This window comes from Nocardiopsis tropica, from assembly GCF_042660575.1.
Classification (GTDB): Bacteria; Actinomycetota; Actinomycetes; order Streptosporangiales; family Streptosporangiaceae; genus Nocardiopsis; species Nocardiopsis tropica.
On sequence record NZ_JBHSUF010000013.1, the window covers coordinates 167,640 to 224,927 of the forward strand.

A 57,288-nucleotide genomic window follows, 5' to 3' on the forward strand; every position below is an offset into this window, starting at 1 on the left:
CAGCCACCGCTACTCCACCGTTCTCTTCCTCGCTACTGCCCACAGCGATCCCGTCTCCTCATCCATCACGCCCTGGCCGTCGTACGCCTCAGGGGCATTGTCGCCTGCGCACTCGAAAGTCCCCGCAACCGACGCGAAGCCGGGAGGCCCCTACTGGGAACCGCCACCGGAGCGCTTGGAGCGCGGCTGCTTCTTCGGCTGCTTGCGTTCGATCTTAGGCTGTTCCTTCGGCTCAGGAGCGGATTCGGCAGCCTTCTTTCGACCCAGCATGCCCTTGGCGGAACCGCTCGGGGAGGCGCCGCCCTTGGCCTTGTCGTCGGCCTGACCGGGAACGGGCTGGTTCCGGTAGAGGAAGTGCTGCTGGACCATCGTCCAGACGTTGGAGGTCACCCAGTAGACGAGCACGCCCACGGGCATCGCCAGACCGAAGAGCCCGAAGAGGGGCGCCATGTACATCATGATCTTCTGGGTCTGCATCATGGGGTTGTCAGGCATCTGCGAGATGCTGCGCTTCATGCTCTGACGCATCGTGAGGAAGGTCGTGGTCCCCATGACCACACAGGCGATCGCGATGATGACCTTGGCCATGATCGGGTCGGTGGCGCCGAGTGCCGTCAGCTCCTCGGGGGAGCTGTTGAACTGCGCGGCGACCGGGGCCGCGAAGATCAGCGCCTGGCGCGCGCTCTCCACCAGCTCCGGCGTGAAGTTGTACTGGGCGTTGCCCTCGGCGACGCTCCGCAGGACGCTGAAGAGCGCGAAGAAGACCGGCATCTGCAGGAGGAGCGGGAGGCAACCCATGATCGGGTTGGTGCCGCTCTCCTGGTACAGCTTCATGGACTCCTGCTGGAGCCGCTGCTGGTCGTGCTTGTAGCGCTCCCGCAGCTTCATGATCTTCGGCTGGATGTCCTGCATCTTCCGCTGCGTGTTCATCTGCTTGACGAACAGCGGGACGAGCAGGAGCCGCATGAGCACGGTGAGCAGCACGATGGACAGGCCCCAGGCCCAACCGCTGTCTGTGTCGAGGCCGACGAAGGTCAGACCCGCGTGGATCTGGACCAAGATCCAGCCGACGATGTTGTAAAGCCAGTCCAGCACCGGCCAACTCCTATTTGCTTCGGTTCAGCTACTGGTCCCCGGAAGCGGTTCCGGCGTGACCGGCCTCGCCCGTAGACTCCTCGGACTCCTCGTTCCGGCGCCCCCTGGGCGGCGGAACCGGATCAAGACCCCCCGGGTTGAAGGGGTGGCAACGGCCGATACGCCTGATCGCCAACCACGACCCGTAGAGGGCTCCGTGCACCCGCAGCGCCTGGACGGCGTACGTGCTGCACGAAGGGTAGAAACGGCAGACCGGGGGGAAGAGCGGGCTGATGAAGCGTTGGTAGCCCCGGATGGGCAGGATCAGCACACGCGCGAACGCCGTCGGTCTGTGCTCGGTCATCGGCTCGCCCACCGTTCTCCGCCCTCGTCCGGGCGGCGGTTCCCCGCTGTTTCGCTCTTCGCCTGATCCGCCTCGGGCGGCCGGGTTCCCCCGCGACCGCGCCGGCGACGCGACGACGATCCGCGGGGGCGCACCACCGCGGCGATCGCGCTGTCGAGTTGCGCGGCCAGGTCCTCCTGCCGCAGGGAGGCGGCGGCGGGCTTGGCACGCACTACCAGCAGGCTACCGTTTGGCAGAACAGCCAAGAGGGGCCGCATGGCATGGCGCAGCCGACGCTGGACGCGCTTGCGCACCACCGCTCCCCCGACCGCCTTGCTGACGACGAAGCCGACGCGCGGCGGGTCCGCGGGAACCGCCGGGTCGGCGGTTCCGGGCGCGGGTGCGAGGTAGACGACGCCCACGGCGTCGCGCGACGAGCGCCTGCCGGAGCGCATGACGGAGGCGAACTCGGCACTGTGGCGCATCCGGTTCCTCGGCGACAGCATCCGCGCTCCTCCGGTGTCGGGACTTCTCCCCACGAAAAAGGGACCGGCCGGCGAGAAGGCCGGACCGGTCCCTGAGAACTTGGGGCTGAGCGTGGCCTAGTGGCTCACGGTCAGCGCCGCGCGCCCCTTGCGGCGCCGCGAGGCGATGATGGCGCGACCGGCGCGCGTACGCATGCGCAGCCGGAAGCCGTGGACCTTCGCGCGACGCCGGTTGTTCGGCTGGTACGTACGCTTGCTCACTACTGGCTCCAGGGGCGTGTCAGGAAAGTACTACGACGGACCCCCAGGATATGCGGGGTCCCAGGGTGCATGAACCGCAGCCGCGCAACCGTGACGACACGTGCGCAGGCAGGATGGTCGGCATAAGCATAAAGAAGATACGACCTGGTGTGGTCGCGGTCAAATCAGACCCGTCCGCGGCGGCGCCGGCCCGGCCTCCGGGGCCGCCCGGACCCCGGGCCCCTCCGGCACCGGGACCCACCAGCCTGTGGACAACTTGTTGTCCACAGGTCCGTGCGACTTCCACGTCCGCCCACTTCTGTGGATAACCTCAGCCTGTGGATAACTTCTGACGCCACCGCCCCGCTCCACGCCCGGCCCACGAGCCATCCCGCCTACACATGCACTGACCTGCGAATTGTGGACAACTCCGCACTGTGCACAGAGATCTGCCATCCTGTGGATAAACCTGTGGACAACTTGTGGACAACGCCCTGGATCTGTGGATACCCCGCCGCGCCCGCATGCGAGGCCGATCTCGGGCAGTGAGGTTATCCACAGGACCAAACCGCACCGAAACGCCCACCTGGCCGAGTTCCCCTGCCCCGGCACTGCCCCGGGGGGAGGACAATGGGAAGCCGCTCCCCGAGGCCTCCGGCTCCCGCGGCGCATGACCGACGACACTCCGCGGGCTCCCCGTCCCCCGTCCCCTCCTGCTCCACCCGCAACGCACTGATCCGCACCGAAGGGACAGCACCCATGGCAGGTCACCTTGGCTGACGCACAGGTCAACCTCGCAATGGTCTGGTCCAGCGTGTTGGACGGGATCGACAACGACTCCCTGCCAGCGCACCAGAGGGCATGGCTGCCGCAGACCCGGCCACTGGGCCTGATCGAGGACACCGCGCTGATCGCGGCGCCCAACGAGTTCACCAAGAAGGTGCTGGAGACGCGCCTCTACCCCGCCATCAGCAAGGCGCTCTCCGCCCACCTGGGACGGGAGATCCGGGTCGCGGTGACGGTCGACCCGACCGCCGTGCCGACCCCGCCCCCCACCCCCGCGCCGTCGGCCTCCTACGGCCCCTCGGCCACGCGGGGCGCGGAGGCCGACCGCGGGCACACCTTCTCCCCCGGCACGCCCGGCGTCGCCTCGGCCGGGCCGTCCTCGCCGACGGCCCCCGCCACCCCCCACGGCCCGACCCCGCAGTCGCGGGCCGGCGCCCGGGGCCAGCACGCGCGCCCGGCCCCGTCGCAGGAGGACAGGCTCCCGGGAAGCGGGGGCGCCCCATCCGGACACGCCCGGGAGGACGCCGCCGCGGGAGCGGGCGCCCACCACGCGCCGCCGACGGCCCGACGGCAGTGGCCCTCCGGACCGTCGGGGGAGGCCGGACACGCCGACCTGCTCGGTCCCACCCCTTCCCCGGACGCCTACGCCGCGGACGGCGGTCCCGTCCCCCCGGCCGGCCGCATGACCGGCCAGGCGGACCCGCACGCGGGCCCCGGCCCCGCCCCGGACGGCCAGGACCCGTCGGCGTACGCGGCCCGCGACGTCCCGGCGCCCTGGGTCCAGCAGACGTTCGCCACACCGCAGGAGACCCCGACCTCCCCCCTGTGGGAGCAGCCCTCCGCCCGGGAGGGCCGACGGGAACCGGAGTCGTGGCAGCAGCAGAGCTGGAGCGGGCCCGGCTGGGACCAGCCCAACCGCTGGGAGACCCCGCGGGGCCCGGCCGCCGGCTCCGAGCAGTTCGCGGCCGGGGACCGGCGGCCCGAGGAGGAGCCGGACGAGGCCTCCCGGGACCAGGACCCGGCCCCCGAGCCCCCGCCCGAGCCCGTCCGGGCGTCGCCGAGGCCCTCCGCGCCCTCCCCCGCCCCGCCGCCGGGGCGCTCGCCGGAGGTACCCCCCGGCGAGCACGCGCGACTGAACCCCAAGTACACGTTCGACACCTTCGTCATAGGCTCCAGCAACCGCTTCGCGCACGCGGCGTCGGTCGCGGCGGCCGAGGCGCCCGCCAAGGCGTACAACCCGCTGTTCATCCACGGCGGCTCCGGCCTGGGCAAGACGCACCTGCTGCACGCCATCGGGCACTACACGCACCGCCTCTACGAGGGTTCGCGTGTGCGCTACGTCAGCTCCGAGGAGTTCACCAACGAGTTCATCAACTCGATCCGGGACGGCAAGGCGGACGGGTTCCGCCGTCGCTACCGGGACATCGACGTCCTCCTGGTGGACGACATCCAGTTCCTGGAGAACAAGGAGCAGACGCAGGAGGAGTTCTTCCACACCTTCAACACGCTGCACAACTCCGACAAGCAGATCGTCATCTCCAGCGACCGGCCGCCCAAGCAGCTGACCACGCTGGAGGACCGCATGCGCAGCCGGTTCGAGTGGGGCCTGCTCACCGACGTCCAGCCGCCCGAGCTGGAGACGAGGATCGCGATCCTGCGCAAGAAGGCCGCGCAGGAGGGGCTGGCGGCCCCGCCGGAGGTCCTGGAGTTCATCGCCAGCAAGATCTCCACCAACATCCGCGAACTGGAGGGCGCGCTGATCCGCGTGACCGCCTTCGCGAGCCTCAACCGGCAGTCGGTCGACCTCGACCTCACCAGCCAGGTGCTGCGCGACCTGGTCCCCAGCACGGAGGTCCCGGAGGTCACGGCCGGGGCGATCATGTCCCAGACGGCCGCGTACTTCGGCCTGACGGTCGAGGACCTGTGCGGGACGTCGCGTTCCCGGGTCCTGGTGACCGCCAGGCAGATCGCCATGTACCTGTGCCGGGAGCTGACCGATCTGTCGCTGCCCAAGATCGGTCAGCAGTTCGGGCGCGACCACACCACGGTCATGCACGCCGACCGCAAGGTCCGCGCGCTGATGGCCGAGCGCAGGTCGATCTACAACCAGGTGCACGAGCTCACCAGCCGCATCAAGGACCAGCCCTCGCTGCCCTGATCCCGCTCCCGACCGTGGAGGGGCCCGCCGACCGGCGGGCCCCTCCACGGTTCCCGCCCCTGTCCGTACGGGGCCGCCCCTGTCCCGCTCCCGTGCGGCCCCGGCGGGCGCCCGGGGGGCGGACGGCTCCCCCTCACGCTCCCGCACGGACCGGGCGGGACCGCGCCCCGGCTCCTGCGGACATGTCGTCCCGTCGACGGGGCGACATGGCGACTTGTCGTCCGCGGACGCCCCGCCCGCCGCCTCCCCCGGAGTTATCCACAGGCCTGTGGGGACGAACGCCCCGCCTTGTCGGGGTTCACGGCCCCTGCGCGGGGCCGCCGCGGTCCGTCCGCGACACTCTTCGTTTCGCCTGGTTCCGGGGTCGGCGCCCCCGCTGTTGCCCTCCCCACACCGGCGTCCGCGGACGTCTGGCGACGCTCCGCCCCTGTTCACGCCACATGGCGGAGGCAGGCCCTGTGGAAAAACCTGTGCACAGACTCTTTGTCCGCGTTCGGGTGGTCTGTGGAGGGTGTCGGAAAAAAACTTTGGCGGATTCTCGCGGAAGTTATCCACAGGAGAGGGTCGAAATCTGTGGACAACCCTGTGGACAAGCTGTGGACAACCGCGTCGAAGCTGTGGGTAACCCACCCCTTCTCTGTGGACGCCGAAGCCGACCCCTTCCCGTCCACACCCCGCCCCACTGTGGACAAGCTGGGGAAAACCTGTGGACGAACCTGTGGACGCGGTGTGGACAACCCGAGGGGCCCCTCGGTTGTCCACAAGGGGCCCGACTTACGCACAGGGTTACACACAGGACCTGTGGACAAAAATTCGCAGTCTGACCTGCGACAATGATGGTTATCCACACTATCCACAGGCCCTACTACTACGGCGCACCTTCATTAACCCAAGAGTGGCTTCACAACAGCTTCGCGGAAAATCTGTGGACAAAGCCCCGAGACGACAGCGACGACAGACCGGTGCCGAGCTGTCAGCGGCAGGGGAGGAATCCGGGTAACGTGTGGTCTCGCCCCTGTCCTCCGCCGCCCACATCCGAGCGGTGGCCCCTACGGGATCCGAGCCGGCTCCCAGGCGCTGTCCACAGCCCTGTCGACGGAGTACTCCGGCAGACCCACAGACACCCCACGAGCTGCAACGTTGAGGCTTCGACCGGTACTGCCGGTCGTGCGGAAAGTGAGTCGGAAAGTGAAGTTCCGGGTCGAACGCGACGTCCTGGCCGAGGCAGTCGCCTGGACCGCGCGCACACTGCCGACGCGCCCCTCGGTGCCGGTCCTGGTCGGCATCCTGCTGGAGGCCGGCGAGTTCGAGGGCCGGCAGCAGCTGCGCCTGTCCGGCTTCGACTACGAGGTGTCCACCCAGGCGGCGGTCGACGTCGAGGTCGAGGAGCCCGGCCAGGTCCTGGTCACCGGCAAGCTCCTCGCCGAGATCACCCGCAACCTCCCTCCCCAGGCTGTGCAGGTCGCCACCGACGGCTCCAAGGTCGTCGTCACCGGCGGCAGCGCGAAGTTCACGCTGAACACCATGCCGGTCGAGGACTACCCCACGCTCCCGGAGATGCCCGGTGTGAGCGGGACCATCGGCAGCGACGCCTTCGCCGCCGCCGTCAGCCAGGTGGCCGTGGCCGCCGGGCGCGACGACACCCTGCCGATGCTCACCGGCGTCCGCGTCGAGATCGAGGGCGAGACGATCACGCTCGCCTCCACCGACCGCTACCGCCTGGCCGTGCGCGAGCTGACCTGGAAGCCCGAGAACCCCGACCTCTCCGCGGTCGCGCTGGTCCCCGCCAAGACGCTCCACGACACCGCCAAGTCGCTGACCTCCGGCGCCGAGATCTCCATCGCGCTCGCCAGCAGCGACTCCGGCGAGGGCATGATCGGCTTCGAGGGCGGCGGCCGCCGCACCACCACGCGCCTGCTCGACGGCGAGTTCCCCAAGTACCGGGCACTCCTGCCGGACACGTTCAACTCGGTCGCCGAGGTGGGGCGCGCCGAGTTCGTCGAGGCGGTCAAGCGCGTCTCGCTCGTCGCCGAGCGCAACACCCCGCTGCGACTCTCCTTCACCCAGGGCCAGCTGGTCCTGGAGGCCGGTACCGGCGAGGAGGCCCAGGCGGTCGAGGTCCTGGAGGCCGATCTGGACGGCGACGACATCCAGATCGCCTTCAACTCCGGGTTCCTGCTGGACGGGCTCGGCGCCATCGGCACCGACGTCGCCCGCATGAACTTCACCACCTCGACCAAGCCGTCGATCCTCACCGGGAAGCCGGCGGAGGAGGGCTCGGCCCCCGAGTACCGCTACCTGATCATGCCGGTGCGCCAGCCCGGCTGATCCGGACAGGTTCGATTGACTGGCGTCCGCCGGACCCGGCCCGCGGCTTCCGCCCCGGGCCGGTCGGCTTCCATCCGCAGGTGGCGAAGGGGAGTACAACGATGCAGATCGGCATGATCGGTCTCGGCAAGATGGGCGGCAACATGGCCGCCAGGCTCCGGGAGAAGGGCCACGAGGTCATCGGCTACGACGTCGCCTCGCAGGAGCGCGACGTCGACACCCTGGCCGAGCTGGTCGGCCGACTGGCCGCTCCGCGGACCGTCTGGGTGATGGTCCCCGCGGGGGAGCCCACCTCCGCCACCGTCGCCGAACTCGGCGACCTCCTGGAGGCGGGCGACCTCGTCATCGAGGGCGGCAACACCCACTACGTCGACGACCGCACCCGCGCCGAGGCCCTGTCGGCCAGGGGCGTCGGCTACGTCGACGCCGGTGTCAGCGGAGGGGTCTGGGGCCGTCAGAACGGCTACGGCATCATGGTCGGCGGCGCGGCGTCCGACATCGAGCGGGCGCGCCCGGTCTTCGACTCCCTCACCCCCGACGAGGGCGGCGGCTTCGTGCACGCCGGCGGCGTCGGCGCCGGCCACTTCGTGAAGATGGTCCACAACGGCATCGAGTACGGCATGATGCAGGCCTTCGCCGAGGGCTACGAGCTCATGGCCGCCTCCGACGTCGTGGACGACGTGCCCGGCACGTTCGAGAGCTGGCGCGAGGGCACGGTCGTGCGCTCGTGGCTGCTCGACCTGCTCTCCCGGGCCCTGGAGCAGGACCCGGACCTGGCGGAGCTGCGCGGCTACGCCCAGGACTCCGGCGAGGGCCGCTGGACGGTCCAGGCCGCCGTGGACCTCGCCGTCCCGGCCCCGGCGATCACCGCGGCGCTCTTCGCCCGGTTCGCCTCCCGCCAGGACGACAGCCCCGCGATGAAGGTCGTCGCCGCGCTGCGCAACCAGTTCGGCGGCCACGCCGTCACCAAGGCCGGCGCCGCCGACGACCACGACGAGCCCTAGGCCGTCGCCCCTCTCCCCCGGGCCCGAGGCGCCCGCGCCCCGGCACGGTCCGTGCCGTACGCCGCCCGCCCGGGTGCGGGGCTCCCGCACCGCTCCTCCCCGGGGACGCGCCTTCGTGCCCGTCCCCGGGACCACCGCACCCTTCTCCGCCCGAAGTCCGCGCTCCAGCCCCAGGAGGAAGGCCGGATGTACGTATCCCACCTGCAACTGGCCGACTTCCGCTCCTACGAGTCCGCGCTGCTGGAGCTGGCTCCGGGCGTGAGCGTGTTCGTCGGGTCCAACGGCCAGGGCAAGACCAACCTCGTCGAGGCGATCGGCTACGTGGCCACCCTGGGGAGCCACCGTGTCTCCTCCGACACCCCGCTGGTCCGCATGGGCGCGCCCCGCGCCATCGTCCGGGCCAAGGTCGTCCGTGACGACCGGTCCATGGTGGTGGACCTGGAGCTCAACCCCGGCCGCGCCAACCGCGCCCGGATCAACCAGGCCGCGGCCGGCCGGCCGCGCGACGTCCTGGGGATCCTGCGCACGGTGCTGTTCGCGCCGGAGGACCTGGCCCTGGTCAAGGGCGACCCCGGTGAGCGGCGCCGTTTCCTGGACGACCTCCTGGTGGCCCGCACGCCCCGCATGGCGGGGGTGCGCTCCGATTACGACCGGGTGCTCAAGCAGCGCAACGCGCTGCTCAAGTCGGCCTCCAGTCGCATGTTCAAGCAGCGCGCGGCGCCCGACCTGAGCACGCTGGAGGTCTGGGACGACCACCTGGCCGAGGCGGGGGCGGAGCTGCTGGCGGCGCGGCTGGCACTGGTGGAGGAGCTGAGACCGAGGATCGGTGCGGCCTACGCCGGGCTGACCGACTCGGGCGGGCCGGCGGTCCCCCATTACCGGAGCTCCGCGGCGCCGGAGGGCGCCGGGCTTCCCGAGGACCGCCCCCGGCTCGCGGACGCCCTTCGCGCGGCCATGGCGGAGGCGCGCGACAAGGAGCTCCAGCGCGGGATCAGCCTGGTGGGGCCGCACCGCGACGACCTCCACCTCCAGCTCGGCGACATGCCGGCCAAGGGGTACGCGAGCCAGGGCGAGTCCTGGTCGTACGCCCTCTCCCTCAAGCTCGCCGCGTTCGAGCTGCTGAGAGCGGACGGGGACGACCCGGTGCTGATCCTGGACGACGTGTTCGCGGAGCTCGACAGCGAGCGGCGCCGCAGGCTGGCCGAGCGCGTGCGCGACGCCGAGCAGGTCCTGGTGACCGCCGCCGTCGCCGAGGACATCCCCGAGGAGCTGGACGGGGCGCGGTTCGGAGTGCGCGAGGGGGCCGTCGAGGGTGAGTGACCACCGTCCACAGCCTGTGGACACGCCGGGCGGATCCCCGGGCCCCGGCCCGGGGGCGGGGGCATCGGTCCTCGGCGGGGGCGCGCTCCGTCCACAGGCTGTGGACGGAGCACTCCGGCCCCCCGACCCGGCTCCGTCCGCACCGTCCTCCCCGCCCGTCCCCGCGGCGCCCGCCGAGCCCGTGGCGTCCGGGGCCGACCTCGCGCGCCAGGCTCTCGCGAGGGCCAGGGCCGAGGCGCGCGACCGCGGCGCCGTCCCCCGCGGATCCCAGCGTTCGCGGAGGCGTGGCCGGATGCGGTCACGCAACGAGCCGCAGCTGTTCGGCGAGGCCGTGCGGACCTGGCTCATCGAGCACGGGTGGCAGGAACAGGTGGCGATCGGGGGCGTCTTCGGCCGCTGGTCGGACATCGTGGGCGAATTCAATGCCGAGCATCTGCGCCCCGAAAGTTATTCGGAGGGCGAACTGGTCGTGGTGGCCGATTCGCCGACGATGGCAGCCCACGCACGAGCGATGGTGCGCGATCTGATGCGCCGCCTCAACGAGGAGCTGGGCGACGGGACGGTCGTCGCGATCAAGGTCCGGGGCCCCGGTTTCCGGCGCCGCTGAACGGCCTTCCGGGCCTCCCGCTCCGCGGAGGGGGAGGCCCGGACCGTCCACAGGCTGTGGATAGCCGCAGGTGAACGCGGTCCTCCCGGGGGTGGTGTGCTACCGGGGGTACGTGGTGCGGGGTGCGCGATCCGGGGCGGGCGGCACGTCCCCGACGTCCGGCCCAACGCCACTGAAGCGCGCCGGGACTTGCGGGAGACCCCTCCCGCGTGTAGGGAGTCGGCTCCCTCCCTGAACGTTCGTTGTGATGCGGCACAGGGCCGCCAATGCCACTTTGTCGTACCGCGCGGGGTATCATGGAGACGGTTCTTCAGACGCCTGTAGCCGGTACCACGCCCCCAGGAGAGGGTGGGCGGACGGCCCGTGCGGCGAACGGTGATCCCCCAGGTGTCGCGGCATCTCGGCCCTTCGATCACCGTGCCGAGGGCCAACCGTCGTCCGCCCGGCCACGGCCGGCAGGCGTCCCCAGCAGGAGGGTGTTCCCACTTGGCCTACGACGCAGGTTCAATCACGGTTCTCGAGGGGCTTGAGGCAGTTCGCAAGCGCCCCGGAATGTACATCGGTTCCACCGGAGAGCGGGGCCTGCACCACCTTGTCTACGAGGTGGTCGACAACTCGGTCGACGAGGCGCTGGCCGGGCACGCCGACGCCATCGAGGTCACCCTGTTGGCCGACGGCGGGGTGCGGGTGGCCGACAACGGGCGCGGCATCCCGGTCGGCCTCCACCCCGTGGAGAAGCGCCCCGCGGTCGAGGTCGTGCTGACCACGCTCCACGCGGGCGGCAAGTTCGACGGCAAGTCCTACGCCGTCTCCGGCGGTCTGCACGGCGTCGGCGTCTCCGTCGTCAACGCGCTGTCCACGGCACTGGACGTGGAGATCCGCGTGCACGGCCACGTGTGGCGCCAGCACTACGAGATGACCGCGCCCACGGGCGAGCTCGTCAAGGGCGAGACGACCGACGAGACCGGCACCCAGATCACGTTCTGGCCGGACGGCTCCATCTTCGAGACGACGACGTTCACGTTCGAGACCCTCGCCCGCCGGATGCAGGAGATGGCCTTCCTCAACAAGGGGCTGTCCATCACCATCCGCGACGAGCGGCCCGAGCACACCGACGGCGGCCCGACCGTCAACACCTTCCACTACGAGGACGGCCTCTCGGACTACGTCCGCCACATCAACGCCAAGAAGGAGCCGGCGCACGCGTCGATCATCTCCTTCGAGGAAGAGGGCGACGGCATCGCGGTCGAGGTCGCCATGCAGTGGAACCAGTCGTACACCTCGTCGGTGCACACCTTCGCCAACACGATCAACACGGCCGAGGGCGGCACCCACGAGGAGGGCTTCCGCTCCGCGCTCACCACACTGGTCAACCGGTACGCCCGCGACCAGAAGCTGCTGCGGGAGAAGGACGACAACCTCACCGGCGACGACATCCGCGAGGGTCTGACCGCGATCATCTCGGTCAAGCTCGCCGACCCGCAGTTCGAGGGCCAGACCAAGACCAAGCTCGGCAACACCGAGGCCAAGTCCTTCGTCCAGAAGGTCACCAACGAGCACCTGCGCGACTGGTTCGAGCGCAACCCCGGCGAGGCCAAGGACGTCGTGTCCAAGGCCAGCCAGGCCGCCCGGGCCCGTGTCGCCGCCCGGCAGGCGCGCGACCTCACCCGTCGCAAGACCCTGCTGGAGACCACCTCCCTCCCCGGAAAGCTGTCGGACTGCCAGTCCACCAACCCGGAGGAGTGCGAGGTCTACATCGTCGAGGGCGACTCGGCCGGCGGCTCCGCCAAGGGCGGGCGCAACCCGCACAACCAGGCCATCCTGCCCATCCGCGGCAAGATCCTGAACGTCGAGAAGTCGCGGATCGACCGCATCCTCAAGAACAACGAGGTCCAGGCGATCATCACCGCCCTGGGCACCGGCATCCACGAGGAGTTCGACGCCGAGAAGCTGCGGTACCACAAGGTCATCCTGATGGCCGACGCCGACGTCGACGGACAGCACATCCGCACACTGCTGCTGACCCTGCTGTTCCGCTTCATGAAGCCCCTGGTCGAGGCCGGCAACGTCTACCTGGCCGCGCCGCCCCTGTACAAGATCAAGTGGGACCAGAAGGGCAGCGACGCGAGCTACGCCTTCTCCGACGCCGAGCGGGACCGGGTCATCGAGGCCGGGATCGCCGAGGGGAAGCGCGACCCGCGCCCGCGCGACATGGTGCAGCGATTCAAGGGCCTGGGCGAGATGAACGCCAACGAGCTGTGGGACACCACGATGGACCCCGACCGCCGGGTGCTGCTCCAGGTCAGCCTGGAGGACGCGGCCCAGGCCGACGAGATGTTCAGCGTGCTCATGGGCGAGGACGTCGAGTCCCGGCGCGCCTTCATCCAGCGCAACGCCAAGGACGTCCGCTTCCTGGACATCTAGAGGGACCGGGCCCGGGGCGAGGTCCCGGGCAGTGAACCACGCTCAACACAAGCTTCGTAGAAGGGATCGACATCCGTGACGGATGCGAACAACCCGGACGCCCCTGAGGGAGCGGACTCCACGGTGGAGGCGCTCCCGCGCACGACGGACCGGATCGAGCCCGTCGACATCCAGGTCGAGATGCAGCGCAGCTACCTCGACTACGCGATGTCGGTCATCGTCGGCCGTGCCCTCCCCGACGTCCGCGACGGCCTCAAGCCCGTCCACCAGCGCGTGCTCTACGCGATGTACGACGGCGGCTACCGCCCCGACCGCGGCTACTTCAAGTGCGCCCGCGTCGTCGGCGACGTGATGGGCAACTACCACCCGCACGGCGACAGCGCCATCTACGACACCCTTGTGCGCCTCGCCCAGTGGTGGTCCATGCGGATGCCTCTGGTCGACCCCAACGGCAACTTCGGCTCCCCGGGCAACGACCCGGCCGCCGCCATGCGGTACACCGAGTGCAAGCTCGCCCCGCTGGCCATGGAGATGCTCCGGGACATCGACAAGGAGACCGTCGACTTCCGGCCCAACTACGACGGCCGCTCCTCCGAGCCCGTCGTCCTCCCGGCCCGGTTCCCGAACCTGCTGGTCAACGGCTCCTCGGGTATCGCGGTCGGTATGGCCACCAACATCCCGCCGCACAACCTGCGCGAGATCGCCGACGGGGTCAACTGGTACCTCGACAACCCGGAGAGCGGGGACGAGGAGCTGCTCGACGCGCTGATCCAGCGCGTCAAGGGCCCCGACTTCCCGACCCGCGGCCTCATCGTCGGCAAGCGCGGCATCGAGGAGGCGTACCGCACCGGTCGCGGCTCCATCACCATGCGCGCCGTGGTCGAGGTCGAGGAGGACCGCCGGGGACGCCAGACCCTGGTCATCACCGAGCTGCCCTACCAGGTCAACCCGGACAACCTCGCCCTGAAGATCGCCGACCTCGTCAAGGACGGCAAGATCACCGGCATCGCCGACGTCCGGGACGAGAGCAGCGGCCGGACCGGCCAGCGGCTGGTCATCGTGCTCAAGCGCGACGCCGTCGCCAAGGTGGTCCTCAACAACCTCTACAAGCACACGCAGCTCCAGGAGACCTTCGGCGCGAACATGCTCGCGCTGGTCGACGGCGTGCCGCGGACCCTGCGCCTGGACCAGATGATCCGCCACTGGGTCAAGCACCAGGTCGAGGTCATCGTCCGGCGCACCAAGTACCTGCTGCGCAAGGCCGAGGAGCGGGCCCACATCCTGCGCGCGCTGCTGCGCGCCATGGACCGCATCGACGAGGTCATCAACCTCATCCGGGCCAGCGCCTCCGCCGACGAGGCGCGCACCGGCCTGATGAGCCTCCTGGAGATCGACGACATCCAGGCCCGCGCGATCCTCGACATGCAGCTGCGCAAGCTCGCCGCGCTGGAGCGCAACGCCCTGACCGCCGAGTACGACGAGCTGATGTCCCAGATCGCCGACTACAACGACATCCTCGCCTCGGACGTCCGCCAGCGGAGCATCATCCGCGAGGAGCTCAGGGAGATCGTCGAGAAGTACGGCGACGAGCGGCGCACGCACATCATCCCGTTCGAGGGCGACATGCGCATGGAGGACTTCATCGCGGAGGAGGACGTGGTCGTCACGATCTCCCGCGGTGGATACGCCAAGCGCACCCGCATCGACAACTACCGGGCGCAGAAGCGCGGGGGCAAGGGCGTGCGCGGCGCCCAGCTCAAGCAGGACGACATCGTCCAGCACTTCTTCGTCACCACCACCCACCACTGGATCCTGTGCTTCACGAACCAGGGCCGGGTGTACCGGACGAAGGCGTACGAGCTGCCGGAGGCGGCGCGCGACGCGCGCGGCCAGCACGTGGCGAACCTGCTGCCGTTCCAGCCGGGCGAGGAGATCGCGCAGATCATGGCGCTGCGCGACTACGAGGCCGCGCCCTACCTGGTGCTCGCCACCCGTGAGGGCCTGGTCAAGAAGTCCCGCCTGGAGGACTTCGACTCGGCGCGCGCGGCGGGCATCATCGCGATCAACCTCCGCGACGAGGACGAGCTGATCGCCGCCCGCCTGGTCTTCCCCGACGACGACCTGCTGCTCATCTCCAGCGACGCCCAGGCGATCCGCTTCCCGGCCTCCGACGAGTCGCTGCGGCCGATGGGCCGGGCCACCAGCGGTGTGATCGGCATGCGGTTCCTGGAGGGCGACTACCTGCTCAGCATGGACGTCATCCGCCCGGACGACGGTTCCACCGACGTCCTGGTCGCCACCGAGAACGGCTACGCCAAGCGCACCCCCTCCGAGCAGTACCCGGTGCAGAACCGGGGCGGCAAGGGCGTCCTGACGGCCAAGGTCGTCGAGGCACGGGGCAAGCTGGTCGGCGCCATGATGGTCGACCCCGAGGTGGACGAGATCTTCGCGATCACGTCCGGGGGCGGCGTCATCCGCACCGGGGCCGCCGAGGTCAAGCAGTCGGGCCGCACCACCATGGGCGTCCGTCTGATGAACCTCGACAAGGGCAACAAGATCGTGGCGGTGGCGCGCAACGCCGAGGCCGCGGAAGAGGCCGAGGCCGACGCCGTCGCCGCCGAGGTGGCGGAGGCCGCCGAGGCCACCGCCGACACGGACGGAAACGCGGTCGACGGGGATCGCAACCCTGAGGCCTAGACTGCGCGTTAAGCCCGATAAGGACCGTGGGGTTCGCTTCGCGAACCCCACGGGGTCCGAGCGCCTCAAACACCCGTTCTCAACGAAAGTCCAGCGGTAACGTTTCTATGTCTGACAACCAGCGGAACACCACCACGAACGAATCCGACTCGGACACGGCAGGAACCGCCGGGGTCGAGGACATGGAGACGGCCGAGAGGGACACTGTCGGGGCGGAGGTCACCGGGACCGCCGGGACGCTCGCGAGCGAGGGCGTCGAGGAGTCCGGAGACGACGCGAAGGCCCCCGCCGAGCCCGAGGCGGAGCCGGAGTCCGGGAAGGCCCCGGCTGCGGTCGAGGAGCCCGTCGCCCCCGTGTCCGCGCCGGCCGAGCCGGCGGAGGAGGAGCCCGTGACGGAGGACCGCGCTGAGGCGGGGGGAACGCCAGTGACCGAAACGAAGGCCTCGGTGCCCGAGGGCCCGAACGCCGTGAAGGCCACCTTGTCCAGCAGGAAGGCGCACCTGACGGTCTCCCGTGTGGAGCCCTGGTCGGTGATGAAGTTCAGCTTCGTCGTCTCCCTGGTCTGCTTCATCGTCCTGTTCGTGGCGATCGCCGTCATCTACGCGACGCTGTCGATGCTGGGCGTCTTCGAGGAGCTGACCAGCATGATCGACGCCCTCCTGGAGGGCGACGGCGGTGATGGCGAGCTCGGTCTGAACCCGGCCGCGTGGTTCTCGCCGGGACGCGTGCTCGGCTACACCGGTGTGGTCGGCGCGCTGAACATCGTGCTGATCACGGCGCTGTCCACCGTGGGCGCGATGGTCTACAACCTGGTCGCCGACCTGGTCGGCGGCGTGGACGTGACGCTGTCCGAGGCCGAGTAGGCCCTTGGCGCCGGCCCGGCCCTCCCCCGGAGGGCCGGGCCGAAGCGCGTACGGAGCACTCCCGGCCAGGGGTAAAATGGGAAGTGAAGAGGGGCGCGGAGGCCGCGTCTCCCTTCGCTTCCGTGTCAGGTATCCGGTTCGCCCGGGTGCGGTGGGTGCGGTAGAGTTTCCTCGGAACGAGGGCGTATAGCTCAGTCGGTTAGAGCGCATCCCTGATAAGGATGAGGCCCCAGGTTCAAGTCCTGGTACGCCCACCCACGAAAAGGCCCCCCGGTCACCCGGGGGGCCTTTTGCGTACTGCTGGAAAGTACGGCATCAGCTGCTCGTAGAGCCTTTATCCGGGCCGGTCCCATCCTCCGCCGATGCTTCCTCCGAGCCGCTCGAGCGCTTCCACCGTGCTGTCGTCGTGAACGTCGGTGTGCGGGTCCGCGGTCGGCCTGATCCGGCTGTGGCGGGGGATCCGCATCGACGGGTCGTCATGTCGCCGTGTCGACAAGCGGCCGTGTCGACAGGTGCCCTGATCGACACGCCGACCCGGGTGCGGAGGGCGGCGCGTTCGGCGGGGGCGGCCGCGCCGGCGTCCCCGGCGGGGGCGCGCCGCACACGCGGCGCGGTTCCGGCGGGGACGTTCCGGCCCGCCCGCCCGGCCGCGGCGCGGCCGGGCGGACGCCCGGCGTCAGGCGGCGGCCTGGTCCGTGACGCGCCGGACGGCCTCGACGGCGATCCCGGGCTGGTCGACGTGGATGTAGTGACCGCTCTCCTCGGCGGTGCTGAGCTCGCTGAGGCCGGAGACCCCGCTCCACTTCTCCTGGCCCTCGGCCCACACGCGCTCCAGGTCGGCGCCGTACTCGGGGATCTCCCCGAGGTACTGCACCCCGTGCTGGATGATCTCCGTCGGGATGTCCCCGGCGGAGCGCACCTCCGGGTTGCTCTCGATGACGATCTGCTCCGGGTTCTCACCCTCGAACACGGCGAGGTTCTGGGCGCGCACCTCGGCGCCCGGTCCGGTGGCCGTCTCGGGGATCACGCCGGTGATGTCGTCGAGCATCGTCGGGGACGTGGCGTCCAGCAGGACCAGTCCCGCGACCCTGTCCTGGTGGTCGGGGGCGTAGCGGGCGGCGATCAGCCCGCCCAGCGAGTGGCCGACCAGGACGACCGGGCCGTCGCCGGCGATGTCGTCGAGGACGGCGGTCAGGGTCTCGCCGACGTCGGCGATGCTCTGGGGGCCCTCCGGCTGGTCGCTCGCGCCCTCGCCGAACCGGTCGTAGGAGCAGACCCGGTCCCCGTCGCTCAGGGTCTCCTGGAGGTCGGCCATGGTGTCCAGCCCGTCGCCCATCCCGGCCATCAGGACGACGACCGGCCGGTCGTCCGCAGGGAGGCCGGAACAGGACACGTTCACGGAGCCGCCCCCGACCTCGAGCGTCTTGGTTCCCGTGAACAGCTCTCCGTCGGTCATCACGTCCTCGGCGGCGGTCTCCAGGTCGGTCCGGACCTCGTCCAGGCCGGACCGCACGTCGGAGAGCGGCCCGCATCCGGTGAGCGCCGTGACGGCGACGGTGCAGCACAGTGCGGTCAGGGCGGTCGCCCGGACGGTGCGGGGCATGGGGTCCTCCAGAGGAACGGGTTGAGGGGGCGGACGTCGCCAGGGGCGTCGGCGCCGTTCACCGCGGCACGGACCGCGCGGCCCGACGGAACGCGGCGACTGGGGAGAACGCTACGGACGCGGCGGGTCGGCGTCGTCACCACACGGTGGACACCTGCTTGTCGCTCGCACGGGGGACAGGGGCGGCCCCCGGACGGCACGGCCTCCGTTCACCTGCGCCGACAAGTCCCCGAGCCGGCAAGGCGCCGGGCCGACACGTCGATCCGTCCACTTGTCGACCCTCCCCGGCGGCGGGCACGCCTCCCGTGCCGCGCCGGGCGCGGGCGCCGTCAGGCCCCCTCGTCCCGCGAGGACGCGGGCGGGTCGTCCCGCAGGATCTTCCCCAGGCGCATCATGACGTCGACCTGGGCGGGGTTGTAGAGGTCCTTGAGCGCGGTCACGCTCGTCTCCGCGGCGTACCGGGGGCGCTTCGGCGCGATCCTGTTCAGGTCCCCCAGCACGGGGTGGTCGGCGAGGAGGCCGCGGACGGGGCCGGCGAGCCGCTCCGCCAGCTCGCGGCGCGTCTCCTCGTCGGCGTCCTCGGGCAGGGCGTCGAAATCGGACTCCTCCTCGACGACCCGGCGGTCCTTGAGCGCCTCGCTGTAGGAGCTCATCGCGGCGGGGTCCATCAACCGCGTCATGACGACGACGAACGAGCGGTCGGCCTCGCTCATGTCCACGTCGGCGGTGGCGAGCGCCATCTCGGGCGGGAGTTCGGTGGGCGCCGACTTGCGCAGGACCAGGGCCAGCTCCAGGCGCACCCGCTGGAGCCGCTCGATCGTGGCCTCCAGCTCGGCGTCCAGGCTCCGCAGCGCCTCGTCGGGGTAGGACTCGGCCTCGCCCATGTCGGCGATCTGGGCCAGGGAGAACCCCAGCTCCGACAGGCGCTTGATCCTCAGGACCCGTATCAGGTGCGCCACCCCGTAGCTCTTGTAGCCGTTGGAGCGCCGCTCCGGCTCCTCCAGCAGGCCCACCTCGTGGTAGTGCCGCACCGCCCGCAAGCTCGTGCCGGCGAGCTCCGCCAATTGCCGGGTGCTCCAGGCCATGCCCGTCCCTCCTCGAAGTTCGCGCCCCCCGGCGCGGACGCGCCGACGGTACCCATGGAAAACCATGCCCCTACGGCATGGTCAAGCCCAGCTGCCCAGCTGCCCAGCTGCCCAGCCGCCCCGCCGTCGCGGCGCCCGCCGGAGCGGCCGGGAACCCCGGAGCGGCCGTGTGTTCCGCGCGGCTCCGACTGTCGGCCCGCGCGCGTAGCCTTCCCCCGTCCCCGGGGCGCGGTCGTCCGCGCAGCCGGACAGCACCCCTCCCCTCCTCCCCTCACTTGGAGCCCTCATGCCGGAGCACATGCCCGCCCTCGTCTTCCTCACCGAACGGCAGAGGAGCGGGACGGGGCGGTGGACCTCCGACCACGGACTGGTCGTCGGGTTCGAGGCCGGTCCGGCCGTGCCGCTCGCCCGACTCGACTGGCGGGACGTCGACGGCGCCGAGGCGGTGATCGGGTTCGACCCCGGGATGACCGCCTTCGTCGGCCTGCGGGTCGCCGCGGACGGCACCTCCTACGAGTGGCGGGGCCGTCTGGTGCAGCGGACCTCGGCCGGCCCCCACCGCTTCCTGGTCGCGGGCGGCCGGGCGGACGAGGAGCTGCGCCTGCTCGTCGAGGACGGCGGGGCGCCGGTCTCGCGGTTCGGCTGGGCCGACCGCGAGGGCGGCGGCGGCTCGGTCCTCCTGCGCTCCGTGGACCTGGACGAGTCCGCCTCGATGGTCGAGATCACCGACCGGGTGCGCGAGGTGCGGGCGGGGAACGAGCACGCGAGGGCAGGCGAGGTCGCCCTCAACGTGCTCGACGCGACGGCCGCCAAGTGGCTCTCCTGGCGGGACGCCGACTTCCTGGAGTTCACCATGGAGGAGCCCGTCCGGGTCCGGCACTACGCGCTGGAGTCGGCCAACGACTTCGCCGACCGCGACCCCCGGGACTGGGTGCTCCAGGGCTCACAGGACGGCCGGACGTGGGTGGACCTCGACGCGCGCGCCGACGAGACCTTCCCGCAGCGGCACCACGCCCGCGACTTCCACGTGACCGGCGAGGCCTCCGAGGAGTCCTACCGGTTCCTGAGGCTGGAGATCACCCGCAACTCCGGCGGGGGCGAGACCCAGCTGTGCCGGGTCCGGTTCTTCTCCGGCAGGCGCTCGTACGAGGCGTTCACCGGCCACCGCTACGCGGCCGGGGAGGCGCCGGCGCCGTACGCGGGCATCGCCGCCGAGCTCGTGGAGGGCGCCCCGAACACCGTCGGGAGCTGGCGGTCCTTCCTCGCCGAGTACAGCGCCGACATGCTGCGGGTCCTGGAGCCGGGCGAGCTCGTGGAGACGACCGGCGAACAGCGCGCCGCGTCCTGGCTGGGCTACGAGGGCGCCTCCGAGGAGCGGATCGCGGCCCTGGAGGAAAGGCTCGGGACCCCGCTGCCGCCCAGTTACAGGTCGTTCCTCGGGGCCTCCGACGGCTGGACCAGGATGGGCATGTTCATGTACGCCCTCCTCTCCGCCGACGAGGCCGGCTGGGCGGACGACTTCCACGACGAGGCGATGCTCGACGAGGAGGAGCTGAGGGAGGACGGACTGGTCGGCCCGTTCCTCGTGGTCTCCGGCGCCAGCGACGCGCAGACCTGGCTGCTCGACGCGGGGGACGTCTCCCCCGACGGAGAGTGGGCGGCCTACGTGTGGGCGAGCTGGTACCCCGGGCTGGGCGAGCGCCACCGCTCCTTCGCGGACCTGGTCGTCGCCGAGCGCGCCTCGTTCGAGGAGCTGAGCGGGTCGGAGGGCCGGCCGGTGCGCCCGGAGGGCGCCGAGGACCTCCTGGCCCGGGGGCGCGCGGCGGCGCTGCGCGGCCGGGTGACCGACGCGATGGAGACCTTCCGCAAGGCCGAGGAGAAGGGGTCGGGCGCCGCCGCCTACCTCAGGGCGGTGCTCTCGGCCTTCCTCGACGTCAACGGGATCCACCACGAGCTGCGCGGACTCCTGCACCGGCCCCACGTGGTGGCCGAGGTCGGTGTCGGGCAGATCGAGTCCGAGGCCCTTCCGCTCTACCTGTACAGCGCCGGACTGGACGCCCACGGGAGCACGGCCTTCGCGGTCCGCGCGCTGGGCGGCGGGGCGACGGGATTCGAGCTGCCGTCGACCGACGAGGAGCGGGACGCCCTGCTCGCCTCCCGCCGGGCCCCGGAGCCGCCCGCCTTCGAGCGCGCCCTGGACCGGGCCCGCGGCCTGGTGGCGCGGGGTGCCGGCGACGAGGCCTGGGCCGTCATCGAGGAGGCGCTGGCCGAGTGGTACCCGGTCTCGCCGAACCGCGTCGCGCCGGTCGTCCTGCTCACCGACCCCGCCCTGCGCGGCGCGGTCACCCCGAGCCGGGCGCGCGAGGTGGTGTTCACCCCGCGCGGCGTCCACCCGGACGTCTGACCGGGGACGGGGCGCCCGGGGCGGGGCCGTCCTCCGTCCGGGCGCCGCAGGGTCCGCCACCGCCGCCGCGGTGGCGGACCCTGCGGCGCTCCGCGGCCGGGACGGGGAAGCCGTCCCGGGTCACGCGTCCACGGGCTCCGCGGTGTCGGGCCAGCGCACCGGCACGGGCAGGCGCCGGCGCTCGGCCGGGAGGGGGTGCCGGGGGTCGGCGGCGATCCGGGCGAGCAGCAGGTCCGCGGCCTCACGGCCGAGTTCGGCGCCGTCGACGTCGATGGCCGGTACGCCGCGCATCGCCAGGGACTCCACGACCATGCGCTCCGAGCTGACCGTGACGGGGCGTCCGGCGGGTTCGGCGGCCAGAGCGAACATCAGGCCCAGCCCGATGGCGGTCGCGTAGGGCACCACCGCGGTCGCGCCGGAGTCCCGCACGGAGGGCGCGACCGCCACCCCCGCGGCGAAGGTGGAGGGGTGGGGTCCCAGGACGGTCAGTTCGGCGCGGCCGGAGGCGGCGGAGGTGACGGCGGCCGTCCGCTGGCGGTCCTGCCAGGAGCCCGCCGGTCCGCCGACGTAGACGATCCGTTCGTGGCCGTCGTCCACCAGGCGCGACACCAGGAAGCCGAACGCGGTCGCGGTGTCGGCCACGGCCGAGGTCATCCCCTCGATCTCGCGGTCGACCAGCACGGTGGGCTTGAGCTCCCCCGCGGCGCGGACCACGTCGTCCGGTCCGCGCGGGGCCACGACGACGAAGCCGTCGACCTGGCTGGCCAGGCGGGTGAAGGCCCCCGGCGCGTCCGGGGAGTCCAGGGGGTGCACCGCCACGGTGAGTTGGAGGTCGGCCTCCCCCGCCCGTGCCTGGGCGCCGCCGATGATGGGCGTGAAGAAGCTGTTGTCGAGGGTGGGCACCACCAGGGCGACGATGCCGGTGCGTCCCCGCGCGAGCTGGCGTGCGGCGCGGTTGGGGACGAACCCCAGCTGCTTCGCCGCGGCCCTGACCCGGGCGGCGGTCTCGGGGGCCACCAGCTCCTCACGGCTCAGCGCGCGGGACGCGGTCGCCTTCGACACCGCGGCGAGCGCGGCCACGTCGGCCAGAGTGGGCACGGATTCGCCTCCAGGTCTCGTCGGTCAACCCTAGCCCGGTCGCGGGGCACGGGCTCGGCCACCGGGTCTCGCAGGTCGTTACACGGTGTTTACACGGATGATGCTGCGTGGACGCGTCTTCGCACCTTAGGGTGTGTGAAACCGGTTGTGCAACCGGTTTCATCACGCCCGAAGGAGGAAGGCCGTGCACTCACGCAAGTCGGCCCTCTTGCTCGTGCCCGGGTTGGCCTTCCTGCTCGTGGGGTTCCTCGTCCCGACGCTGCTGATGCTCTTCTCCCCGCCGGGCACGGGAGCTGCGGAGGTCTTCGCCCGGCTCGGCCGGATGCTCACGGACCCCTACGACCTGCGCATCATCTGGCGCACGGTCCGCCTGGGGCTGATCGTGACGGCGCTCTGCGTCGGGCTCGGGTTCCCGATCGCCTACCTGCTGGCCCGCTCCACCTCGCGCTGGGCGGGTGTCCTGCTCGCGCTCGCGATCTTCCCGCTGCTCCTCAGCAACGTCGTGCGCACCTTCGGGTGGCTGGTCATCCTGGGCGCGAACGGCGCCGTCGGCCAGGCCCTCGTCGCGACGGGACTCGTGGACAGGGCGCCGCAGCTGCTCTACACCGAGCTCGCCATCGTCCTCGGCCTCACCCAGCTGTTCCTGCCGCTCGCGGTCATCTCCTGCTACTCGGCGGTCGCCCAGGTCGACCCCGGCCTCGACGAGGCCGCCCGGGGGCTGGGCGCGGGCCGGGTCCGCACCTTCTGGAGCGTCGTGGTGCCGCTCTCCTCGCCGGGCATCGTCGTGGCGGCCACCCTGGTCTTCGCCGGCGCCGTCACCGCCTACACCACGCCCTACCTCCTGGGCGGCTCGGGCCAGCGCATGCTCGCCACCCAGCTCTACGCCTACTCCAGCGTCACGGTGGACTGGGCCTCGGCCTCGGCCACCGCGCTCGTCATGACGGTGCTCGTCTTCCTCGTCTCCGGCCTGTCCTCCGCCTTCGGCCGCAAGGGGGCCACAGCGTGAACACCCGCCGCCCCGTCGCCGCCGCGCTCGCGGTCGCCGGATACGTCGTCATGCTCGTGCCGATCCTGTTCGTGGTCGTCACCGCGTTCACCGCGGGCAGCACGCTCCGCTTCCCGCCGGAGGGGCTCTCCACCCGGTGGTTCGAGGAGGCGCTGGGCTACGAGCCCTTCCTCACCGCGCTCGTGTCGAGCCTCCAGCTGGCGGCGCTGGCCACCGCGCTCGCGCTGCTGATCGGCGTGCCCGTGGCCGTCGCGATCCACCGGGGCCGGATCCCCGGCAAGGGCCTGGTCGAGGGTCTGTTCCTGTCGCCGCTCATCGTCCCGGAACTGGTGGTGGGGCTCGCCCTCTACCAGCAGCTCATGATCGGGTTCGGGCTCGACAGCCTCACCGCGCTGACGCTCGGGCACACCGCGCTCATGGTCCCCTACGCGGTGCGCGTCACGGGGGCGTCCCTGGCGCTGGCCGACCCGCACGTCGAGGAGGCCGCCCGGGGGCTCGGGGCCTCGCCCCTGAGGACCTTCGCGACGGTGACCCTGCCGCTGCTGCGCCCGGGGATCTTCTCGGCCGCGCTCCTGAGCTTCGTCACCTCCTTCAACAACGTGCCGCTCTCCCTGCTGCTCCAGACCCGGGAGTTCCGCACCCTGCCCGTCACGATGCTCGACTACGTCCAGCAGAGCTACGACCCCATGGTCGCGGCGATGGCCACGCTCATCCTCGCGGGCACCGTCGTCCTCGCCGTCATCGCCGAACGCACCGTCGGCTTCGCCAAGATCTTCGGAGGTATCAACCGATGACCAGCGCTGCCGAGTTCGTCGGCGTCAGCCAGAAGTTCGGTGACTTCACCGCGGTCGACGACCTCAGCCTGACCATCGCCGAGGGGCGGCTCACGACGCTCCTCGGACCCAGCGGCTGCGGCAAGACCACGAGCCTGCGCATGCTGGCCGGGTACTCCAGGCCCACCGCGGGGACCATCCGGATCGCGGGACGGGACTGCACGCGCGTTCCGCCGGAACGGCGCGACCTGGGCATGGTCTTCCAGTCCTACGCGCTCTTCCCGCACATGACCGTCGCGGACAACGTCGGCTACGGCCTCAAGCTCCGCCGGGTCGCGAAGGAGGAGCGGCGGCGCCGGGTCATGGAGACCCTGGAGCTGGTGGGCCTGGCCCACCTCGCCGGGAACAGGCCGAAGAAGCTCTCCGGCGGCCAGCAGCAGCGCGTGGCCCTCGCCCGCGCCATCGCGATCCGCCCCAAGCTCCTGCTGCTCGACGAGCCCCTCTCCAACCTGGACGCGCGCCTGCGCGTGCAGATGCGGGCCGAGATCCGCCGCATCCAGGCGGAGACGGGCCTGACCGTCGTCCTGGTCACGCACGACCAGGACGAGGCACTGGAGATGTCCGACGACATGGTGCTCATGCGGGCGGGGCGGGTGATGCAGCAGGGACCGCCGCGCGAGGTCTTCCCCGCTCCGGCCAACCGCTTCGTCGCCGAGTTCCTGGGCTACGAGAACTTCCTCGCCGACGCCGAGGGCCGGACCCTCACGGTCCGGCCCGAGAACCTCCGCGTCGCCGCGGGGGCCGCGGACGCCGACGCCCCGGCCGGCCCCGGCGGGCTGCTCCTGCGGGGCACGGTGGCCCACATCGCCTACCGCGGGGCCGACCTCCTGGTCACCGTGGACGCGACCGACGACACCGGCGCGGCCGTGCGCCTGCTCTGCGACGTGCGCGGCGGTGCGGCCGAGGGCCTCTCGCCCGGGGGCGAGGTGACCGTCGACGCCCGGGAGGGCGCCCTGGTGCGCCTGCCCGACTGACCCCGTCCCCCGCGGACCGGAACCCCGGCCCGCTCCGAACCGCCCGGATCCGCCGGGCGTCCGGCGAGAGGAAACCGCACGCCATGTCCCACGCCATCCGCCGCCCCGGCCCGATCCTGACCGCGGGCGTCGCGGCCGCGGTCGTCCTCACCGGCTGCTCCTCCTCGGACGACGAGAGCGCGGACGCCCTCGTCGTGAGCACCTTCCCGTTCGGGGTGGAGGAGTTCCAGGAGGCCGTCGTCGACCCCTTCACGGAGGCGACCGGGATCGAGGTCGTCCTCGACACCGGCTCCAACTCCGACCGCCTCTCCAAGCTGGACCTGGAGGGCGGGGGCGGGTCCGACGTCGTCCTCATCTCCGACTACTACGCCGCCCTCGGCCAGGAGGGCGGGCTCTTCCAGGAGGTGGACGCCGAGCAGGTCCCCCACCTCGCGGAGATCGCCGACTTCGCCGTCGAGGAGGGCTACTCCGGTCCGGCGTACAGCTACCAGCTCAACGGCACGCTCTACAACACGGACGAGCTGGGGGCCGAGGAGGCCGCCGACTGGGGGCTCTACGGCTCCGAGGCCCACGCCGGGCGGCTGGCCCTGCCCGACATCTCGGTCACCGCGGGCCAGCTGATGGTCTCCGGTGTGGCCGAGACCTACGGCGAGGGCCCCTACGACATCGATACCGCCCTCGACACCCTGGGCGGCTGGGCCCCCGGCGTGCTCCAGTTCTACACGTCGACGACGGAGGTCACCAACCTCCTCGCCCAGGGCGAGATCGTGGCCGCCGACGCGCTGAGCGGCTTCGCGACGGAGATGGTCGCCGCGGGTGAGCCGGTCGCCTGGACCCCGCCCGCCAGCGGGTCCTACATGGCCACCAACCGGGCGATGATCCCCGTCGGCGCCGCGCACGCGGAGGACGCGCACGCCTTCGTCGACTACCTGCTGTCGCCCGAGGCCCAGACCGCCTCGGCCGAACTGGTCGGGGACATGCCGGTGCACCCCGACGCCACCGTGCCCGCCACGATCACCGACGTGGTCGGCGACGTCGCCGACGACCCGATCGCCGCGGGCTACGGGACCCTCGACCCCGCCGAGCTCGTCCCCACGCGCGGCGAGTGGGTCGAGCGCTTCGCCCGCGAGGTCACCGCGGGCTGAGAGCGCCGCCCACGGGCCCCGCGGCGCGATCCGCGCAGCGGGGCCCGACCCGTACCACCCGTTTCCAACCAGACCGGGAGCCCATGAACACCCCGCACAGCCTTCCCGCCGACTACGTCGCCAGGATGCCCAAGGCGGAGCTGCACTGCCACCTCATCGGGACCGTGCGCGCGTCGACCTTCGCCGAGCTGGCCAGGAGGGAGGGTCTCGACCTGCCGGCGGAGCCCGAGCGCGTGTACGCCGACATCAACTCGCTGCCGCCCGACCCCGACCTGTACCGGAACACGCGCATCCCCGTCCCCCAGGACAGGTCCCCCGACGAGCCGGAGGTGTCCTACTCGCTCTTCCAGGTCTCGCGCTGGGTCACGGAGGTGCTGCGCGACGCCGACGACCTGACCCGCATCGTCTACGAGGCCTTCGAGGACGCGCACCGGACCAGCTCCACCCGCCACCTGGAGCTCTTCTTCGACGCGCCGCCCGCGCACCTGGCCGGGCTCGGCTACTCGGGCTGCGTCGAGGCCTACGCCGAGGGCATCCGCATGGCCGAGCGCGACTTCGGCATGAGCGGCTTCCTGATCCAGGGCATCGACCGCAGCCGGAGCGGCGAGGACGCCCTCGCCCTGGTGCGGCAGGTGGTCGACCACCCGCACGAGTACGTCGCCGGGATCGGGCTCGACAACCTGGAGACCGCCGGACCGCCCGAGCGCTTCGCCGAGGCGTACGCCCTCGCGGGCCGGGCGGGGCTGGGACGCACCGCCCACTCCTCCGAGCACGTCCCCACCGCGGTCAACACCATCACCTGCCTCGACCTGCTCGGCTGCGACCGCATCGACCACGGCTACTACGTCCTGGAGGACGACGCCGTCGTGGAGCGGCTCCGCGAGCAGGGGGTCGCGTTCACCGTCGCCTCCACCACCTCGCGCCGCTCGTGGCGTCCGTGGCGCCGCGCCTCGATCCGCGCCATGCTCGACGCGGGGCTGAACGTCGTCCCCTGCTCCGACGACCCGGGGATGTTCCCGACGAGCCTGGCCGCCGAGTACCGGATCATGTCCGAGGACATCGGGGCGACCGCGGACCGGCTCCGCGCCATGACCCTGGCCGGGGTGGAGGCGAGCTGGCTCCCCGCCGACCGCAAGGCCGCCCTGCGCAGCCGGTTCGAGGAGGAGCTGGCGGCCCTGGACGACGAGTTCGGCCTGCCCCGGGTGTGACCCGGGCGGCGGGCGGGCGCGCACGCGGCCCGCGACGGCGGTTCCGCCCGGCCGGCGGACGCCGCCGGAACGCGGGAGCCGCGCACCGTCGGCGGCGGAGGGGCCCACCGGAGGAACCGGTGGGCCCCTCCGCCGTGTGGGGCCGCCGCGCCCCCTTCGCCGAGCCCCCTTCCCGGCGGTGCCGCGCCGACGGGCTCCGGGCCGCCGTTCCGGGAGGGCCGCGGGCGCCCTCCGGCCGGGGCTGGTTGTCCGCTCCGTGCCCAAATCCTCACCGACCGTTCGGTCAGGTTAGGGTCTCTCATCTGCGATAAAGGGACCCCCTTGTCAAAAGTGCCTTGAGTCACATGGCATGGTGTCCGTATGGTCTGTGTGCCCCGTCACGTCCCCGCGAAGGACGCGGACGACGTGTCCGGCGCGCGCGACCGCGCCCCGGACCGGTGACCGTCCTCCCGGCCACCGAGGGCCGAGCCCCTCAGCAGAACCCGACCCCCGGTCGGCAGAGAACCTACGGAGCAGCAATGGCACCTTCCGACCCCGCGGCCCCCGTGCCGGCCGACGCCGTCGAGACAAGGGAGCGCCGCCGCGTCCTGGCTGGCACCATGGTCGGCACGACCATCGAGTGGTACGACTTCTTCATCTACGCGCAGGCCGCCGGCCTGGTGCTCGCACCGCTGTTCCTCGCACCGCTGTCCGAGACCAGCCCCGCGGTGGCCCAGGTGCTCTCGTTCGCCACCATCGGCATCTCGTTCCTCTTCCGGCCGCTGGGCGCGATCGTCGCCGGCGCCCTCGGCGACAAGTTCGGCCGCAAGCAGGTGCTCGTCGCCACCCTCGTCATGATGGGCCTGGCCACCTTCCTCATCGGCGCCCTGCCCACCTACGCCCAGATCGGCGTGGCGGCGCCCGTCCTCCTGATCCTCCTGCGCATCCTCCAGGGCTTCTCCGCGGGCGGCGAGTGGGGCGGGGCCGCGCTGATGTCGGTGGAGCACGCGCCGACCGGGAAGCGCGGCTACTTCGGCGCCTACCCGCAGATCGGCGTCCCCTGCGGCATGATCCTCGCGACCTTCGTCGTCTGGGCGATCACCGTGGTCATCGGCCAGGAGGCGTTCCTGGCCTGGGGCTGGCGCATCCCGTTCCTGATGTCCTTCCTGCTGATCATCGTGGGCCACCTCATCCGCAAGTCCGTGGAGGAGTCCCCGGTCTTCAAGCTGATGCAGGAGCGCCGGGCCAAGGCCTCCGCGCCGCTGCGCCAGCTGTTCCGCGGCAACGCCAGGGAGGTCGTCCTCTCCGCGCTGATCTTCCTCGCCAACAACGCGGCCGGGTACCTCGTGATCGCGTTCCTCGCGACGTACGCGTCCCGCCCGGTGGAGGAGTTCGGCCTGGGCATGGAGCGCGGACCGGTACTGCTGGCGACCACGCTCGCCTCGTTCGGCTGGCTGATCTCCACCCTGTACGGCGGATGGCTCTGCGACCGGATCGGCCGGGTGCGCACCTTCCAGATCGGCTACGCGATGCTGGCCGCCTGGGCCGTGCCGATGTGGTTCATGATCGACACGGGCAACGTCCTGATGTACTTCGTCGCGGTCTTCGTGTTCACCCTCGGCATGGGCCTCAGCTACGGCCCCCAGTCGGCGCTGTACGCGGAGATGTTCCCCGCCGAGATCCGCTACTCGGGCGTGTCGATCGGCTACGCGCTCGGCGCCATCCTCGGCGGCGCGTTCGCGCCGATGATCGCGGAGCTGCTGCTGACCAGCTTCGACGCCTCGTGGACCATCGGCGCCTACATCGTGGTGGCCTGTGCCGTCTCCTTCGTCGCCGTCTCGATGGTGAAGGAGCCCATGGGCGTCGACCTGCACGTGGACGACGCCGAGCCCACCCCCGCCCCCTAGGCGCCAGGGGCGGAGGGCCGGTACGCCGGTCCTCCGCCCCTGAACCGCTTCCCCGCCCGGTCTCCCGGCCGCCTCATCTCTGTGTCGCCGTATCGCCCTGTCTCCCTGTCGCCGTGTCACTGTGTCGCCGTGTCGACCTGTGGACATGGCGATCCGTCCGCGTGGGAGCCCTCCCATAGACTTCTCGTCTCCCGACCCGAGAGGTGGCGCCGTGCTCCCCGAGATGACCTGGCTCAACGAACCTCCCCACTGGACCGAGGACGACGGCGTCCTCACGGTCACGACCGGAAGCCGTACGGACTTCTGGCGCCGGACCCACTACGGGTTCGTCCACGACGACGGGCACTTCCGGCACGCGACCGCGACCGGGGACTTCACCCTCCAGGCCACCTTCGGCGGATGCTACGAGGTCCAGTACGACCAGGTCGGCCTCATGGTCCGGGCGGACGAGGAGCACTGGGTCAAGGCGGGCGTCGAGTTCACCGAGGGCGCGCTCACCCTGAGCACGGTCCTCACCCGCGGCCACTCCGACTGGTCGGTGGTGCCGCTCGCGCACACCGGCGAGGTCACCCTCCGCGTGATCCGCACCGGCGACGCGCTCAACGTCCAGTACCTCGACGGCGACGCGGGCTGGCGCCTCCTGCGGCTGGGGTACCTGCCGCTGCCGGAGTCCTGCCAGGTCGGGGTCATGTGCTGTTCGCCCGAGCGGGAGGGGTTCCGGGCCGTCTTCCGCGACCTGACGCTCTCCGCCGAGATCCCCGGGGACCTGCACGCGTAGCGTCGCCCCCGCGGGACCGTTTGTCGACAGACCGACAGACCGACGACCGACAGACCGACAGACCGACGACCGACAGACCGACAGACCGACGACCGACAGACCGACGACCGACAGGGAGCCCCGGGGCGCTCGCGGCGTGTCCGCCGGGACGGTGCCGCCGACCGCGTGCCGCGGCGGAGGTCCCCCGGCGGGCGCGCCGTGTCCCCGCCCGGCTCCGGTCCCCGGGGCCTCCCGGGCAGGTGGGAGGCCTCGGGAACCGGGGTCTCCCGGGTGTGTCTTCCGCATCACTTCGGGTAGTGGGGGCGATACCCCTCGCCGGAAGGGGAGGGGCGGATGGGGCTAATCCGACCAATGTGGAGGAATCATGTCCGATCGGACTCCGACCCAGGGCGTGACCCGGCTGTCCCGGCAGCCGATCCGACTCGCCGCCCTCATCGTCGGCATCGTCTTCCTGCTGGTGGGGATCATGGGGTTCATCCCCGGTCTGACCACGAACACCGACCAGCTGCAGTTCGCCGGCCACCACTCCGAGGCGCACCTGCTCGGCCTCTTCCAGGTGTCGATCCTGCACAACCTGGTCCACCTGCTCTTCGGCGTGGCCGGGGTGGCGATGGCCCGCACCGCGGCCTCGGCGAAGCTCTTCCTCGTCGGCGGTGGCGTGATCTACCTGGTGCTGTGGCTCTACGGCCTGGTGATCGACTTCGACAGCGCCGCGAACTTCGTGCCGCTCAACGACGCCGACAACTGGCTCCACCTGGGCCTGGGGGTGGGCATGATCGCCCTCGGCCTGCTCCTGGCGCCCTCGCGCAGGGCCCGGCGCTAGCCGGAACGGGCTCACACGACGGGCCCCGGCCCCCGACGAGGGGGCCGGGGCCCGTCGCGGTCCCGGCGGATCAGCTCCGGTCGAGCCACTCGTAGGCGGCTCCGGCGGCGCAGGCGTAGACCGCGTGGTGCAGCAGGTCCAGGCCGATCTCCCCGGCCCCCCACCGCCAGGCGGGAGGCGCCGCGCCGGTGGCCGGCAGGACGACCTGCTCGCCTCCCCACACCGCGGCCAGGTGGACGGCCGCCGCTCCGGGACCGCGCAGGCCCGCGGCGCCGAGCAGCCCGCGGACCGCTCCCCAGGAGGTCCCGTAGCCCCAGTGGACGAGGGCGCCGAACCTGCGTCCGCCCGCGTCGTCCCTCGGCCTGACGCCGAGCAGCCTCCCGGCGGCGTCGGCCGGGGCCGAGCTGTCGGCGCGGCCCCGCAGCCGTGCCTCGACCGTGCTGGACACGGTCATGGCGGCGGTGCCGACCAGCCCTGCCAGCAGGCCCCGGCCGACGGCCGACGAGGCGTTCCCGAGGGCCCTCCCCATGTCCACGGCCGCCGCCCTCAGCGCTCGACCACGTGCCGGGTGTTGGGCACGCAGTGGGTCATGGTCAGCCCCGACACGTCGCGGGCCCCGTTCCGGCCCAGGCGGCCCAGGCGCTCGCGGTCCTCCCCGGTCAGGTCCTGGCTCTGGAGCGGCTTCAGGTGGGACACGTCCTCGGGGCCGATGCCCAGTCCCTCTCCGACGCGCAGTCCCAGGTCGTCCTCGACCAGGAGGAAGTGCCAGACCATGCGCTCCTGGATCGGGCGGTCGCACTGGGAGAGCAGCGTCGTGAAGTTGTGGACGAGGTCGTCCCGCTCCCACTGCTCCATCAGGAGGTAGCGCTGGCCCGCCTGCTTGTAGTCGTTGGTACGGGAGATGCGCGCCCGCGTGAGCTTGCCCCGGATCTCCGGGCCCTGGTCGTCGTGCGTGGGGTACTGCCCCTCGCGCAGGCCGCCGGTGATGGAGGGCTCGTAGTTGACGTGCGGGTTCTCCCCGGCGGGGTCCTGGTAGTAGTTCATCTGGCCGTCGCGCTGGTTGGTCCGCACGTTCGCGTTCCTGGCCTGGTTCACCGGGAGCTGGAGGTAGTTGGGCCCCACACGGTAGCGCTGGGTGTCGCTGTAGGAGAAGGTGCGCCCGACGAGCATCTTGTCGTCGGAGAAGTCCAGGCCGTCCACGAGGACACCGGTGCCGAAGGAGATCTGCTCGTTCTCGGCGAAGTTGTTCGCGACGTTGCGGTCGAGCACGATCCTCCCCACCGGCTTGGGCGGGAAGTCCTGCTCCGGCCACGTCTTGGTGTCGTCCAGCGGGTCGAAGTCCAGTTCGGGGTGCTCGTCGTCGCTCATCATCTGCACGAGCAGCTCCCACTCGGGGTGGTCGCCGCGTTCGATCGCCTCGTGCAGGTCCTTGGTCGCGTGCCCGGTCTCGGTCGCCTGGATGTTGGCGGCGTCGGCCTCGGTCATGCTCCGCACGCCCTGCTTGGGCATCCACGTGTACTTGACCAGGACCGTGTTCCCGGTGGCGTCGACCCACTTGTAGGTGTTGACGCCGAAGCCCTGCTGGTGCCGGTAGTCCGCGGGGATGCCGCGCGGGCTGAACAGGTTGACCAGCATGTGCATGCACTCGGGTGTCTGCGACATGAAGTCGAAGATGCGGTTGGGTTCCTGGCGGAAGGTGACCGGGTCCGGTTTGAGGGCGTGGATCACGTCCGGGAACTTGATGGCGTCGCGGATGAAGAACACCGCGAGGTTGTTGCCCACCAGGTCCCAGTTGCCGTCCTCGGTGTAGAACTTGATGGCGAATCCGCGCGGGTCGCGGGCGCACTCCGAGGAGTCCCGGCCGCCGATGACGGTCGAGAAGCGCAGTGCCACGTCGGTCCGCTTGCCCTTGCCCTGGAAGAGTTTGGCCCGCGTGTAGCGGTCGATCGGCTCGTCCCCCCACGTGCCGTAGGACTCGAAGTAGCCGAACGCGGTCGCGCCGCGGGCGTGCACCACCCGCTCCGGGATGCGCTCCCGGTCGAAGTGGCTGATCTTCTCCAGGAACTGGTAGTTCTCCAGGGTCGCGGGCCCCCGCTCGCCGACCGTGCGCTGGTTCTGGTTGTCGTAGACAGGGTGTCCCTGCCTGTTCGTGAGCACCTCGCGGTCGTCGCCGGGAAAGGAGCCCTGGCTGGATACGTCGGTCATGTGACTGGTCCCCCGCCTGTCGTCATGATGTGTCCCTCACAGCCTCGCACCTGCCCGACTCCGGGCCCGCTAACGCAGGGCAAAGGCATTTCTTACCGGGCGGAGGGCGTGTCGGGACCGTCCCTCCGGCCGGAGGCCGCGGGCGGGAGGCGCGGTTCCCGCCCGCGCCGACCTCCGTGTTTCACGTGAAACATCCGGACGTCCGGGCCCGTGGAACCCCAGCCCCAGGCGAGTTCCATGACTGTCCCATGAGCGGCGTGTCCTCCCCCGCCGCCGCCCGCGCCTCGCGGACGGTGGAGCCGTGTGCCCGCGGGTCAGCGGGAGAGGTCGACGGGCCCGCGGGGCCGGTTCGGGGGCGAGCATGGGCGTACGCACGTGGATCGAGTCGTGGCCGGTGTACCGGCAGGCCACCGGCGGGGACCGCCTCGGCCGGGGCGCCGCCGCCCGCTCCGGGGCCACGGAGGACCTGAGGCCCCGTACCGCCGACGCCGACCGGGTCGTCAAGTCGGTCTGCCCCTACTGCGCCGTCGGATGCGGTCAGAACGTGTACGTCAAGGACGAGCGCGTCATCCAGATCGAGGGGAACCCGGACTCCCCCATCAGCCGGGGGCGCCTGTGCCCCAAGGGGTCGGCCAGCCTCCAGCTCACCACCGGTTCGGCCCGCGAGGAGAAGGTCCTCTACCGGCGCCCGTACGGCGCCGACTGGGAGGAGCTCGACCTCGGCACGGCGATGTCCATGGTCGCCGAGCGCGTGGCGCGCACCCGGGCCGAGACGTGGGAGGAGGAGGTCGACGGGCGCCGTGTCGCGCGGACCCTCGGCATCGCCGGCCTCGGCGGCGCGACGCTGGACAACGAGGAGAACTACCTCATCAAGAAGCTGTTCACGGCGCTGGGCGTGGTCCAGGTGGAGAACCAGGCGCGCGTGTGCCACAGCTCCACGGTCTCCGGGCTAGGCACCTCCTTCGGCCGCGGCGGGTCGACCACCTTCCTCCAGGACCTCCAGAACTCCGACTGCATCGTGATCGAGGGGTCCAACTTCGCGGAGGCGCACCCGGTCGGCTTCCAGTGGGTGATGGAGGCCAAGGCGCGCGGCGCCGTCGTCATCCACGTGGACCCCCGGTTCAGCCGCACCAGCGCGCTGGCCGACCTGCACGTCCCCCTCCGGGCGGGCACCGACATCGCCTTCCTCGGGGCGATCGTCAACCACGTCCTCACCGAGGAGAAGTACTTCCGCGACTACCTCCTGGAGTTCACGAACGCGGCGACGATCGTCTCCGAGGAGTTCCGGGACACCGAGGACCTGGACGGGCTCTTCTCCGGCTTCGATGCCGAGGGCCGGTGCTACGACACCTCCAGCTGGATGTACGACGGGGCTCCGGTCGCCGCCGCGGCGGGCGACCGCGCCAACTTCGACCGCGTGCGCGGCACGGGCCGGCCCGAGCAGCAGGGGTCGGGCGGCGCGGTGATGAGCAGCGTCCCCCGCGAGGACCGGACGCTGACCGACCCGCGCTGCGTGTTCCAGATCCTCCGCCGGCACTACTCGCGCTACACGCCGGAGCTCGTCGAGGAGGTGTGCGGGGTGTCCCGGGAGGTGTTCGCCCGGGTCTGCGACCACCTGACCCGCAACTCCGGCCGGGACCGCACCTCGGCGTTCTGCTACGCGGTGGGCTGGACCCAGCACACCGTCGGCTCCCAGTACATCCGGACGGCGTCCATCCTCCAGCTCCTGCTGGGCAACATCGGCCGGCCCGGCGGCGGCATCATGGCGCTGCGGGGGCACGCCAGCATCCAGGGGTCCAGCGACATCCCCACGCTGTTCGACCTGCTGCCCGGGTACCTGCCGATGCCCCACGCCGCCCACGAGGGGTCCCTCCAGGAGTACATCAGGACCAACGGCGCCTCCTACAAGGGCTTCTGGACGAACATGGAGGCCTACACCGTCAGCCTGCTCAAGGCCTGGTGGGGCGACCACGCCACGGAGGAGAACGGCTACCGCTTCGGCCACCTGCCGCACCTGACCGGCTCGCACAGCACCTACGACACGGTCATGGCGCAGATCCGCGGCGAGTGCCGGGGCTACTTCCTCATGGGCGAGAACCCGGCCGTGGGCTCCGCCAACAGCCGCGCGCAGCGGATGGGCATGGCCAACCTCGAATGGCTGGTGGTCCGCGACTTCTCCCTCATCGAGAGCGCCACGTGGTGGAAGGACGGGCCCGAGATCGAGTCCGGCGAGCTCCGCACGGAGGACATCGCCACGGAGGTGTTCTTCTTCCCGGCGGCCTGCCACACGGAGAAGGAGGGCACCTTCACTAACACCAACCGCACGGTCCAGTGGCGCGACCGCGCCGTGCGCCCGAAGGGCGACCAGCGCAGCGACCTGTGGTTCGTCCACCGGCTCGGCACGATGCTGCGCGCGCTCCTCGCCGACTCGGGGCTCGACCGGGACCTGCCCCTGCTCGAACTGACCTGGGACTATCCGACCGACGAGCACGGCGACCCCGACGCGGCGGCGGTCCTGGCCGAGATCAACGGCCGCGGCCCGGACGGCGCCCCGCTCGGCTCCTACACCGAGCTGAGGGCGGACGGCAGCACGAGCTGCGGCTGCTGGATCTACTGCGGGATCTACGCCGACGGCGTCAACCAGGCGGCGCGCCGCAAGCCCGGGTCGGAGCAGGACTGGGTGGCCGCCGAGTGGGCCTGGAGCTGGCCGGCCAACCGGAGGCTGCTGTACAACCGGGCGTCGGCCGACGCGGAGGGCCGGCCGTGGAGCGAGCGCAAGGCGCTGGTGTGGTGGGACGCCGGGCGCGGTGAGTGGACCGGACACGACGTCCCCGACTTCGAGCTGCACAAGGCGCCGGACTACCGGCCGCCGGAGGGGGCCCGGGGCGTGGAGGCCCTCAGCGGGACCGACGCGTTCATCATGCAGGCCGACGGGCGTGCGTGGCTGTACGCGCCGACCGGCCTCCACGACGGGCCGCTGCCCACCCACTACGAGCCGCAGGAGACCCCCTTCGAGAACCCGCTCTACGGCCGGCAGCGCAACCCCACCCGGCTCCTGTACCCGCACGAGTACAACCGGTACCACCCGCAGGCGGGGACCCCTGGCGCGGAGGTCTACCCCTACCTGGTGACCACCTACCGCCTCACGGAGCACTTCACGGCCGGGGGCATGAGCCGGTGGACCCCCTACCTCGCGGAGCTCCAGCCCGCGTTCTTCTGCGAGGTCGGCCCCGAGCTGGCCGCCGAGCGGGACCTGGAGAACGGGGGCTGGGCCACCCTCGTCACCGCCCGCGCCGCCATCGAGGCGCGGGTCCTGGTCACCGACCGCATGGCGCCGCTGCGCGTCCAGGGGCGGGTCGTCCACACGATCGGCCTCCCCTACCACTGGGGCCCCAACGGTTACACGACCGGTGACGCCGCCAACGAACTCATGTCCATCGCGCTCGAACCCAACACGCACATCCAGGAGGTCAAGGCGCTCACCGCCGACATCGTCCCGGGGCGTCGGCCGCGCGGTGCGGACAGGGAGGAGCTGGTGCGCTCCCACCGCGAGCGCGCCGGGATCACCGAGCGGACCGGAACGGAGGTGTGACCGTGGTCGTGCGGAGCGCGCGGGGACACGGGGACCCGGGGGAGAGCGGCACCGGGCAGGGGTACGGGGACGAGCAGCGGGAGCGGGTCGGGTTCTTCACCGACACCAGCGTGTGCATCGGCTGCAAGGCCTGCGAGGTCGCCTGCAAGGAGTGGAACTCCGTACCCGAGGACGGCCTGGACTTCACCGCCATGTCGTTCGACAACAGCGTCGGGCTGGGGGCGGACACCTGGCGCCACGTGGCCTTCGTCGAGCAGCGGCGACCCCTGGGCCACCAGGACGCGGGCGTGGGCCGCCCCGCGCCGGTCGACCTCGGCATGCCGTCCACGGAACTCCCCGGCGCCTACACCGGCGAGGAGGAGCGCGAGGAGTTCCGGTGGCTCATGGCCTCGGACGTGTGCAAGCACTGCACCAGCGCCGCCTGCCTGGACGTGTGCCCGACGGGCTCGCTCTTTCGCACCGAGTTCGGCACCGTGGTCGTCCAGCAGGACATCTGCAACGGCTGCGGGTACTGCGTCTCGGCCTGCCCCTACGGCGTCATCGACCGCCGCGAGGACGACGGCCGGGCCTGGAAGTGCACCATGTGCTACGACCGGATCGGCGACGGCATGGAGCCGGCCTGCGCCAAGGCCTGCCCCACCGACTCCATCCAGTTCGGGAACCTGGACGAGCTGCGGGAGCGCGCGGCGGCGCGCCTGGAGGACCTCCACGGGGCGGGGGTCTCCTCGGCCCGGCTGTACGGCGAGGACCCCGGCGACGGGGTGGGCGGCAACGCGGCCTTCTTCCTGCTGCTGGACGAGCCCGAGGTCTACGGGATGCCGCCGGACCCGGTGGTCACCACCCGGGACCTGCCGTCGATGTGGGCGCACGCGGGCCTGGCGGCCGCCGCGTTGCTGGTCGGAGCGGCCGCCGCGTTCGCGGGGAGGCGACGGTGAGCACGTCGGACGTGACGAGGGAGGGCGTGCGGGGGCAGCGGCCCGGACGGGACGCGGTCACCGGGAGCGCACGGGTGGTCGGGGAGGAGCAGCGCCGCCGGCACGGCGGGCGGCGAGGCGGGCCCACGCGGGCGCCCGACGCCGAGTTCCGCTCCTACTACGGGCGGCCCGTCCTGAACCAGGTGGTGTGGGAGGCCTCCGACATCGGCGGGTACCTGTTCCTGGGCGGGCTGGCCGGCGCGTCGTCGGTTCTCGCGGCCGGGGCCGATCTCACCGGCCGGGACGCCCTGGCGCGCCCGCTCAAGTACACGGCCCTCGCCGCGATCTCCGGGTCCGTGGTGGCGCTCGTCCACGACCTGGGGCGGCCCGAGCGCTTCCTGAACATGCTCCGCGTGGTCAAGCCGACCTCGCCGATGAGCGTGGGGACGTGGATCCTCACGGCGTACGGGCCGCTCGCCGGGGTCGCCGCGGTGACCGCCGCGACCGGGTGGTTCCCGCGGATCGGCCGGGCGGCCACCCTCGGCGCCGCGGCGGTGGGGCCCCTGGTCGCCACCTACACGGCGCCCCTGGTGTGCGACACCGCCGTGCCGTCCTGGCACGAGGGGTACCGGTACATGCCGTTCCTGTTCGCGGCCTCGGCCTCGGCCGCGGCGGGCGGGGCGGGGCTGGTGGCCTCGCCCCTCGGGCAGAGCGGACCCGCGCGCCGGGCCGCCGTGGGCGGCGCGCTCGTGGAGACGGCGGTGTCCACCGCCATGGAGCACCGGATGGGACTGGCCGGGGAGCCCTACCGGCTGGGCACGGCGGGCGCCTTCGTCCGCGCGGCCAAGGCCCTGACCCTGGCCGGCGCGGCCGGGGCCGTGCTGGGCCGCCGCAGCCGGACGGTGTCCGCGCTGAGCGGCGCCGCACTGCTCGCCGGTTCGGCGTGTACCCGGTTGGGGGTCTTCCACGCCGGGAAGCAGTCCGCCGCCGACCCGAAGTACACGGTGGTGCCCCAGCGTAGGCGGGCGGCCGAGCGGGCCGCCGGGGCGGACGGCGGGCAGGAGGCCCGGGCCGAGGCGGCCGGACGCGCCGCGGGGCGGGCCGGGGCCGGCGGCGCCGGAGGCGGGGACGCGGCGGGCGGGGACGCCGGGGCGTGAGCCGGCCGAGGCGGCACCGGCGGGGGCGGGCGGCGAGCGCACGCCCCGCCACGGGGTAGGAAGACAGTCCCAGGACGGATCCCCAGAAAGGCCCGACGATGGCGTTCCACCGGCCAGGACTGCCCTTCGACCTGCCCGAACCGGAGACCCTGTGGGCCAGGGCCGGGGTGTACGCGTCGGTGTGCGCCGGGCTGGGGCGTACCGACTGCGTGGCGGAGGGTCCCGTTGTCCGGCGCGGCGGTGCGGGGGCAGGGGCGGGGTTCGAGCTCGTCCGCGTGGCGGGAGGCCGCTTCCTGCTGGTCGGCGAGCACGGCCTCGACTCGCCGGAGCGGGGGTGGTCGCGTCCGGTGGACCCGTTCGAGGGCGCTCCCGACTGGCTGCCGTGGGAGTGGCTGGAACGGAGGCCGTGCCCGGACTTCGCCTACTGGTGGGACGGAGCCTGGGCCCGTACGGCCTACCCCGACGACTGGGACGACGACGGGCTCGGCGCGGCGGTCGAGGGGGCCGACGCCGACCTGCTGGTGTGGCGGATGGAGATCCTGGACCCGGACACGGAGGGGTTCGGCCGGGGTCCGCTGAGGGACGCGCTGGAAACCCTGGTGGCCCGTGCCGAGGAGCGCACGGTGGACGCCGGCGTGCTGGAGGCCGTGCTCGGGCACCTGGAGGAGCACACGGGGGGCGCCCGTACCGGGCGCGCGCTGGAGTGCGCGCGCGGCCTCGGGCTCACGGGGGACGAAGAGCCCCGGGAAACCCCGGCCGGGCAGGGCGGGCCCGCGTCCGGGGGATGGCCCCTCATCGGGCTGGGCGAACGGCTGCTGCTGGTCGGCGACGCCATGCGGTCGGCCGGGGAGCTCGACCGCCCCGGGGCGGTGACGGCCCTCCCGCTTCCCGGGGCCGGGGCGCAGGGCCCGTCCGCGCCCCCGCCGGTCCCGGACGGCACGGGGCGGCCGGAGGCGGCACTGCTCGCCGAGCTGGCCGCGTCGGCGGCGGCCGTGCGCGACCGGAACGCGGACGGCGGCGCCCTCGTCCTGGTCTTCCGCGCGCCCCGCCCCGGGGGCCTCACCCTGGACGACGGGGCGGCGGCCCCCGTCGGCACGGGCCTGCCCGAACTGCTGGAGCGGTTGCGCTCGCAGGAGGCGCACCCCGAGCGCGGGCGGTGGCTCTTCGCCCGGATCACCGTCTCCGGCGGAGAGGTCGTCCTGGAGCGCGTGTACGACCACTGGCCGTCCTGGGAGCGCGGGCGGCGCGACGGCACCCCCGAGAACCTGGAATTCCTGGCGGAGGAGATGGCGGCGCGCTCCCCCGCGTGGCGCCCCGCGTGGGCCGCGCTGCTGGACGAGGCATCCGCCTTCGACCCGCCCTGGCCCGGTCCTCCCGGGCGGCCCAGCGTTCCGCCGGCGCGGCCGGACGCGGCCGGACGCGTCGCCCTGCTCGACCGGATCGGCGACCTCCTGCGCGCCGCGGCCGGGCGGCGGGACTGGGAAAGGTTGCGGCTGTCGTACCGGGCGCTCGTCGGTTACGCGGGCGGAACCCTCGTGGCCACCGGGCCCGCAGGGGATGAGGAACTGGGACTGAACGAGGACCTGCGGGCCGAGATGGCGCTCCTGCGGTCGGTCACCTACTCCGAGGGGAGGGGCGCCTGGTTCTGCGCGGAGCTGGTCCTGGAGCGGAACGGGGGGTGGCGGATCGTCTACGACCGGGACGGCGAGCCCCGTTTCTCCGTGCCGCCGCCCGCGTTCAGCTTCGCCCTGGACGCGCGTTACTACCCGAGGGATTCGGGGCGGGTGCCGCCGTGGTTGGGGGAGCGTCTGCGCAGCGCCCGGGGGTGAGAGCTGGCTGATCGGCGGTTGTGCCGGGGGCGGGTCGGTCCCGATGGAGAATGTGCGACATTCCGGACTGCTCGGGTCCCCTCAGGGTGGGTAGACTCGGCGCGGGAACTGAGAAGGGGCCGCTTGCGCGTGCATGCGGCCCCTTTTGTGTGCGCTACTTGGTGCGCACGCTGGCAAGCAGCGCGGACCACTCCGGGCCGGGGACTTCCAGGTGCCCCGCCATGGGGTTCTGGGAGTCGCGGACCGCGGCGCCACTCGGGAGGTCCGCGACCTCGACGCAGTTGCCGGTCGGCTGGCTGTAGGAAGACTTGCGGAAGAGAAGGTCAGCGGGAACTGAGTTCATGGGGTTACTCGATCATCTGTCGTAGACGGTCAGCTGTCTCTCCGGGGCGGAGAGCAGTCATCACCAGGTGCTTCATCAGTGCGCGGTACCGGGCAACTTCGTCGGGCTCTTCCAGGTATAGGCCATCGGTGTCGGGCTCCAGTTAGACCACCGTGGGATCGACCGGCTCTGGGAATTCCAGGAGCACAAACGAGCCGCCGCTCCCGGCGTTGAGCTGATTCGCCCTGGTCATCTGAAGGGTAATCGTCGGACGCTGGGCCAGGGCGGCTTGTGCGGTGACCTCGATGTATTCGGGGTTCTGTAGAAGACCGGGGCTCTCGCCTGGTGGAGCCCGACATGTCGGACTGGTCTGGCGCCCCTCCGTGTGGGTAAACTCCTCGTGGGAATTGAACGCAGAAGGGCCCCGGCCATCATCGGTCGGGGCCCTTCTGTTTGAGTCGCTACCGGTCGGCCTTCACCGCGGCGATCACGCCAGCCCACTCCCGCGACTTGAACAAGAGGTGGCCCAGGCCGCGGTTCTGGGTGTCACGGACAGCGGTCGCGGACGGCATCTCAGCGACCTCGACGCAGTTCTGCGGCTGGGAGTAGCTGGACTTGTGGAACAGGGAATCGGGAATTGAACTGCTCATCTCAGGCGATCATTTCTCGTAGTCGGGGCACAGTCTCCTCCGGCAGAAGTGCCGTGAGGCGTAGGTGGTCGAACAGCCGTCTGTACCTGGCGACTTCGTCGGCCTCTTCCAGGTACAGGCCATCGGTGTCGGTTTCCAGGTAGACGACCGACGGGTCGATCGTGCTGGGGAAATCCATGATGACGAAAGGCCCACCCGTGCCGGGGTGCAATCGGGTGTGCGACACCAACTGGATCGTGACCTCGGGCCGCTCGGCGACCTCGATGAGGCGTGCGACCTGGGCGCGCAGGACGGTCGGATGGTCGCGCAGGCGCACGAGCGCCGTCTCGTCGAACACAAGCCAGACATCATCGGGCGGGTCCTCGAAGATCACGCGCTGGCGTTCGATGCGCGCGTCGACGACGCGTTGCACGTCCTTCGGGTCGCGCACGAGCGCGGTGCGGCTGATCAGCTCCACGTACTCGGGCACTTGAAGCAAGCCAGGGACTACGGCCAACTCCCAGTTGCAGATGACGGAGGCTTCGGCCTCGAACCCGACGAACTTAGGACTGAGGACGTCGCGGTAGCGGACCCACCAGCCGCGTTCCCTCGACTGTCGGCACAGGCTGAGCACAGCTTCACGGATCCCGGGATCGGTGACCTTGTAGGTGTCGAGGAGCGTTCTGATCTCGGCAACCTGCGGTCTCTGCCGTTGGCCACTCTCGATGTTGCCGAGCTTGCCGCGTGACCACTCGGTCGCCTTGACCACGTCGTCGAGGGTCATGCGGGCGTCATGGCGTAGACGGCGCAGCTCCTCGGAGAGCCGCCGTCGGCGCACGGTGGGTGAGTATCGCTCGCTCATCTGCTGCTCCTGGTGTGCCGGTGCTCCCTGATCGTATGACCGGGGCAGGGAATCCGGACAAACATGTATTCCACGGACTGGATTCCCCGAGGGGCTTGAAAACGTGTATTCCATGTTTCAGGATAGAGGCAGTTCAATTCCCCGCCGGGCTTCCCACCTGGCATCCTTACCGGAGGTATGCCTTGCGCTACCTGCTTCTCATCCTGTCCGCGCTGTGGCTCGTCGCCCGCGCCGACGCTCATGCGGTTCGTCGACGCTCCGGCCGTGTCCGCCGGTACGCGGCAAGGCCCCTGGCCCCCCGGCCGCACGTGGTCACCGGACCTATCCCGATCATCTGGCCGATCAGCCCGACCGGTGTCTCCTCCCCGACGCCTTCGCCGGAACGCCCGCGCGTGGGCGGCCTCGCGCCCGTCGTACCGCTGGACCCCTACCGGCTTCGCGCCCGCCGGGACGCCTCCCGGCGCGGCCTGGTCGTCCTGATCGCCCTGGCCCGGCAGTCCGAGGAGTACGGCCGGGGGGTGAGGGCCGCATGAGCGCCGTCCGCCGCACCGTGTGCGATCTCCGCGAGCTTCCGACCATGGCGGCGCTCACCGCCTGGGCCACCGCCCACGGGGCGGCCGTCACCTACCTGGGCCCCGACCTCCAGGGCCACGCGGTCTACGCGGCCCGCCGGGGGCCCGTGACCCGCGTCGTCACAGTCCCCGGGCCGGACCCCCATCCGCACCCGCTGACCTGGCACTCGCCACTGGAGGCCCTCCCCGCCGACGACCAGCTCGCGGCCGCAGGGGCAGCAGGCCGAGTCCCCGCAGCCCGGTCCGGCAACTCTGCTCCGTCCGGCAGCTCGGACCCGTCCGGCGACCCCTGCGTTCCGGCCGGGGGCCTTCGTGCCGTATGGATGGCGGCCGTCCGCGCCGTCTCCGTCCTCTGAGACCGGGCGCGCCCTGAGCGGGGGCCGGGGCGCGCCCTTCCACACCTCCCCCGAGGAGCACGGCGTGGACGGCGCCACCAGGTGCGAGAAGACCACCAGCGGCCAGCACGACTACATCCCGGACCCGGCCGACCCCAGATGGCCGAACATCCGCACGCAGACCTGCCGCCACTGCGGCGACACCCTCACCCACACCCGCGGGTGACCCCTCACAGGAAGCAGGACACCATGATCGAGACCCTTCCGGAAAAACTTTTCACCCCTGCCGAGGTCGCGAGGCTGTTCCGGGTGGACCCCAAGACGGTCACCCGCTGGGCGGCGGCCGGCCGCCTCAGCAGCGTGCGCACCCCGGGCGGGCACCGCCGGTTCCGCGAGGCAGAGGTCCGTGCGCTCCTCGACGGCGGCGGCCGCAGGTAGACCCCCGCGCGCCCGGCCGCCTCGGGCCCGGCCGCGCGGGGATCTACCCACCGTCATACCTTCGGCCGTGAACCCGCCGAGGCAGCAACACCCCGTGATGACTACGTGAGATGACTGCATCAGAAGGGGCCCCCGTGATGACTACCCGAGAGACCCATATCCCCGAGGCCGCTCCCCCGTTGCGGTTCGTCTGGCTGGAGATCACCGGCAAGTGCCAGTTGGCGTGCACCCACTGCTACGCCGATAGCGGTCCCGAAGGTACGCACGGCACCATGACCACCGACGACTGGCGCCGCGTGATCAGCTACGTGGCCGACCCGGGGCGGTACCTGCGTCATATCGTCGACCCATGACCACCGCCCAGGAACTCGCCGGCCAGCGCCACCGCGACCACATGCGGACCCTGCTCGCACAGGCGGCCGAGCAGTTCGTCCTCGACCTGGCCGGGGAACCGGTGTTCGGATGGCGGGACCGGACCATCGGCGCGCCCGCACACAGTCCGCACGGCGACCTGTGGGTACGGGTCACCACCGAGTTCCCCGCATGGGCCTACGGGCGGGTCTGGACCGGCAACACCGACGCCACCGCCCTCACCGGGGTTCCGCGGCCCGAGGTCGTCGAGGTCACCGAATGGGACGACCCGCCTCGGCGGGTCCGCGCCGAGGCGTCCACCCTCCTTCCCGGGGATGTCTGCTCACCGACCCCGTTCCTCCACGATCGACCCAAGGTAGGGGATGGCTGGTGGTCGGATCTGCGCGGCGCACTCGACCGGTTGACCGAACAGGACACGGAGCGGGTCGCCGTCGACCAGGACGCCGTCACTCGGCGTCTGCTGGTGTTCTTCGGTGACGCCATCGACCCGACCGTCACCCACTGGGCCACGGCACACGCCGACCTGCACTGGGCCAACCTCCTCGGCCCCGGCCTGGGCGTGCTGGACTGGGAACTGTGGGGCTGCGGACCGGCCGGGCTCGACGCGGCCACCCTGTACTGCCACAGCCTCACCCACCCGGAGACCGCCGAGCGGGTACACCGGGTGTTCGGTGACCAGCTGGCCACCCCTGACGGGGTACGTGCACAGTTGTTCGTCATCGCCCGCCTGCTCCTGCGCATCGAACGCGGGGACGACCCGGCGGTCGCGCCCCTGCTGCACCAGCGGGCGCGGGAACTCCTGGGCCGGTGAACGACGAGGAGCGCCCCGGGCTTCGGGGGCGGGAACCTTCCGTCAGGAGTCCCGCACCTGGTCGGTACGGACGACGACGGGCGGCTCCACCGACCACGGGAAGTTGATCCACCGGTCGGTGTGCTTCCACACGTACTCGCACTTGATCAGGGACTGCGGCTTCTCGTAGACGACCGCACTGCGCACCTCGGCGACGTGCTCGGCGCAGACGTCGTGCACGAGCTTGAGGGTCCTGCCGGTGTCGGCCACGTCGTCGGCGACGAGGACCTTCTTGTCGCTCAGGTCCACCAGGTTCGGGACCGGCGGCAGCACGACGGGCATGTCGAGGGTCGTGCCGACCCCGGTGTAGAACTCCACGTTCATCACATGGAGATTTTTGACGTCGAGCGCGTACCCCAGGCCCCCGGCGACGAAGAGGCCGCCGCGCGCGATCGAGAGGATCATGTCGGGTTCGAAGCCGTCGTCGGCGATCGCGTGGGCCAGGTCGCGCATCGCGGTGCCGAAGAGCTCATAGGTCAGGTTCTCGCGCTCGTCGCTCACGGGCGGGCCTCCTCCTTGCGCGGCGGGGTGGTGTGCACCGGTCCATGCTCCCACCGCGGGCGGCCGGGCACGCGGCGCCGCCCCAGGCCGGGCCGCACCTCCGCCGGGACCGGTGACGAGGCCCCGCGGGCGTGCGGACCGGGCGGCGCGTCGGCCCGGTGACGGGACGGGGCGGTGTCCGCGGGGACGGCGCTCCGGCCACCTGTCCACGCGAGGGGGTGTTCTGGGTCACATCGATGGACGAACGGTCACCGATCTCGGGGAAGAAACCGACGTTTTCTTGATTCTCACCCCTTTGTGGCGAACAGATGGCAACAAACTGCACCATGTGTCTGTACACACCCCTCGGACACAGGAGGTAGAGGCCATGGCCGACGCCCAGGACCTGCTCCCCTCCGAGCAGCCGGTACGGCTGCTCGACGAGACCGGGCGTCCGGTGGCCGGCGCCGCCCTGCCCTTCCCCACGGCCGACCGGCTCCTCGCCGCCTACGCCTCCCTGGTGGTCGGCCGCCGCGTCAACGACCAGGCCGGCGCGCTCGTCCGCCAGGGACGCCTGGCCGTCTACCCCTCGTCGCACGGGCAGGAGGCCTGCCAGACCGGCGCCGCCCTGGCCCTAGCCGAGGGCGACTGGCTCTTCCCGACCTACCGCGACACCGCCGCCGTCGTCGCGCGCGGCGTCGACCCGGTCGAGGTGCTCACCCTCCTCAAGGGCGACTGGCACGCGGGCTACGACCCCTACGAGCACCGCGTCGCCCCGCAGGCCACCCCGCTCGCCACCCAGCTCCTGCACGCCGTCGGCCTCGCCCACGCGGCCCGCCTGCGCGGGGAGGACACCGTCGCCATGGCCATGTGCGGCGACGGCGCCACCAGCGAGGGCGACTTCCACGAGGCGCTCAACTTCGCCGCAGTCTTCAAGGCCCCCGTCGTCTTCTTCGTGCAGAACAACGAGTACGCGATCTCCGTCCCACTGGCCCGCCAGAGCGCCGCCCCCTCCCTCGCCCACAAGGGCGTCGGCTACGGGGTGAACGCCGAGCGCGTCGACGGCAACGACACCCCCGCCGTGCTCGCCGTCCTGGACCGCGCCGTGGCCGCCGCCCGCGCGGGCGAGGGGCCCCAGCTCGTCGAGGCGCACACCTACCGCATGCAGGCGCACACCAACGCCGACGACGCCACCCGGTACCGCAGCGACGAGGAGGTCGACCCGTGGGTCGCCAGGGACCCGCTGCTGCGCATGGAGGCGTACCTGAAGCGCAAGCGCCTGCTCACCAAGGCCCGCCGGACGGAGATCACCGAACGCGCCGAGGCCGTCGCCGCCGCCATGCGCGAGGGCGTCTCCCGCGACGCCGAGCCGGACCCGTCCGAGCTGTTCGCCCACGTGTACTCCACCCCCACCCCGCAGCTGCGGGAGCAGGCCGCCTTCCTGGCCGACGAACTCAGCAGAGAGGGCAGCTGACATGGCGACCGACCCCACCAAGCTCTCCATGGCGCAGGCCCTCAACCGGGCGCTGCGGGACGCCATGGCCGAGGACGGCAGCGTCTACGTCTTCGGCGAGGACGTCGGCCCCCTCGGCGGCGTCTTCCGCATCACCGACGGCCTCACCGCCGAGTTCGGCGAGAACCGCTGCTTCGACACCCCGCTCGCCGAGTCCGGCATCGTCGGCATGGCCGTGGGGATGGCGATGAACGGCATGCGGCCCGTCGTCGAGATGCAGTTCGACGCCTTCGCCTACCCGGCGTTCGAGCAGATCGTCAGCCACGTCGCCAAGACCCGCAACCGCACGCGCGGCCGGGTCGGCCTGCCCATCGTCATCCGGGTCCCCTACGCGGGCGGGATCGGCGGGGTCGAGCACCACTGCGACTCCTCCGAGGCCTACTACGCGCACACACCCGGCCTGACCGTGGTCACCCCCTCCACACCCCACGACGCCTACCACCTGCTGCGCGAGTCGATCGCCTCCGACGACCCGGTGGTCTTCATGGAGCCGAAGAAGCTCTACTGGGGCAAGGACGAGGTCGACCCGGCCTCGCCCGCACCCGGCATCGGCAGGGCGGTCGTGCGCCGTCCCGGGACCGACGCCACCCTCATCGCCTACGGGCCCGCCGTGTCCACCGCGCTGGAGGCCGCCGACGCCGCCGCCCAGGAGGGGCGCAGCCTCCAGGTCGTGGACGTGCGGTCCCTCGTTCCCTTCGACGACGAGACGGTGTGCGAGGCGGTCCGCTCCACGGGCCGCGCCGTCGTGGTCGCCGAGGCCAGCGGGTACGCGAGCGTCGCCTCGGAGATCGTCGCCAGGGTGACCGAGCGCTGCTTCCACTCCCTGGCCGCCCCCGTCCGCCGGGTGACCGGCTTCGACATCCCCTTCCCGCCGCCGAAGCTGGAGCGGTTCCAGCTGCCCGGTGTGGACCGCGTCCTCGACGCGGTCGACGACCTCCAGTGGGAGGACCAGTGACGACGCAGACCTTCGAACTCCCCGACCTGGGAGAGGGACTGACCGAGGCCGAGGTGGTGCGCTGGCTCGTCGCCGTCGGCGACACCGTGGCCGTGGACCAGCCGATCGCGGAGGTGGAGACCGCCAAGTCGATCGTGGAGGTCCCCACGCCGTTCGCGGGCACCGTCAGCGTGCTGCACGGCGGGGAGGGCGAGGTGATGGAGGTCGGCAAGCCGCTGATCAGCATCGCCGCCGACGCTCCGGGCGGTGCGGACGGAGCGGCGGACGCCCCGGCCGCGCGCGAGGCGGGCGCCCCGGTGTCGGCGGAGGGCGAGCGGTACCGGGAGGAGGAGCGCGCCGGTTCCGGCAACGTCCTCATCGGCTACGGCACCCCCGACGACGGGAGGACCGCCGGGCGCCGGCGTCGACCGCGAGCGCGCCCGGCCGGACCGGCCGGACCGGCCGCTCCCCCGGCTCCGGCGCCCGGCGGGGCCGGACGGCCCCCGCTGGTGACGTCGCCGCTGGTCCGGCAGATGGCCCGCGAGGCCGGACTGCGGATCTCCGAGGTCGCCGGCAGCGGTCCCGGAGGGCTCATCACCCGGCGCGACGTGGCCGCGGCGATCGAGGCCTCCCGTGCCCCGGACCTCGCCACGGTGACGCCGATCGACCCCGGCCGTCCCGTGGCCACCGAGTCCGCGTCCGCTCCCGACGCGGGAGACCCGCGTGCGGAGGTGGACGCCCGCACGGGGCTGGCCGAGTCCCGGCGCACGCCCATGAACGGCTTCCGCAAGAGCGTCGCCGCCTCGCTCTCGCGCAGCCGCAGCGAGATCCCCGAGGCCACGGTGTGGGTGGACGTGGACGCGACCGAACTGGTCCGGCTCCGCGAATCCGACCCCTCGGGGCCGGGACTGCTGTCCTACGTGGCGCGATTCGTCCTCGCGGGCCTGCGCGCCCACCCCGAGCTCAACGGCCTGGTCGACACCGAGCGCGGCGAGCTGGTCCAGTACGACGGCGTCAACCTGGGCCTGGCCGTGCAGACCGACCGGGGCCTGGTCGCCCCGGCCGTGCTCGGCGCGCACCGGTTCACCACGCTGGAGCTGGACGGGGAGATCCGCCGCCTGACCGCCGCCGCCCGCGAGGGGAGGGCGACCCCCGCCGAGATGACCGGAGGCACCTTCACGCTCAACAACTACGGCTCGCTCCGGGTGGACGGCAGCGCCGCCATCATCAACCACCCGCAGGTCGCGATCCTCGGCATCGGCCGGATCATCGACCGGCCGTGGGTGGTGGACGGGGAGCTGACCGTCCGCAAGGTCACGCAGCTGTCGTTCGCCTTCGACCACCGCGTCTGCGACGGCGGTGTCGCGGCGGGGTTCATGCGCGTGGTCGCGGACGCCATGGAGAACCCGGCCGGGGCCATCGCCCGCCTCTAGCGCCGTGCTCCGCGGCTCGTTCCGGGCCCGCCGCGCCCTCCGCTCCGGCGGTCGCGCGGCGGGCCCGTTCGCGGGACGGGAGCGGTGTCGGCCCGGGGCCTCCGGCGACTGCGGGGAGCAGGGCGCGGCGACGCCCCCGGGACCCGGGCGTCAGCGGACCGGGGTGCCCGGCCCGAGCGGGAGGTCGAGCGCCCACCAGCCGAGGAAGAGCAGCGTCCACCCGGCCAGGACCGTGAGGCAGAGCGGCAGGGTGAGCGAGATCAGCGTGCCGATCCCGGCGTCCCGCCGGTAGCGCTGGAGGAGGCCCAGCACCATGACGAAGAAGGGGCTCATGGGGCTGACGACGTTGCTGGCGGAGTCGGAGATCCGGTAGACCGCCTGGGTCGTCTCCGGCGGCACGTCGAGGAACATGAACATGGGGACGAACACCGGGGCGATGAGGGTCCACTGCGCCGAGCCGCTGGTGATGAGCAGGTTGAGCGCCGTGGAGAACGCGATCATGCCCAGGAAGAGCAGGATCGGGTGGACGCCCGCCGAGTCCAGCACCTCGGCGCCGCGGATGGCGGAGACCTCCCCGATACCGGTCCAGCCGAAGTAGGCGAGGAACTGCGAGGCCGCGAAGAACAGGACGATCACGGGCGCCATGTCGCGCACACCGGCCGCCATGGCGTCGGGGACGTCCTTGGCGCGGGGCAGGGTTCCCACGGTGCGGCCGTAGACCACGCCCAGGACCAGGAAGAGGATCCCGAGGACGTAGGCGACCCCCGTGACGAGCGGTGAGTCGAGCACTCCCCCGCTCGGCCCCCGGAACGGTGAACCCGCGGGCAGGAGCGCGGCGGCGAGGAGGGCGAGGGCCGCGACCAGGGCCAGGCCCGTGTTGCGCAGGCCGCGCCTCTCGGTGTCGGTGAGGGCCATGGAGCCCAGCTCCTCCCGCGCGTCCGGGCAGCCCTCATCGGCCCCTCCGACACTTCTGACCAGGACGAACTCGGTCACGAGGGTGATCAGGCCCGCCAGCACCACCGCCGAGGCCGCGGAGAAGTAGTAGTTGTCCAGCGCGGTCACGACGTAGCCGGGGTCCACCAGCCCGGCGGCCTCGGTGGTCAGGGCGGCCAGCAGCGCGTCGGTGGGCGTGATCAGCAGGGACGCGTTGTACCCGGAGGCGACGGCGCCGAAGGCCACGACGATGCCGAGGACGGGGCTGCGCCCCGCGGCGCCGAAGACCAGCCCGCCGAGGGGGATGAGCACCACGAAGGCGGCGTCGGAGGCGACGCTCCCGGTGACGCCGGTCAGGGCGAGGGCGAAGGTCAGCCACCGGGCCGGGACCCGGGTGACGCTGCCGCGCAGCAGGGCGCCGAGCAGCCCGGCCGCCTCGGCGACCGACACCCCGAGCATGACGACGAGGATGACCGCCAGCGGCGGGAAGGCCGCGAAGTTGGCCACCGCGTCCCCGAACACCACGCGAGCGCCCTCGGCGGAGAGCAGGCTGCGGACCCGGACGGTTTCCCCGTCGACCGGGGAGACGGCCGAGACGCCGAGGCCGCTCAGGAGCGCGCTGAGCGCGACCACGATCCCGGCCATGACCGTGAACAGCCAGAAGGGATGGGGGAGCCTGTTCCCCACCCGTTCCACGAACGCGAGCACGCCCAGGAGCAGGCGCACGGGCGCCTGGGGGGTGGTGGAAGCGGTCCTGGTCACCCTGCTCCTCCGGCTCGTCTGCCGTGCGGGACGCGGCGCCGCCGGCCCGGGAGCCCCGGGCGCGGAACGCGGCGCCGACGAACAGCGTAGCCACTGAGGGTGACTGTATGTGTTCGGAGAGTTCGACAGGGAGGGGTGGTGGCGGGCCCGGGAGACCCGGGACGCCTTCCCGGCGGCCCTTGTTACGATCGGGCCCGTGAGCGCCGCGAGGCGATCGGCGAACGGGGACCGGGGCGGCCCACACCGCACGGCCCGGGACGGAGGCGGCCGTGACGGACGAGCGGTGGACCGTCGACTTCTGGCTCGACCCCTCCTGCCCCCTGACCCGCACTGCCGCCCGGTGGATCACCTCGCTCGCGGGGGACGTGCCCCTCGACGTCCGCTGGCACGTGATGAGCCTGTTCCTGCTCAACGAGCACCGCGAGGTGGACCCCGAGGGCGACGAGGAGGGCTACCTCCGGATCCCCGCGCGCGTCGCCACCGCCGTGCGGGTGGAGCACGGAAGCGCCGCGCTCGGCGCCTTCCACGAGGCACTCTGGACCGACCCCGACGGCACGCAGCGGGAGTGGGCGGGCGACCTCGGCGAGGCCCTGCGCCGCTGCGGGCTCCCCGACGCCCTCGCCTCCGCAGGGTGGGAGGACGGGTACGACGCCGCGATGCGCGCGTCCCACGAGGACGGGGTCGGCCGCGTCGACGCCGAGATCGGCACGCCGGTCCTCGCCGTCACCGCGCCCGACGGCGAGCTGCCCGCCTTCTTCGGACCGGTCCTCTCCGAGCTCCCGGAGCCGGCCGACGCCCTCCGGCTGTGGCGGGCCGCACTCCTGCTCGCGGGCGTCCCGGGCTTCCGCGAGATCAAGCGCTGACGCCGTCACGCGCCTGCCGACATGTCGACATGCCGCCCCGTCGACCGGCCGGCACGCCGCCTTTCCGGGCGACATGCCGCCCCGTCGACCGGCCGGCACGCCGCCTTTCCGGGCGACGTGCCGACAGGTCCGAGCCGGGCCCTACTCCCCCTCGCCCTTGGCGACCAGGGTGAGCACGTCGTACGTGGCGACGGGCTCGTCGTCCTGGTTCGTGACCACGGCGTCCCAGCGCACCTCGCCGTAGTCGGCGTTCGAGCGCGGGGTGATCTGCTTGGCGGTCAGCGTCACCCGGATGGTGGCGTCCTCCTTCACGGGGGTGAGGAAGCGCAGGTTGTCCACCCCGAAGTTGGCCAGCACGGGGCCCGGCGCCGGGTCGACGAACAGGCCCGCCGCGAGCGAGACCACCAGGTAGCCGTGCGCCACGATCCCGCCGAACAGCGGGTTGGCCGCCGCGGCCTCCTCGTCGGTGTGCGCGTAGAACGTGTCACCGGTGAACTCGGCGAAGTGGTCGATGTCGGCGCGGGTGACGGTGCGTTCCGCCGAGGCGATCGTGTCGCCGATCCGCAGCTGCGTCAGGTCCTTGCGAAACGGGTGCACGTCCCCGACCGTCCGCCGTGAACCGGTGGTCCAGTGGCCGGTGATCGCGGTGACCATGTCCGGCGGGGCCTGGATCGCGGTGCGCTGCATGTGGTGCTTGACGCCGCGCACGCCGCCCAGCTCCTCGCCGCCGCCCGCGCGGCCGGGTCCGCCGTGCACCAGGACGGGCAGCGGCGAGCCGTGGCCCGTGGACTCCTTGGCGTCGTCCCGGTTGAGGACCAGGATTCGGCCGTGCCACGGGGCCAGGCCGAGGACGACCTCGCGCGCGACGTCCGGGTCGTTGGTGACGAGGGAGCCCACCAGGCTGCCCCGGCCGCGCGCGGCCAGCTCCACCGCGTCGGCCACGCCGGAGTAGGTGATCACGGTGCTGACCGGGCCGAACGCCTCCACGTCGTGCGGTTCCGCGGCCCCCGGCTCGGCGCGCAGCAGGACCGGTGACATGAACGCCCCCGCTTCGGCGTCGGCCCCGGCGACCTCGACGCCGTCGGGGTCGCCGAAGACGACCGTGCTGGAGGCGCGCAGCGCCTTGACCGCCTTGCGGACCTCCTCGCGCTGGTCGAGCGAGGCCAGCGGCCCCATGCGGGCGTCGGGGTCGTCGGCCGCGCCCACGACCACCTTGGACAGGCGGTCGACCAGGGCCCCGGTGACGGCGTCCGCCATCGCCTCGGGCACGATCACCCGGCGGATGGCCGTGCACTTCTGGCCGGCCTTGACGGTCATCTCGGTGACGACCTGCTTGACGTACAGGTCGAACTCGGGGTCCTCCGGCGTCACGTCCGGGCCGAGGATCGAGCAGTTGAGCGAGTCGGCCTCGACGTTGAGCTGCACGCCGCCGGAGACGACGTTGGGGTGGCTGCGCAGGGTCGCGCCGGTCGCCGCGGAGCCGGTGAAGCCGACGATGTCCTGCGCGCCCAGGTGGTCGAGCACGCCGCGCGCGCTGCCCGCGAGGAACTGGAGCGAGCCCTCGGGGAGGAGCCCGGACCCGACCATGCGGCGCACGACCGCGGCCGTGAGGTAGGCGGTCTGGCTGGCGGGCTTGACGATGGTCGGCATGCCCGCGAGGAACGCGGGGGCGAACTTCTCCAGCATGCCCCACACGGGGAAGTTGAAGGCGTTGATCTGCACGGCCACGCCTGGACGCGAGGTGTACACGTGCTGGCCGACGAAGGTGCCCTGGCGCCCCAGCTGTTCCAGGGGCCCGTCCAGGATGACCGTCGCGTTGGGCAGCTCGCGCCGGCCCTTGCCGGAGTAGCTGAAGAGGGTGCCGAACCCGCCGTCGACGTCGACCATGGTGTCGCGCTTGTTGGCGCCGGTCCGGTACGAGAGCGCGTAGAACTCGTCCTTGTGCTCGGTGAGGTGCTTGGCGAGCTCCTTGAGGATGATCGCGCGCTGGTGGAAGGTCAGCCGCCGCAGGGCGGGGCCGCCGACGCGGCGGGCGTGGTCGACCATCCCGGCGACGTCGAGGCCGGCGGCCGAGATGCGGGCGACGGTCTCCCCCGTGTTCGCGTCGGCCAGGGGCACGCCCTCGTCCGCGGGGGCGAACCACGATCCCTGCGCGTAGCTCTCCAGTACTTCGGACACGTGACGGTCCTCTCCTCGGGCTGCGGGTCTTCCGGAACAGTATTACAGACCGATCGTTCAGTAAATAGGAACCGAGGGGGGCGTCCGTCCTCCACCAGGGATTTCACGCACGTCCACCGCAGGTCGGGCCCCTCCGTCGGGCGGAGTGGAAGCCCACCCGCTCCCCCGGCCCCGGGCGTCCCACCCGCCCCGGTCGCGGACCGGCACGAACCCCGCGCCGTCCCCGGCCCGGAACGGCTCCGGTCGGGGTCCGAACCCGGGCGTTGTACGCCGAAACGACACGTCGATTTGTCGACATTTCCCACGGGGGTGCGGGAGGGCCCCGAGCCGCCCTGTAACATCCGGCCCCCGCCGGACAGAAGTAGGTGACACCGCACGGAAGGAAGCCGATGACCAGAGACAGGGACGACGGGGAGTCCGCCGAAGGGCAGTTCACCCGGTTCTTCGAGCGGCACTACGACGACGTCCGCCGCTACGCCCTCCGACGTCTCGGCCCCGACCACGCCGACGACGTCGCCTCCGAGACCTTCGGCGTCGCCTGGCGCAGGTTCGACCACCTGCCCAAGGACCAGCCGCTCCCCTGGCTGTACGGGGTGGCGCGCAACGTGGTCCGTGCCCGGTCGCGCATCGGAGGCCGGCGCGCCGAGGTGTCCCTCCCTTTCGAGGAGGCGTCCGCGCTGGTGCCGACGGAACCGGACACCACCCGCCGGGTCGAGGAACGCGACGAGGCGCTCCGCGCCCTCGGCCGGCTGAGCGACAAGGACCGCGAACTCGTGATGCTCCTCGCCTGGGAGGGCCTGGAGCTGGCGGAGGCCGCCAGGGTCCTGGGCTGCACCACGGCCACCGCGCGGGTGCGCCTCTTCCGCGCCCGCCGCCGGATCGAGGGGCTCCTCGATCCGCCGCCACCCGCTCCCGCGCACAGCCCGACCGCCCCGAGAGTCCCCGTGGAGAAATCATGAGCCGCACCGACACCGAAGCCGTCCGCGCGCTCCTCGCCGCGCACGACCCCGCCGCATCCGTCCGCTCCGACCCCGCACTCCGCGAACTCTCCCGGATCGAGGTGATCGCCGCAGGCCGGCGCCACCGGCCCGTGTACCGCCTCGTCCCCCGGCGTCCCGTGTTCCGGGTCGCCCTGGGCGCCGTCGCCGCCCTCGCGGCGGTGGCCGTGGTCGTGCCGTTCGCGTTCGGCTCCGCGCAGCCCGCCTACGCCGGGCCGCCGCCCGCACCGCTGGAGGTCCCCCTGACCGACCTGGAGCCCGGGAGCGAACGACTGCTCGCCCTGGCCGAGACCGCCGAGGAGCAGCCCGCGCCCCCGAGGCCCGGGGACGTCGCCTACGTGCGCACCTCCCAGTGGACCCTCACCTACTCGCAGGACCTGGACACGGCCGAGGAGGGGTGGGGTGTCCTCCCCGTGCGGGACGAGGTGTGGCGGACCCCCCACGAGTCCGGCCTGCAGGTCGAGACCCCGAGCGCCCCCGACCACCTGGGCGGCGATCCGAACCCGGTGCAGCGCCTGTTCGAGGACGGGCCCACCGAGTGGGAGTGGGGCGGCGGCGAGGGCGGGGACGGCATGTTCTTCTCCCTGGAGCCCGGCTCCCTCTCCACCGACCCCGGGGTGCTGGCCGACCAGCTGCACGGGGCGGGCTCGGACCTCGCCGACGCCGAGTCCGGGGCGAGGCTCTTCTACGCCCTCCAGCAGCTGTACGGGGAGGCGCCGGTGGAGCCCGGGGTGCAGGCCGCGGTGCTCCGCGTCCTCGCCGAGGAGGACGACGTGATGTTCGCCGGGACCGCGCGCGACCGCGAGGGCCGGGAGGGCCTGCTGTTCGTCGTCGAGGAGAGCGAGGGGGGCGGGACCCTCCTGGAGCGGCGGATCATGTTCGACGAGGGGACGGGGCAGCCGCTCTACCACGAGACCCTCACCGTGGAGTCGCCGTCCGAGCCGGACGCGGAGCTCCCCCGGGTGAACAACTACACGGTCCTCGTGGAGTCCGCGTGGGTCCCGGAGGTCGGCGACACGCCGTGACCCCCGGCGGGGGCGGGGCCGCACACCCGGCCGCGCCCCCGCTCCGCGCCCGTCCCGCCCCGCTCCGGACGGTCCCGAACACGGCAGGGGCGCGGTCCCGAACCTGCTGCGGCCCGGTACGGAACCCGGGCGCCGGACGCCGAAACGACTCGTCGCCATGTCGACATTTCGAGCGGAACGCCTGGCCGGGGCACGGCCGGGCCGCATTGCCCGCGAGCCGGCAGGTCGCCGTATCGCCGTGTCGACACACGGCGTCGGCGGTCACCTCGTGAGGGCGAGCACCTCGGCGCCCCGGAGCCCGGCCAGCACCTTGCCCGGCACCAGGAGCTTGGAGAGGCGCAGGCCGCTGCCGACGACCACCTCGGCCGCGGCCGCGACGGCCTCGTCCACCAGGACCGGCCACCCCTCGGGCAGGCCGAGCGGGGTGATACCGCCGTACTCCATGCCGGTCAGCCCGGTCGCCTCGTCCATGGGGGCGAACGACGTCTTGCGGGCGCCCAGGTGGCGGCGCACGACCCCGTTGACGTCGGCCCGCCGGTCGGCGGGCACCATGCACGCCGCATAGGACAGCTCGCCACCGCGCTTGGCGGCGACGACCACGCAGTTCGCGCTGGTCCCCAGGGGCATCCCGTACGCCTCGCAGAACTCCGCGGTGTCGGCGAGCCCCGGGGCGATCTCCGCCACGCGGACCCCGCCGGTCCCCCGGACGGCGTCGAGGACGGGAGCGGCCAGCAGGTCGGGGCGCTCGTCGGCGGGCACCCAGTGCAGTTCGGCGGACATGACACACCTCAGGTCGTCGGACGGCGGACAGGGCCAGGTTAGCGAGCCCCTCGGCCCCCGCCCGGGCCGGCGGACCGGCGCGGGCGGGAGGGAGCAGGTCGGAGGGGTCAGGCCGGAGGACCGCCGCGACGGCGCCCCCG

General features: G+C 72.2%; 52 protein-coding genes and 1 tRNA gene (2 of these 53 running past the window's edge). 34 read left to right on the forward strand and 19 right to left on the reverse strand.

Going from position 1 to position 57,288, the window contains the following annotated elements; genetic code table 11:
* The 5 genes from ACFQBR_RS21760 to rpmH form a co-directional block, all read right to left on the reverse strand.
* Positions 1-7, reverse strand: the beginning of a protein-coding gene (locus tag ACFQBR_RS21760; protein ID WP_267947352.1) for a Jag family protein. 482 nt of this gene lie to the left of the window's left edge; the window shows 7 of its 489 coding nt (coding positions 1-7); the start codon lies at positions 5-7; the stop codon falls past the left edge of the window.
* Between the two features lie 143 nt (positions 8-150).
* The gene (gene yidC, locus ACFQBR_RS21765; RefSeq protein WP_267947353.1) at positions 151-1,095 is read right to left on the reverse strand and encodes a membrane protein insertase YidC; all 945 of its coding nucleotides are present in this window, start codon (positions 1,093-1,095) and stop codon (positions 151-153) included.
* Between the two features lie 28 nt (positions 1,096-1,123).
* Entirely contained in the window at positions 1,124-1,438 is a 315-nt protein-coding gene (yidD, locus tag ACFQBR_RS21770; protein WP_267947354.1) for a membrane protein insertion efficiency factor YidD, read from the reverse strand.
* Complete coding sequence (gene rnpA, locus ACFQBR_RS21775) at positions 1,435-1,923, reverse strand: ribonuclease P protein component (RefSeq protein ID WP_267947355.1); 489 nt, start codon at positions 1,921-1,923, stop codon at positions 1,435-1,437. The genes yidD and rnpA overlap by 4 nt, the downstream gene beginning before the upstream one ends.
* Positions 1,924-2,019: 96 nt before the next feature.
* Positions 2,020-2,163, reverse strand: a complete 144-nt coding sequence (gene rpmH / locus ACFQBR_RS21780; protein ID WP_013155858.1) for a 50S ribosomal protein L34 — start codon at positions 2,161-2,163, stop codon at positions 2,020-2,022.
* A gap of 778 nt (positions 2,164-2,941) precedes the next feature.
* On the opposite strand from rpmH, the gene dnaA reads away from it, so the two are divergent.
* The 9 genes from dnaA to ACFQBR_RS21825 all read left to right on the forward strand — a co-directional run bounded on the left by dnaA (position 2,942) and on the right by ACFQBR_RS21825 (position 16,583).
* Positions 2,942-5,086 (forward strand): chromosomal replication initiator protein DnaA, encoded by a 2,145-nt coding sequence (gene dnaA / locus ACFQBR_RS21785; protein ID WP_378554290.1) that lies wholly within the window; start codon positions 2,942-2,944, stop codon positions 5,084-5,086.
* 1,188 nt (positions 5,087-6,274) lie between these two features.
* Complete coding sequence (gene dnaN / locus ACFQBR_RS21790; protein ID WP_267947356.1) at positions 6,275-7,414, forward strand: DNA polymerase III subunit beta; 1,140 nt, start codon at positions 6,275-6,277, stop codon at positions 7,412-7,414.
* Between the two features lie 101 nt (positions 7,415-7,515).
* Positions 7,516-8,418 carry a phosphogluconate dehydrogenase (NAD(+)-dependent, decarboxylating) gene (gnd, locus tag ACFQBR_RS21795; protein WP_267947357.1) on the forward strand — a complete coding sequence of 301 codons (903 nt, stop codon included), beginning with the start codon at positions 7,516-7,518 and terminating at the stop codon, positions 8,416-8,418.
* A gap of 186 nt (positions 8,419-8,604) precedes the next feature.
* A complete protein-coding gene (gene recF / locus ACFQBR_RS21800; protein ID WP_267947358.1) occupies positions 8,605-9,738 on the forward strand; it encodes a DNA replication/repair protein RecF in 1,134 nt (377 codons plus the stop codon).
* A gap of 100 nt (positions 9,739-9,838) precedes the next feature.
* On the forward strand, positions 9,839-10,345 hold the full coding sequence (locus ACFQBR_RS21805; protein WP_378554266.1) for a DciA family protein: 507 nt from the start codon (positions 9,839-9,841) through the stop codon (positions 10,343-10,345).
* 486 nt (positions 10,346-10,831) lie between these two features.
* On the forward strand, positions 10,832-12,769 hold the full coding sequence (gene gyrB / locus ACFQBR_RS21810) for a DNA topoisomerase (ATP-hydrolyzing) subunit B (protein WP_267947359.1): 1,938 nt from the start codon (positions 10,832-10,834) through the stop codon (positions 12,767-12,769).
* A 75-nt stretch (positions 12,770-12,844) separates the two neighbouring features.
* Positions 12,845-15,466: a DNA gyrase subunit A gene (gyrA, locus tag ACFQBR_RS21815; RefSeq protein WP_267947360.1), complete on the forward strand. Its 2,622-nt coding sequence runs from the start codon at positions 12,845-12,847 to the stop codon at positions 15,464-15,466.
* A 107-nt stretch (positions 15,467-15,573) separates the two neighbouring features.
* The gene (locus tag ACFQBR_RS21820) at positions 15,574-16,329 is read left to right on the forward strand and encodes a DUF3566 domain-containing protein (protein WP_344179178.1); all 756 of its coding nucleotides are present in this window, start codon (positions 15,574-15,576) and stop codon (positions 16,327-16,329) included.
* 180 nt (positions 16,330-16,509) lie between these two features.
* A tRNA-Ile gene (locus tag ACFQBR_RS21825) sits at positions 16,510-16,583 on the forward strand.
* A gap of 422 nt (positions 16,584-17,005) precedes the next feature.
* Here the strand turns inward: ACFQBR_RS21825 and ACFQBR_RS21830 are convergent.
* Together ACFQBR_RS21830 and ACFQBR_RS21835 are read right to left on the reverse strand one after the other, a co-directional pair.
* Positions 17,006-17,932 (reverse strand): alpha/beta fold hydrolase, encoded by a 927-nt coding sequence (locus ACFQBR_RS21830; RefSeq protein WP_267947362.1) that lies wholly within the window; start codon positions 17,930-17,932, stop codon positions 17,006-17,008.
* A 329-nt stretch (positions 17,933-18,261) separates the two neighbouring features.
* Entirely contained in the window at positions 18,262-19,017 is a 756-nt protein-coding gene (locus ACFQBR_RS21835) for a MerR family transcriptional regulator (protein WP_344179175.1), read from the reverse strand.
* A 286-nt stretch (positions 19,018-19,303) separates the two neighbouring features.
* On the opposite strand from ACFQBR_RS21835, the gene ACFQBR_RS21840 reads away from it, so the two are divergent.
* Positions 19,304-21,421, forward strand: a complete 2,118-nt coding sequence (locus ACFQBR_RS21840) for an SMI1/KNR4 family protein (RefSeq protein ID WP_344179173.1) — start codon at positions 19,304-19,306, stop codon at positions 21,419-21,421.
* Between the two features lie 120 nt (positions 21,422-21,541).
* Here ACFQBR_RS21840 and ACFQBR_RS21845 read toward each other — a convergent pair whose 3' ends face one another.
* A complete protein-coding gene (locus tag ACFQBR_RS21845; protein ID WP_267947365.1) occupies positions 21,542-22,519 on the reverse strand; it encodes a LacI family DNA-binding transcriptional regulator in 978 nt (325 codons plus the stop codon).
* A 184-nt stretch (positions 22,520-22,703) separates the two neighbouring features.
* Between ACFQBR_RS21845 and ACFQBR_RS21850 the strand changes: the two genes are divergently transcribed.
* The 8 genes from ACFQBR_RS21850 to ACFQBR_RS21885 all read left to right on the forward strand — a co-directional run bounded on the left by ACFQBR_RS21850 (position 22,704) and on the right by ACFQBR_RS21885 (position 31,172).
* Positions 22,704-23,525, forward strand: coding sequence for an ABC transporter permease (locus ACFQBR_RS21850; RefSeq protein ID WP_267947366.1), 822 nt, complete (start codon positions 22,704-22,706; stop codon positions 23,523-23,525).
* Positions 23,522-24,319: an ABC transporter permease gene (locus tag ACFQBR_RS21855; protein ID WP_344179170.1), complete on the forward strand. Its 798-nt coding sequence runs from the start codon at positions 23,522-23,524 to the stop codon at positions 24,317-24,319. Before ACFQBR_RS21850 ends, ACFQBR_RS21855 begins: the two co-directional genes overlap by 4 nt.
* Entirely contained in the window at positions 24,316-25,332 is a 1,017-nt protein-coding gene (locus ACFQBR_RS21860) for an ABC transporter ATP-binding protein (RefSeq protein ID WP_267947368.1), read from the forward strand. The genes ACFQBR_RS21855 and ACFQBR_RS21860 overlap by 4 nt, the downstream gene beginning before the upstream one ends.
* 83 nt (positions 25,333-25,415) lie before the next feature.
* On the forward strand, positions 25,416-26,477 hold the full coding sequence (locus tag ACFQBR_RS21865; RefSeq protein WP_267947369.1) for an ABC transporter substrate-binding protein: 1,062 nt from the start codon (positions 25,416-25,418) through the stop codon (positions 26,475-26,477).
* 83 nt (positions 26,478-26,560) lie between these two features.
* Positions 26,561-27,685 (forward strand): adenosine deaminase family protein, encoded by a 1,125-nt coding sequence (locus ACFQBR_RS21870; RefSeq protein WP_344179167.1) that lies wholly within the window; start codon positions 26,561-26,563, stop codon positions 27,683-27,685.
* A gap of 518 nt (positions 27,686-28,203) precedes the next feature.
* A complete protein-coding gene (locus ACFQBR_RS21875) occupies positions 28,204-29,571 on the forward strand; it encodes an MFS transporter (protein ID WP_267947371.1) in 1,368 nt (455 codons plus the stop codon).
* A 211-nt stretch (positions 29,572-29,782) separates the two neighbouring features.
* On the forward strand, positions 29,783-30,349 hold the full coding sequence (locus ACFQBR_RS21880; protein WP_344179164.1) for a DUF1349 domain-containing protein: 567 nt from the start codon (positions 29,783-29,785) through the stop codon (positions 30,347-30,349).
* 364 nt (positions 30,350-30,713) lie between these two features.
* Positions 30,714-31,172, forward strand: coding sequence for a DUF4383 domain-containing protein (locus ACFQBR_RS21885; protein WP_267947373.1), 459 nt, complete (start codon positions 30,714-30,716; stop codon positions 31,170-31,172).
* 70 nt (positions 31,173-31,242) lie between these two features.
* On the opposite strand, the gene ACFQBR_RS21890 is transcribed toward ACFQBR_RS21885, so the two are convergent.
* The gene (locus ACFQBR_RS21890) at positions 31,243-31,701 is read right to left on the reverse strand and encodes a hypothetical protein (RefSeq protein WP_344179206.1); all 459 of its coding nucleotides are present in this window, start codon (positions 31,699-31,701) and stop codon (positions 31,243-31,245) included.
* Positions 31,702-31,718: 17 nt separating this feature from the next.
* The gene (locus ACFQBR_RS21895) at positions 31,719-33,377 is read right to left on the reverse strand and encodes a catalase (protein WP_344179161.1); all 1,659 of its coding nucleotides are present in this window, start codon (positions 33,375-33,377) and stop codon (positions 31,719-31,721) included.
* A gap of 361 nt (positions 33,378-33,738) precedes the next feature.
* On the opposite strand from ACFQBR_RS21895, the gene fdh reads away from it, so the two are divergent.
* The 4 genes from fdh (at position 33,739) to ACFQBR_RS21915 (ending at position 40,869) form a co-directional block, all read left to right on the forward strand.
* Positions 33,739-36,969 (forward strand): formate dehydrogenase, encoded by a 3,231-nt coding sequence (gene fdh / locus ACFQBR_RS21900; RefSeq protein WP_344179159.1) that lies wholly within the window; start codon positions 33,739-33,741, stop codon positions 36,967-36,969.
* 8 nt (positions 36,970-36,977) lie between these two features.
* The gene (locus ACFQBR_RS21905) at positions 36,978-37,904 is read left to right on the forward strand and encodes a 4Fe-4S dicluster domain-containing protein (protein ID WP_344179204.1); all 927 of its coding nucleotides are present in this window, start codon (positions 36,978-36,980) and stop codon (positions 37,902-37,904) included.
* Complete coding sequence (gene nrfD / locus ACFQBR_RS21910; protein WP_344179157.1) at positions 37,901-39,040, forward strand: NrfD/PsrC family molybdoenzyme membrane anchor subunit; 1,140 nt, start codon at positions 37,901-37,903, stop codon at positions 39,038-39,040. The genes ACFQBR_RS21905 and nrfD overlap by 4 nt, the downstream gene beginning before the upstream one ends.
* Before the next feature lie 98 nt (positions 39,041-39,138).
* A complete protein-coding gene (locus tag ACFQBR_RS21915; protein WP_378554275.1) occupies positions 39,139-40,869 on the forward strand; it encodes a hypothetical protein in 1,731 nt (576 codons plus the stop codon).
* A gap of 154 nt (positions 40,870-41,023) precedes the next feature.
* Here ACFQBR_RS21915 and ACFQBR_RS21920 read toward each other — a convergent pair whose 3' ends face one another.
* From ACFQBR_RS21920 to ACFQBR_RS21935, 4 genes are all read right to left on the reverse strand, one after another.
* Entirely contained in the window at positions 41,024-41,212 is a 189-nt protein-coding gene (locus tag ACFQBR_RS21920; protein ID WP_344179153.1) for a DUF397 domain-containing protein, read from the reverse strand.
* 4 nt (positions 41,213-41,216) lie between these two features.
* The gene (locus tag ACFQBR_RS21925; RefSeq protein WP_344179202.1) at positions 41,217-41,354 is read right to left on the reverse strand and encodes a Scr1 family TA system antitoxin-like transcriptional regulator; all 138 of its coding nucleotides are present in this window, start codon (positions 41,352-41,354) and stop codon (positions 41,217-41,219) included.
* Between the two features lie 298 nt (positions 41,355-41,652).
* A complete protein-coding gene (locus ACFQBR_RS21930; RefSeq protein ID WP_344179151.1) occupies positions 41,653-41,841 on the reverse strand; it encodes a DUF397 domain-containing protein in 189 nt (62 codons plus the stop codon).
* A gap of 1 nt (position 41,842) precedes the next feature.
* Positions 41,843-42,682, reverse strand: coding sequence for a helix-turn-helix domain-containing protein (locus tag ACFQBR_RS21935; protein ID WP_344179149.1), 840 nt, complete (start codon positions 42,680-42,682; stop codon positions 41,843-41,845).
* Positions 42,683-42,864: 182 nt separating this feature from the next.
* On the opposite strand from ACFQBR_RS21935, the gene ACFQBR_RS21940 reads away from it, so the two are divergent.
* The 6 genes from ACFQBR_RS21940 to ACFQBR_RS21965 all read left to right on the forward strand — a co-directional run bounded on the left by ACFQBR_RS21940 (position 42,865) and on the right by ACFQBR_RS21965 (position 45,210).
* Positions 42,865-43,215, forward strand: a complete 351-nt coding sequence (locus ACFQBR_RS21940) for a hypothetical protein (protein WP_344179147.1) — start codon at positions 42,865-42,867, stop codon at positions 43,213-43,215.
* A complete protein-coding gene (locus tag ACFQBR_RS21945) occupies positions 43,212-43,610 on the forward strand; it encodes a hypothetical protein (RefSeq protein ID WP_344179145.1) in 399 nt (132 codons plus the stop codon). The genes ACFQBR_RS21940 and ACFQBR_RS21945 overlap by 4 nt, the downstream gene beginning before the upstream one ends.
* Before the next feature lie 64 nt (positions 43,611-43,674).
* Positions 43,675-43,815 carry a hypothetical protein gene (locus tag ACFQBR_RS21950; protein WP_344179143.1) on the forward strand — a complete coding sequence of 47 codons (141 nt, stop codon included), beginning with the start codon at positions 43,675-43,677 and terminating at the stop codon, positions 43,813-43,815.
* A gap of 23 nt (positions 43,816-43,838) precedes the next feature.
* Positions 43,839-44,027 (forward strand): BldC family transcriptional regulator, encoded by a 189-nt coding sequence (locus tag ACFQBR_RS21955; RefSeq protein WP_344179140.1) that lies wholly within the window; start codon positions 43,839-43,841, stop codon positions 44,025-44,027.
* Between the two features lie 137 nt (positions 44,028-44,164).
* On the forward strand, positions 44,165-44,380 hold the full coding sequence (locus ACFQBR_RS21960) for a hypothetical protein (protein WP_344179138.1): 216 nt from the start codon (positions 44,165-44,167) through the stop codon (positions 44,378-44,380).
* Positions 44,377-45,210, forward strand: a complete 834-nt coding sequence (locus ACFQBR_RS21965) for a phosphotransferase (RefSeq protein ID WP_344179135.1) — start codon at positions 44,377-44,379, stop codon at positions 45,208-45,210. Before ACFQBR_RS21960 ends, ACFQBR_RS21965 begins: the two co-directional genes overlap by 4 nt.
* A gap of 42 nt (positions 45,211-45,252) precedes the next feature.
* On the opposite strand, the gene ACFQBR_RS21970 is transcribed toward ACFQBR_RS21965, so the two are convergent.
* Positions 45,253-45,750 (reverse strand): phosphoribosyltransferase, encoded by a 498-nt coding sequence (locus ACFQBR_RS21970; RefSeq protein ID WP_344179133.1) that lies wholly within the window; start codon positions 45,748-45,750, stop codon positions 45,253-45,255.
* A 367-nt stretch (positions 45,751-46,117) separates the two neighbouring features.
* Between ACFQBR_RS21970 and pdhA the strand changes: the two genes are divergently transcribed.
* The 3 genes from pdhA to ACFQBR_RS21985 are packed head-to-tail and all read left to right on the forward strand — an operon-like array spanning position 46,118 to position 49,609.
* The gene (pdhA, locus tag ACFQBR_RS21975; protein WP_344179131.1) at positions 46,118-47,203 is read left to right on the forward strand and encodes a pyruvate dehydrogenase (acetyl-transferring) E1 component subunit alpha; all 1,086 of its coding nucleotides are present in this window, start codon (positions 46,118-46,120) and stop codon (positions 47,201-47,203) included.
* Between the two features lies 1 nt (position 47,204).
* Positions 47,205-48,197: an alpha-ketoacid dehydrogenase subunit beta gene (locus ACFQBR_RS21980; protein ID WP_267947386.1), complete on the forward strand. Its 993-nt coding sequence runs from the start codon at positions 47,205-47,207 to the stop codon at positions 48,195-48,197.
* Positions 48,194-49,609, forward strand: coding sequence for a dihydrolipoamide acetyltransferase family protein (locus tag ACFQBR_RS21985; protein WP_378554281.1), 1,416 nt, complete (start codon positions 48,194-48,196; stop codon positions 49,607-49,609). Before ACFQBR_RS21980 ends, ACFQBR_RS21985 begins: the two co-directional genes overlap by 4 nt.
* 150 nt (positions 49,610-49,759) lie before the next feature.
* Here ACFQBR_RS21985 and ACFQBR_RS21990 read toward each other — a convergent pair whose 3' ends face one another.
* Positions 49,760-51,268: an AbgT family transporter gene (locus ACFQBR_RS21990; protein WP_344179200.1), complete on the reverse strand. Its 1,509-nt coding sequence runs from the start codon at positions 51,266-51,268 to the stop codon at positions 49,760-49,762.
* 305 nt (positions 51,269-51,573) lie between these two features.
* Here ACFQBR_RS21990 and ACFQBR_RS21995 point away from each other — a divergent pair, with 305 nt between their 5' ends.
* Positions 51,574-52,167 (forward strand): mycothiol-dependent nitroreductase Rv2466c family protein, encoded by a 594-nt coding sequence (locus ACFQBR_RS21995; protein WP_344179126.1) that lies wholly within the window; start codon positions 51,574-51,576, stop codon positions 52,165-52,167.
* Between the two features lie 141 nt (positions 52,168-52,308).
* Here ACFQBR_RS21995 and paaZ read toward each other — a convergent pair whose 3' ends face one another.
* Complete coding sequence (gene paaZ, locus ACFQBR_RS22000; RefSeq protein ID WP_344179124.1) at positions 52,309-54,345, reverse strand: phenylacetic acid degradation bifunctional protein PaaZ; 2,037 nt, start codon at positions 54,343-54,345, stop codon at positions 52,309-52,311.
* 389 nt (positions 54,346-54,734) lie between these two features.
* Between paaZ and ACFQBR_RS22005 the strand changes: the two genes are divergently transcribed.
* Both ACFQBR_RS22005 and ACFQBR_RS22010 read left to right on the forward strand, forming a co-directional pair.
* The gene (locus ACFQBR_RS22005; protein WP_267947393.1) at positions 54,735-55,304 is read left to right on the forward strand and encodes an RNA polymerase sigma factor; all 570 of its coding nucleotides are present in this window, start codon (positions 54,735-54,737) and stop codon (positions 55,302-55,304) included.
* Positions 55,301-56,368 (forward strand): CU044_5270 family protein, encoded by a 1,068-nt coding sequence (locus ACFQBR_RS22010; protein ID WP_344179121.1) that lies wholly within the window; start codon positions 55,301-55,303, stop codon positions 56,366-56,368. The genes ACFQBR_RS22005 and ACFQBR_RS22010 overlap by 4 nt, the downstream gene beginning before the upstream one ends.
* Before the next feature lie 261 nt (positions 56,369-56,629).
* On the opposite strand, the gene ACFQBR_RS22015 is transcribed toward ACFQBR_RS22010, so the two are convergent.
* Positions 56,630-57,148, reverse strand: coding sequence for a YbaK/EbsC family protein (locus ACFQBR_RS22015; protein WP_344179119.1), 519 nt, complete (start codon positions 57,146-57,148; stop codon positions 56,630-56,632).
* Positions 57,149-57,255: 107 nt separating this feature from the next.
* Positions 57,256-57,288: the 3' end of an ADP-ribosylglycohydrolase family protein gene (locus ACFQBR_RS22020; protein ID WP_344179117.1), read on the reverse strand. Its footprint extends 969 nt past the window's final position; 33 of the gene's 1,002 nt are visible here — the last part of the coding sequence; the start codon falls outside the window, past its right edge; it ends in the stop codon at positions 57,256-57,258.

Bases quoted from the DNA above. Each gene is read 5' to 3' on its own strand.
- yidD (WP_267947354.1), bottom strand. From the start codon at position 1,438: ATGACCGAGCACAGACCGACGGCGTTCGCGCGTGTGCTGATCCTGCCC.
- rnpA (WP_267947355.1), bottom strand. From the start codon at position 1,923: ATGCTGTCGCCGAGGAACCGGATGCGCCACAGTGCCGAGTTCGCCTCC.
- dnaA (WP_378554290.1), top strand. From the start codon at position 2,942: ATGGTCTGGTCCAGCGTGTTGGACGGGATCGACAACGACTCCCTGCCA.
- gnd (WP_267947357.1), top strand. From the start codon at position 7,516: ATGCAGATCGGCATGATCGGTCTCGGCAAGATGGGCGGCAACATGGCC.
- recF (WP_267947358.1), top strand. From the start codon at position 8,605: ATGTACGTATCCCACCTGCAACTGGCCGACTTCCGCTCCTACGAGTCC.
- ACFQBR_RS21820 (WP_344179178.1), top strand. From the start codon at position 15,574: ATGTCTGACAACCAGCGGAACACCACCACGAACGAATCCGACTCGGAC.
- ACFQBR_RS21830 (WP_267947362.1), bottom strand. From the start codon at position 17,932: ATGCCCCGCACCGTCCGGGCGACCGCCCTGACCGCACTGTGCTGCACC.
- ACFQBR_RS21835 (WP_344179175.1), bottom strand. From the start codon at position 19,017: ATGGCCTGGAGCACCCGGCAATTGGCGGAGCTCGCCGGCACGAGCTTG.
- ACFQBR_RS21840 (WP_344179173.1), top strand. From the start codon at position 19,304: ATGCCGGAGCACATGCCCGCCCTCGTCTTCCTCACCGAACGGCAGAGG.
- ACFQBR_RS21860 (WP_267947368.1), top strand. From the start codon at position 24,316: ATGACCAGCGCTGCCGAGTTCGTCGGCGTCAGCCAGAAGTTCGGTGAC.
- ACFQBR_RS21865 (WP_267947369.1), top strand. From the start codon at position 25,416: ATGTCCCACGCCATCCGCCGCCCCGGCCCGATCCTGACCGCGGGCGTC.
- ACFQBR_RS21870 (WP_344179167.1), top strand. From the start codon at position 26,561: ATGAACACCCCGCACAGCCTTCCCGCCGACTACGTCGCCAGGATGCCC.
- ACFQBR_RS21875 (WP_267947371.1), top strand. From the start codon at position 28,204: ATGGCACCTTCCGACCCCGCGGCCCCCGTGCCGGCCGACGCCGTCGAG.
- ACFQBR_RS21885 (WP_267947373.1), top strand. From the start codon at position 30,714: ATGTCCGATCGGACTCCGACCCAGGGCGTGACCCGGCTGTCCCGGCAG.
- ACFQBR_RS21890 (WP_344179206.1), bottom strand. From the start codon at position 31,701: ATGGGGAGGGCCCTCGGGAACGCCTCGTCGGCCGTCGGCCGGGGCCTG.
- ACFQBR_RS21895 (WP_344179161.1), bottom strand. From the start codon at position 33,377: ATGACCGACGTATCCAGCCAGGGCTCCTTTCCCGGCGACGACCGCGAG.
- fdh (WP_344179159.1), top strand. From the start codon at position 33,739: ATGGGCGTACGCACGTGGATCGAGTCGTGGCCGGTGTACCGGCAGGCC.
- ACFQBR_RS21915 (WP_378554275.1), top strand. From the start codon at position 39,139: ATGGCGTTCCACCGGCCAGGACTGCCCTTCGACCTGCCCGAACCGGAG.
- ACFQBR_RS21920 (WP_344179153.1), bottom strand. From the start codon at position 41,212: ATGAACTCAGTTCCCGCTGACCTTCTCTTCCGCAAGTCTTCCTACAGC.
- ACFQBR_RS21930 (WP_344179151.1), bottom strand. From the start codon at position 41,841: ATGAGCAGTTCAATTCCCGATTCCCTGTTCCACAAGTCCAGCTACTCC.
- ACFQBR_RS21935 (WP_344179149.1), bottom strand. From the start codon at position 42,682: ATGAGCGAGCGATACTCACCCACCGTGCGCCGACGGCGGCTCTCCGAG.
- ACFQBR_RS21945 (WP_344179145.1), top strand. From the start codon at position 43,212: ATGAGCGCCGTCCGCCGCACCGTGTGCGATCTCCGCGAGCTTCCGACC.
- ACFQBR_RS21955 (WP_344179140.1), top strand. From the start codon at position 43,839: ATGATCGAGACCCTTCCGGAAAAACTTTTCACCCCTGCCGAGGTCGCG.
- ACFQBR_RS21960 (WP_344179138.1), top strand. From the start codon at position 44,165: ATGACTACCCGAGAGACCCATATCCCCGAGGCCGCTCCCCCGTTGCGG.
- ACFQBR_RS21965 (WP_344179135.1), top strand. From the start codon at position 44,377: ATGACCACCGCCCAGGAACTCGCCGGCCAGCGCCACCGCGACCACATG.
- pdhA (WP_344179131.1), top strand. From the start codon at position 46,118: ATGGCCGACGCCCAGGACCTGCTCCCCTCCGAGCAGCCGGTACGGCTG.
- ACFQBR_RS21980 (WP_267947386.1), top strand. From the start codon at position 47,205: ATGGCGACCGACCCCACCAAGCTCTCCATGGCGCAGGCCCTCAACCGG.
- ACFQBR_RS22005 (WP_267947393.1), top strand. From the start codon at position 54,735: ATGACCAGAGACAGGGACGACGGGGAGTCCGCCGAAGGGCAGTTCACC.
- ACFQBR_RS22010 (WP_344179121.1), top strand. From the start codon at position 55,301: ATGAGCCGCACCGACACCGAAGCCGTCCGCGCGCTCCTCGCCGCGCAC.
- ACFQBR_RS22015 (WP_344179119.1), bottom strand. From the start codon at position 57,148: ATGTCCGCCGAACTGCACTGGGTGCCCGCCGACGAGCGCCCCGACCTG.